This is a genomic window from Acinetobacter sp. BEC1-S18-ESBL-01, from assembly GCF_014169935.1.
In the GTDB taxonomy this organism is placed as follows: Bacteria; Pseudomonadota; Gammaproteobacteria; order Pseudomonadales; family Moraxellaceae; genus Acinetobacter; species Acinetobacter pittii.
In genome coordinates, this window is sequence record NZ_AP022302.1 from 1,668,595 (window position 1) to 1,726,265 (window position 57,671).

The 57,671-nt window shown below is 38.5% G+C and carries 55 protein-coding genes (2 of these 55 only partly in view); 38 read left to right on the forward strand and 17 right to left on the reverse strand.

Annotation, left to right across the window (positions count from 1 at the left end; genetic code table 11):
- The 5 genes from H7R46_RS07800 to H7R46_RS07820 form a co-directional block, all read right to left on the reverse strand.
- Window positions 1–98, reverse strand: the 5' end (the start) of a protein-coding gene (locus tag H7R46_RS07800) for a cytochrome ubiquinol oxidase subunit I (protein WP_005068987.1). The gene continues 1,489 nt to the left of window position 1, outside the view; 98 of the gene's 1,587 nt are visible here — the first part of the coding sequence; it begins with the start codon at window positions 96–98; its stop codon lies beyond the left edge, outside the window.
- Window positions 98–292 (reverse strand): cytochrome oxidase putative small subunit CydP, encoded by a 195-nt coding sequence (gene cydP / locus H7R46_RS07805; protein WP_005068991.1) that lies wholly within the window; start codon window positions 290–292, stop codon window positions 98–100. The genes H7R46_RS07800 and cydP overlap by 1 nt, the downstream gene beginning before the upstream one ends.
- Window positions 293–670: 378 nt before the next feature.
- Window positions 671–1,279: an OB-fold-containig protein gene (locus H7R46_RS07810; protein ID WP_002121106.1), complete on the reverse strand. Its 609-nt coding sequence runs from the start codon at window positions 1,277–1,279 to the stop codon at window positions 671–673.
- Between the two features lie 25 nt (window positions 1,280–1,304).
- Window positions 1,305–1,613, reverse strand: coding sequence for a Rieske (2Fe-2S) protein (locus tag H7R46_RS07815; protein ID WP_005068994.1), 309 nt, complete (start codon window positions 1,611–1,613; stop codon window positions 1,305–1,307).
- Window positions 1,614–1,629: 16 nt separating this feature from the next.
- Window positions 1,630–2,634, reverse strand: coding sequence for an adenosine kinase (locus H7R46_RS07820; protein WP_005068997.1), 1,005 nt, complete (start codon window positions 2,632–2,634; stop codon window positions 1,630–1,632).
- Window positions 2,635–3,015: 381 nt separating this feature from the next.
- Here H7R46_RS07820 and H7R46_RS07825 point away from each other — a divergent pair, with 381 nt between their 5' ends.
- Window positions 3,016–5,955: an insulinase family protein gene (locus tag H7R46_RS07825; RefSeq protein WP_005068999.1), complete on the forward strand. Its 2,940-nt coding sequence runs from the start codon at window positions 3,016–3,018 to the stop codon at window positions 5,953–5,955.
- A gap of 21 nt (window positions 5,956–5,976) precedes the next feature.
- Window positions 5,977–7,128 (forward strand): phospholipase A, encoded by a 1,152-nt coding sequence (locus H7R46_RS07830; protein ID WP_005069001.1) that lies wholly within the window; start codon window positions 5,977–5,979, stop codon window positions 7,126–7,128.
- 40 nt (window positions 7,129–7,168) lie between these two features.
- Here H7R46_RS07830 and H7R46_RS07835 read toward each other — a convergent pair whose 3' ends face one another.
- The 3 genes from H7R46_RS07835 to ilvA all read right to left on the reverse strand — a co-directional run bounded on the left by H7R46_RS07835 (window position 7,169) and on the right by ilvA (window position 10,866).
- Window positions 7,169–8,506 carry a TrkH family potassium uptake protein gene (locus tag H7R46_RS07835; RefSeq protein ID WP_005069004.1) on the reverse strand — a complete coding sequence of 446 codons (1,338 nt, stop codon included), beginning with the start codon at window positions 8,504–8,506 and terminating at the stop codon, window positions 7,169–7,171.
- Between the two features lie 18 nt (window positions 8,507–8,524).
- Window positions 8,525–9,175 (reverse strand): potassium channel family protein, encoded by a 651-nt coding sequence (locus tag H7R46_RS07840; RefSeq protein WP_005069007.1) that lies wholly within the window; start codon window positions 9,173–9,175, stop codon window positions 8,525–8,527.
- Between the two features lie 143 nt (window positions 9,176–9,318).
- On the reverse strand, window positions 9,319–10,866 hold the full coding sequence (gene ilvA, locus H7R46_RS07845; RefSeq protein WP_014206951.1) for a threonine ammonia-lyase, biosynthetic: 1,548 nt from the start codon (window positions 10,864–10,866) through the stop codon (window positions 9,319–9,321).
- Window positions 10,867–10,967: 101 nt separating this feature from the next.
- Between ilvA and rpiA the strand changes: the two genes are divergently transcribed.
- Both rpiA and H7R46_RS07855 read left to right on the forward strand, forming a co-directional pair.
- A complete protein-coding gene (gene rpiA, locus H7R46_RS07850) occupies window positions 10,968–11,639 on the forward strand; it encodes a ribose-5-phosphate isomerase RpiA (RefSeq protein ID WP_002046900.1) in 672 nt (223 codons plus the stop codon).
- A complete protein-coding gene (locus tag H7R46_RS07855; protein ID WP_005069017.1) occupies window positions 11,639–12,319 on the forward strand; it encodes a SprT family zinc-dependent metalloprotease in 681 nt (226 codons plus the stop codon). The genes rpiA and H7R46_RS07855 overlap by 1 nt, the downstream gene beginning before the upstream one ends.
- Here the strand turns inward: H7R46_RS07855 and H7R46_RS07860 are convergent.
- Window positions 12,316–13,836: a hypothetical protein gene (locus H7R46_RS07860; RefSeq protein ID WP_005069020.1), complete on the reverse strand. Its 1,521-nt coding sequence runs from the start codon at window positions 13,834–13,836 to the stop codon at window positions 12,316–12,318. The genes H7R46_RS07855 and H7R46_RS07860 overlap by 4 nt on opposite strands.
- Window positions 13,837–14,020: 184 nt before the next feature.
- Here H7R46_RS07860 and argC point away from each other — a divergent pair, with 184 nt between their 5' ends.
- The 6 genes from argC to H7R46_RS07890 all read left to right on the forward strand — a co-directional run bounded on the left by argC (window position 14,021) and on the right by H7R46_RS07890 (window position 20,466).
- A complete protein-coding gene (argC, locus tag H7R46_RS07865; RefSeq protein ID WP_016805956.1) occupies window positions 14,021–15,076 on the forward strand; it encodes an N-acetyl-gamma-glutamyl-phosphate reductase in 1,056 nt (351 codons plus the stop codon).
- Window positions 15,077–15,151: 75 nt separating this feature from the next.
- Complete coding sequence (locus H7R46_RS07870) at window positions 15,152–15,910, forward strand: DUF6776 family protein (protein WP_014206946.1); 759 nt, start codon at window positions 15,152–15,154, stop codon at window positions 15,908–15,910.
- A gap of 9 nt (window positions 15,911–15,919) precedes the next feature.
- Window positions 15,920–16,333, forward strand: coding sequence for an ATP-dependent Clp protease adapter ClpS (gene clpS / locus H7R46_RS07875; protein WP_002121129.1), 414 nt, complete (start codon window positions 15,920–15,922; stop codon window positions 16,331–16,333).
- A gap of 9 nt (window positions 16,334–16,342) precedes the next feature.
- Window positions 16,343–18,619, forward strand: a complete 2,277-nt coding sequence (clpA, locus tag H7R46_RS07880) for an ATP-dependent Clp protease ATP-binding subunit ClpA (RefSeq protein ID WP_005069024.1) — start codon at window positions 16,343–16,345, stop codon at window positions 18,617–18,619.
- A gap of 3 nt (window positions 18,620–18,622) precedes the next feature.
- Window positions 18,623–18,985 (forward strand): YnfA family protein, encoded by a 363-nt coding sequence (locus H7R46_RS07885; protein ID WP_005069026.1) that lies wholly within the window; start codon window positions 18,623–18,625, stop codon window positions 18,983–18,985.
- A gap of 425 nt (window positions 18,986–19,410) precedes the next feature.
- Window positions 19,411–20,466 carry a 3-deoxy-7-phosphoheptulonate synthase gene (locus H7R46_RS07890; RefSeq protein ID WP_005069028.1) on the forward strand — a complete coding sequence of 352 codons (1,056 nt, stop codon included), beginning with the start codon at window positions 19,411–19,413 and terminating at the stop codon, window positions 20,464–20,466.
- A gap of 49 nt (window positions 20,467–20,515) precedes the next feature.
- Here H7R46_RS07890 and H7R46_RS07895 read toward each other — a convergent pair whose 3' ends face one another.
- Both H7R46_RS07895 and H7R46_RS07900 read right to left on the reverse strand, forming a co-directional pair.
- Complete coding sequence (locus H7R46_RS07895) at window positions 20,516–21,433, reverse strand: alpha/beta fold hydrolase (protein WP_002120883.1); 918 nt, start codon at window positions 21,431–21,433, stop codon at window positions 20,516–20,518.
- 2 nt (window positions 21,434–21,435) lie between these two features.
- A complete protein-coding gene (locus H7R46_RS07900) occupies window positions 21,436–21,996 on the reverse strand; it encodes a PadR family transcriptional regulator (protein WP_005069032.1) in 561 nt (186 codons plus the stop codon).
- Window positions 21,997–22,131: 135 nt separating this feature from the next.
- On the opposite strand from H7R46_RS07900, the gene H7R46_RS07905 reads away from it, so the two are divergent.
- The 4 genes from H7R46_RS07905 (at window position 22,132) to H7R46_RS07920 (ending at window position 26,504) form a co-directional block, all read left to right on the forward strand.
- Window positions 22,132–24,156: an NADPH-dependent 2,4-dienoyl-CoA reductase gene (locus H7R46_RS07905; protein ID WP_005069035.1), complete on the forward strand. Its 2,025-nt coding sequence runs from the start codon at window positions 22,132–22,134 to the stop codon at window positions 24,154–24,156.
- A 71-nt stretch (window positions 24,157–24,227) separates the two neighbouring features.
- Entirely contained in the window at window positions 24,228–24,635 is a 408-nt protein-coding gene (locus H7R46_RS07910; protein WP_005069036.1) for a nuclear transport factor 2 family protein, read from the forward strand.
- Between the two features lie 38 nt (window positions 24,636–24,673).
- On the forward strand, window positions 24,674–25,390 hold the full coding sequence (locus H7R46_RS07915; RefSeq protein WP_005069038.1) for an SGNH/GDSL hydrolase family protein: 717 nt from the start codon (window positions 24,674–24,676) through the stop codon (window positions 25,388–25,390).
- Window positions 25,391–25,409: 19 nt separating this feature from the next.
- The gene (locus H7R46_RS07920) at window positions 25,410–26,504 is read left to right on the forward strand and encodes a YheT family hydrolase (protein WP_005069043.1); all 1,095 of its coding nucleotides are present in this window, start codon (window positions 25,410–25,412) and stop codon (window positions 26,502–26,504) included.
- A gap of 63 nt (window positions 26,505–26,567) precedes the next feature.
- On the opposite strand, the gene H7R46_RS07925 is transcribed toward H7R46_RS07920, so the two are convergent.
- Both H7R46_RS07925 and H7R46_RS07930 read right to left on the reverse strand, forming a co-directional pair.
- Entirely contained in the window at window positions 26,568–27,413 is an 846-nt protein-coding gene (locus H7R46_RS07925) for a metal-dependent hydrolase (RefSeq protein WP_002121049.1), read from the reverse strand.
- A gap of 241 nt (window positions 27,414–27,654) precedes the next feature.
- Entirely contained in the window at window positions 27,655–28,110 is a 456-nt protein-coding gene (locus H7R46_RS07930) for a hypothetical protein (RefSeq protein ID WP_002121076.1), read from the reverse strand.
- 223 nt (window positions 28,111–28,333) lie between these two features.
- Here H7R46_RS07930 and H7R46_RS07935 point away from each other — a divergent pair, with 223 nt between their 5' ends.
- The 3 genes from H7R46_RS07935 (at window position 28,334) to eno (ending at window position 32,212) form a co-directional block, all read left to right on the forward strand.
- Window positions 28,334–29,971, forward strand: a complete 1,638-nt coding sequence (locus H7R46_RS07935) for a CTP synthase (RefSeq protein WP_002121060.1) — start codon at window positions 28,334–28,336, stop codon at window positions 29,969–29,971.
- A 30-nt stretch (window positions 29,972–30,001) separates the two neighbouring features.
- The gene (gene kdsA, locus H7R46_RS07940; protein WP_002121042.1) at window positions 30,002–30,859 is read left to right on the forward strand and encodes a 3-deoxy-8-phosphooctulonate synthase; all 858 of its coding nucleotides are present in this window, start codon (window positions 30,002–30,004) and stop codon (window positions 30,857–30,859) included.
- A gap of 63 nt (window positions 30,860–30,922) precedes the next feature.
- A complete protein-coding gene (gene eno / locus H7R46_RS07945) occupies window positions 30,923–32,212 on the forward strand; it encodes a phosphopyruvate hydratase (RefSeq protein ID WP_002121066.1) in 1,290 nt (429 codons plus the stop codon).
- Window positions 32,213–32,295: 83 nt separating this feature from the next.
- Here eno and H7R46_RS07950 read toward each other — a convergent pair whose 3' ends face one another.
- Both H7R46_RS07950 and H7R46_RS07955 read right to left on the reverse strand, forming a co-directional pair.
- Window positions 32,296–32,973 (reverse strand): DUF421 domain-containing protein, encoded by a 678-nt coding sequence (locus H7R46_RS07950; RefSeq protein WP_005069049.1) that lies wholly within the window; start codon window positions 32,971–32,973, stop codon window positions 32,296–32,298.
- 361 nt (window positions 32,974–33,334) lie between these two features.
- The gene (locus tag H7R46_RS07955; protein ID WP_005069051.1) at window positions 33,335–34,015 is read right to left on the reverse strand and encodes a hypothetical protein; all 681 of its coding nucleotides are present in this window, start codon (window positions 34,013–34,015) and stop codon (window positions 33,335–33,337) included.
- 374 nt (window positions 34,016–34,389) lie between these two features.
- On the opposite strand from H7R46_RS07955, the gene H7R46_RS07960 reads away from it, so the two are divergent.
- The 20 genes from H7R46_RS07960 (at window position 34,390) to H7R46_RS08055 (ending at window position 55,400) form a co-directional block, all read left to right on the forward strand.
- Window positions 34,390–36,573, forward strand: coding sequence for a TonB-dependent siderophore receptor (locus H7R46_RS07960; RefSeq protein WP_005069054.1), 2,184 nt, complete (start codon window positions 34,390–34,392; stop codon window positions 36,571–36,573).
- A gap of 275 nt (window positions 36,574–36,848) precedes the next feature.
- Entirely contained in the window at window positions 36,849–37,238 is a 390-nt protein-coding gene (gene ftsB / locus H7R46_RS07965) for a cell division protein FtsB (RefSeq protein ID WP_005069056.1), read from the forward strand.
- Window positions 37,204–37,920, forward strand: coding sequence for a 2-C-methyl-D-erythritol 4-phosphate cytidylyltransferase (gene ispD, locus H7R46_RS07970; protein WP_005069059.1), 717 nt, complete (start codon window positions 37,204–37,206; stop codon window positions 37,918–37,920). Before ftsB ends, ispD begins: the two co-directional genes overlap by 35 nt.
- Window positions 37,921–38,270: 350 nt before the next feature.
- Entirely contained in the window at window positions 38,271–38,942 is a 672-nt protein-coding gene (locus H7R46_RS07975) for a 3-oxoacid CoA-transferase subunit A (protein WP_005069060.1), read from the forward strand.
- A gap of 18 nt (window positions 38,943–38,960) precedes the next feature.
- Window positions 38,961–39,614 carry a 3-oxoacid CoA-transferase subunit B gene (locus tag H7R46_RS07980; RefSeq protein ID WP_005069062.1) on the forward strand — a complete coding sequence of 218 codons (654 nt, stop codon included), beginning with the start codon at window positions 38,961–38,963 and terminating at the stop codon, window positions 39,612–39,614.
- Window positions 39,615–39,626: 12 nt separating this feature from the next.
- Window positions 39,627–40,838 carry a 3-oxoadipyl-CoA thiolase gene (pcaF, locus tag H7R46_RS07985; protein WP_005069064.1) on the forward strand — a complete coding sequence of 404 codons (1,212 nt, stop codon included), beginning with the start codon at window positions 39,627–39,629 and terminating at the stop codon, window positions 40,836–40,838.
- A 2-nt stretch (window positions 40,839–40,840) separates the two neighbouring features.
- Window positions 40,841–42,196: a 3-carboxy-cis,cis-muconate cycloisomerase gene (locus H7R46_RS07990; protein WP_005069065.1), complete on the forward strand. Its 1,356-nt coding sequence runs from the start codon at window positions 40,841–40,843 to the stop codon at window positions 42,194–42,196.
- Window positions 42,193–42,978: a 3-oxoadipate enol-lactonase gene (gene pcaD / locus H7R46_RS07995; protein ID WP_005069067.1), complete on the forward strand. Its 786-nt coding sequence runs from the start codon at window positions 42,193–42,195 to the stop codon at window positions 42,976–42,978. The genes H7R46_RS07990 and pcaD overlap by 4 nt, the downstream gene beginning before the upstream one ends.
- Before the next feature lie 42 nt (window positions 42,979–43,020).
- On the forward strand, window positions 43,021–44,376 hold the full coding sequence (locus H7R46_RS08000) for an MFS transporter (RefSeq protein ID WP_005069068.1): 1,356 nt from the start codon (window positions 43,021–43,023) through the stop codon (window positions 44,374–44,376).
- Between the two features lie 15 nt (window positions 44,377–44,391).
- Window positions 44,392–44,805, forward strand: a complete 414-nt coding sequence (gene pcaC / locus H7R46_RS08005) for a 4-carboxymuconolactone decarboxylase (protein ID WP_000997505.1) — start codon at window positions 44,392–44,394, stop codon at window positions 44,803–44,805.
- Between the two features lie 10 nt (window positions 44,806–44,815).
- Window positions 44,816–45,541 (forward strand): protocatechuate 3,4-dioxygenase subunit beta, encoded by a 726-nt coding sequence (gene pcaH, locus H7R46_RS08010; RefSeq protein ID WP_000077913.1) that lies wholly within the window; start codon window positions 44,816–44,818, stop codon window positions 45,539–45,541.
- 14 nt (window positions 45,542–45,555) lie between these two features.
- Window positions 45,556–46,185 (forward strand): protocatechuate 3,4-dioxygenase subunit alpha, encoded by a 630-nt coding sequence (gene pcaG / locus H7R46_RS08015; protein ID WP_005069070.1) that lies wholly within the window; start codon window positions 45,556–45,558, stop codon window positions 46,183–46,185.
- Between the two features lie 69 nt (window positions 46,186–46,254).
- A complete protein-coding gene (gene aroD, locus H7R46_RS08020) occupies window positions 46,255–47,082 on the forward strand; it encodes a type I 3-dehydroquinate dehydratase (protein WP_080631194.1) in 828 nt (275 codons plus the stop codon).
- Between the two features lie 19 nt (window positions 47,083–47,101).
- Window positions 47,102–48,556 carry a nitrous oxide reductase family maturation protein NosD gene (locus H7R46_RS08025; RefSeq protein ID WP_005069074.1) on the forward strand — a complete coding sequence of 485 codons (1,455 nt, stop codon included), beginning with the start codon at window positions 47,102–47,104 and terminating at the stop codon, window positions 48,554–48,556.
- A gap of 69 nt (window positions 48,557–48,625) precedes the next feature.
- Entirely contained in the window at window positions 48,626–49,945 is a 1,320-nt protein-coding gene (locus tag H7R46_RS08030; RefSeq protein ID WP_002120967.1) for a carbohydrate porin, read from the forward strand.
- Window positions 49,946–50,027: 82 nt separating this feature from the next.
- Entirely contained in the window at window positions 50,028–52,457 is a 2,430-nt protein-coding gene (locus tag H7R46_RS08035) for a glucose/quinate/shikimate family membrane-bound PQQ-dependent dehydrogenase (protein WP_005069079.1), read from the forward strand.
- A 646-nt stretch (window positions 52,458–53,103) separates the two neighbouring features.
- Window positions 53,104–53,562, forward strand: coding sequence for a DUF6438 domain-containing protein (locus H7R46_RS08040; protein WP_014206923.1), 459 nt, complete (start codon window positions 53,104–53,106; stop codon window positions 53,560–53,562).
- 135 nt (window positions 53,563–53,697) lie between these two features.
- Window positions 53,698–54,111 carry a YeeE/YedE family protein gene (locus tag H7R46_RS08045; RefSeq protein ID WP_005069081.1) on the forward strand — a complete coding sequence of 138 codons (414 nt, stop codon included), beginning with the start codon at window positions 53,698–53,700 and terminating at the stop codon, window positions 54,109–54,111.
- 4 nt (window positions 54,112–54,115) lie between these two features.
- Window positions 54,116–54,529, forward strand: a complete 414-nt coding sequence (locus tag H7R46_RS08050; RefSeq protein ID WP_005069083.1) for a DUF6691 family protein — start codon at window positions 54,116–54,118, stop codon at window positions 54,527–54,529.
- 4 nt (window positions 54,530–54,533) lie between these two features.
- On the forward strand, window positions 54,534–55,400 hold the full coding sequence (locus tag H7R46_RS08055; protein ID WP_005069085.1) for an MBL fold metallo-hydrolase: 867 nt from the start codon (window positions 54,534–54,536) through the stop codon (window positions 55,398–55,400).
- Between the two features lie 92 nt (window positions 55,401–55,492).
- On the opposite strand, the gene pcaU is transcribed toward H7R46_RS08055, so the two are convergent.
- Entirely contained in the window at window positions 55,493–56,305 is an 813-nt protein-coding gene (gene pcaU, locus H7R46_RS08060) for an IclR family transcriptional regulator PcaU (RefSeq protein ID WP_002120879.1), read from the reverse strand.
- Between the two features lie 42 nt (window positions 56,306–56,347).
- The gene (locus H7R46_RS08065; protein WP_005069087.1) at window positions 56,348–57,268 is read right to left on the reverse strand and encodes a LysR family transcriptional regulator; all 921 of its coding nucleotides are present in this window, start codon (window positions 57,266–57,268) and stop codon (window positions 56,348–56,350) included.
- A gap of 88 nt (window positions 57,269–57,356) precedes the next feature.
- Between H7R46_RS08065 and H7R46_RS08070 the strand changes: the two genes are divergently transcribed.
- Window positions 57,357–57,671: the start of an acyl-CoA dehydrogenase family protein gene (locus tag H7R46_RS08070; RefSeq protein ID WP_005069089.1), read on the forward strand. Its footprint extends 927 nt past the window's final position; only the first 315 of its 1,242 coding nucleotides appear in the window; its start codon is at window positions 57,357–57,359; its stop codon lies off the right edge, out of view.

Here is a 57,671-nt window from a genome sequence, read left to right on the forward strand (position 1 = left end):
AATGCCAAACCTAGAGTTAAAGGGACGAAAAGAAAGTGATACATTGCGGTCATCGCAAATTGAAACCGCGAAAGATCAACCACGCTTTCAGAAATCATCAACGTGTCTCCTTAATGTGGGAAATGTTATCGCCAGCAATATGCTCGGCGACCTGATTGTCAAAATTTTTGGGGATGGTGGGAGCATCAAACCAAATATGTTTGATCGTTAAGAGGAGCACTATTTTTATTATTAGAATAATAGTGATTTCTTTAACTAAACGACCATTAGGATTTTTAAAATTAAGGCTCATAAATTAAACCTCATTTGATATTAATTTTATTATTAATCAAAATATAATAAAAATAAACATTAAATATATTTTAAATGAATATTTAAATAATTAACTTTTATAAAACAAATACTTAGTATTTTAAAATAAATACTATACTAAAATGGTTTGAATTGATTATTAAATCCTACTAAAACACTTGTAAATAAAAATATTAAGTTGATTAAAATAGTTTGTTTTAGTTTAATACCAACCAAAATGGTTGTATATTATATTTATTAATCATATTCCAAACTAAAATAGTTGGAATAATAAATAATTAATTAAAAAGAAAATAATAAAATATAGATGTAATAAAGCCTGCAAAAAGCAGCAAGTAAATAGAATAGTAGTGAGAATTTAATCGGGGGCGAAAAGATCGTTTGATACAGAAATTTTTTTGGCTACATAATGGCTTTTATGCACTCTTACAAGGATAACTTGAGAGTATAATTCGAGTTCGCCGTATTCTGGTTCAACTTGCACGTAATGAAGCTGGCCGAATTCATCACGTACTCGCGCTTGGGCAGAAAATCCAGGTCTAGCATTACCACTAGAAACTGTCGCTAGTCGTCCTAAAAGATTATAGTTTGTATGAGTAAGCTTTGGTTTAATTACTTGGTCAAGGCAGTGAATCATGAACACAGTAAAAAAGATTGCGATGACAAGAGCTGGGACGATTAAATAAAATGGTGAAATAAAATAATGCTGGATTGCAAAGAAAGAGAGCTGTAAAAAATAGCCTGCAAAACTAAAATTGATAAGTAAAAAAACGAAAATTAAAGCTTTAGAAAATTTAACGTTAAGTAGTGGTGAATTAGAAAGCCAAACAGGCGCAATTTTTTTGAGTAATTGACTTGGACGAAGTCCAATATACATACCAATGGTTTCTACCACGCTGAGTAATATCAAAGCCACTACACTTAAGTGAAATGGCATAAGATAATAATTGAAAAAGAAATCAGCCATGGCAGAAACTCTAATGTTGATCGCTTCAGTCTACGATGTAGATACCGCCATCTGAATGTACTTTAATCTCAACTTTATTTAGAAAATCACCTAAACATGGTCCTGAGATACATTCGCCTGTTTCCACAGTAAATAAAGCACCATGGGTAGAACATTGAATATATTCTTGATCCTGATCAAGAAATTGATTTTCTAAATATTCAAGCTCTGTTTGCAAGTGAGGGCATAAGTTTTGGTAAGCATAGAATGCGCCATCACGTTGTGTAACGAAAATAGTTGTTCCTTGTAAAGTGTCAAAAGCTCTAGCTTCACGCTCAGGAACTTCTTCCGTCATACAGATCCTTTCCATTTCAAGCACATTCCTTCTGAAAATTTTCAAGAAGTTTAGCATAATCATTAATCGCTAAACGTGGACCAAATTGAGAAACAACTTCACTAGAAATTAAGACAGCTAACTGTGCAGCAGCATTCAAATCTTGATGATGGTTTAGGGCGTATAGGAATGCACCTGCAAATGCATCACCCGCACCATTAGTATCAACGGCTTCTACATGACGGCCTGCCACATGGAAATGTTGGGTAGAGTTAGAAACTAAAGCACCTTTAGCACTTTGTGTAATGACTACTGTATGATTTTTAAAACGTAATTGAGCAAGAGCGTCTTCTACAGTTGTCGTATCTGTATACATTAAGGCTTCTTGTTCATTACAAAATAGTAAATCTACGCCATCATCCATGAGCTCTTCTAAGCCTTCGCGAGCGTATTGCACCATGGCAGGATCTGAAAGAGATAAAGCAATCTTAACGCCATTTGCTTTTGCAATTTCTCTGGCTTGTTTTACAGCTTTGCGCGCTGTTTCACTTGTAGAAAGGTAGCCTTCAATATAAAGCCATTTTGCTGTTTTTAACGGTTCAAAGTCGATTTGATCTTGAGATAGTTCAGCAGTGATACCTAAATAGGTGTGCATTGTGCGTTCAGAGTCAGGGCTAATGAGTACCATACAAGTACCTGTCACACCTTCACTGATTGATTTTGAAGTAGTCTTAATGCCAGCTTCATTTAAACCTTGCAGATAAATTGAACCCAAATCATCGTTACCAACGCGGCAACCATAAAAAGCACTTCCACCTAATGCACTAAAGGCTACAGTGGTATTCGCAGCAGAACCACCACTTGCTTGACCTTTGTAATCTTGATGCTGTTTTAACTCTGCATAAAGAGCAGATTGAGTGTCGCCATCGGACAACTGCATGGTGCCTTTTTGCAAACCTTGTTGACTAAGAAAATCATCAGACACTTTAAATTCTTGGTCGATTAATGCATTACCAATTGCAAAAAGATCTACAGTTGCCATATGTGTTGTCACAAAATAAAAAAATCAGGTTGCTAAGTTTACACCATTGCTTGGATTTGCTGTAGTTTGTTGAATAAAATTCAGTTAAATCAAAAAATAGTGGAAAAATATTGTTGTGTTAATGTTTTTTAGATTCGAGGTAAGTCAGCCAAATAAACTTAATAAGCTTTTTTATTCAATGTCTATCATATACATAGAATTAAAAGCTTTTGTTCTGGTAGGATAAAACATTCATGGCTATGTGCTTGATATCAAAGCTATGCCAATGAAAACTAATACTCAACAAAAACATAGTATTTTACTTGGCTTTTGTTCGCCAATCTCAAGCTGACTCAGGCTATAATGAGACTTATTCACTTATCCGATATGTTAGGAGATCACATGACTGTAGATGTCACTGAAACCATTTCTCAAACTGTTCACCCTGCGTTTCAGTTGCTACGTCAGCACCATGTAGAAGCATTAGATATTTTAGTGTCTGAATATAAGCATAAAGTCACAGGTGCGGTGCATTATCACTTGGCAACTGATTATGATGAAAATGTATTTCTTGTTGCTTTTAGAACACAGCCTATGGACTCTAAAGGCACGGCACATATTTTAGAACATACGGCTTTGTGTGGCTCTGAAAAGTTTCCGGTACGTGATCCATTCTTTTTAATGATTCGTCGTTCTTTAAATACTTTTATGAACGCATTTACCGCAGCAGATTGGACAGCATATCCATTCGCTACTCAAAACAAAAAAGATTTTCAAAACTTACTTTCTGTTTATCTTGATGCGGCATTTGCTGCCAATTTGAATCCACTTGATTTTGCTCAAGAAGGTATTCGTATTGAACTGGAAAATGGTCAACCTGTTTATAAAGGTGTTGTTTTTAATGAAATGAAAGGTGCGATGAGTGCGCCGTCTGACCAACTTTATCATCAGTTGGCCCATCATTTATTTCCTGAAACGACTTACCATTACAACTCAGGCGGTGACCCGAAAGATATTCCTGATTTAACGTATGAGCAGTTAGTCGATTTTTATAAAATACATTACCATCCAAGTAATGCTGTATTCATGACCTTTGGTAATCAGACAGCATATGAACTACAAGAGCAATTTGAAAAACTAGCTCTACATAAGTTTTCGGCAGGAACAACTTTATACTCTAAGCCCGAAAAACGTTTACCAGCACCAATTGAAGTAACAGAAAACTATGGTGTTGATAGTGATGATTTAAAAGATAAAACTTATCATGTTTTATCTTGGTTATTACCAGAAGCAAATGATGTGAAATTGCGTTTGGGAATGCGTTTGGTTGAAGGAATTTTATTAGAAAATTCAGCTTCGCCACTGCGTCATTACCTAGAAACTTGTGGCTACGCTCAATCAACAGGTCCATTAATGGGCGTAGACGATAGTAATTTTGAAATGACTTTCTACTGTGGTGTTCAAGGTTCAAACCCGGAACATGCACAAAGCTTTAGAGAGGGTGTTTTAAATATTCTGCGTGAGGTTGCTGCAAAACCAATTGACAGTAATTTAGTCGATGCAATCTTGCATCAAATCGAGTTACATCAACGTGAAATTAATGGTGATGGTACACCGTATGGTTTAAGTCTAATTTTAAATGGTTTAAGTGGTGCGATTCACCATAATGACCCAATTCAAATATGGGACGTCGACAGCGCAATTGCACAGGTTAAAGAAGAGTTGAAAGACCCAATGTGGTTATCAAATCTTATTCAAACACATTTGCTCGACAACCCTCATCGCGTGCAGATGACTTTAGTTCCAGACCCGACCAAGTCTGTAAAAGAGCAGGAAGCGGAAAAAGCTCGTTTGGCAGCTATTAGTGAAAAATTAACAGAGGCTGATAAAGCTGAAATCATTGCTAAGACCAAGGCCCTAGAGGAACGTCAAGATACTCCTGATAATCTTGAGTTATTGCCAAAAGTAGGTTTGGAAGATGTACCTGCTGACTTGCATATTGTGCAAGGTCAGTTACGCGAAATTATTTGTAATCGTATGGATACGCCGTTGAACTTGTACCATGCGGGTACTAACGGCATTTACTATCAACAAGTACTTATCCAGATCCCTGAAGATATTGTGAAGTCACCTTACTTCAATTTGCTTTCTATTTTGATGGGTGAAGTGGGTGCAGGCGAATATGGCTATCTTGAACTACAAAACTTGCAAACCGCTGTAAGTGGTGGTTTAGGAATGGGCGCTTCTTTACGTAGTAAAGTTGATGATAAAGATAAAATTAGTGCTTGGTTAACTTTAACGACTAAATCGTTGACTCAGAAATTTGATGCAATTCATTTATTAAAACTAGCATTTGAACAGCTCCGATTTGATGAGAAAGAACGAATTATCGAGTTACTGCAACAACGTAAAACACGTTGGCAATCTCGTTTATCTGGTTCAGGTCACAGCTATGCGATGCAGATTGCTTCTCGTAACATGAGTGCCTTGGCTCAACGTGACTATCAAAACACGGGTTTAGGTGCATTGAATTGGTTGGGTGAGCTTGTTACTAAAATTACCCAAGATGATGCCGCTTACGATGAGTTGATTGCAGAATTAAAACGTATTCATAGTAAGTTGTTGCAAGCACCTAAACAGTTCTTACTAGTGTGTGAAGAACATCAATCTGAACGTTTGGTTGAAGAAATCCAGAATGTTTGGGATAAGTTGAATGTTGATACAGCTACAACTGAGTTAACTCAAGTAGAACAAGCTAATGATAATAATCATGAAGCATGGTTAATTCAGGCAAACGTTCAATTCTGTGCGTCTGCATATCAAGCCGTAGAAGTATCACATCCAGATGCGGCTCCATTAATGGTATTGGCAGCTTATTTACGTAACGGATTCTTGCACAGTGCTATCCGTGAAAAAGGTGGTGCTTATGGCGGCGGTGCTAGTTATGATGGAAATGCTTGTTCATTCCGTTTCTTTAGCTACCGTGACCCACGTTTAGCGGAGACGTTTAAAGACTTTGAAGCAAGCGTGCAATGGTTATTAAATACAGAGCAACAACCTCATCAGCTTGAAGAAGCAATTCTTGGTTTAGTGGCAAGCATGGATAAACCAGGCTCTCCAGCAGGTGAAGCGATTACAGCATGTTATGCATTGTTGCATGCGAGAACTCCAGCTTTCCGCCGTACTTTGCGCGAAAGATTGTTGCATGTAACATTGGATGATTTAAAACGTGTTGCTCGTCAATATTTAGTAGAGCAAACTCCTGTAAAAGCTGTAGTTGCGCCATTTGCTAAACGTGATGAATTGCAGCAATTAGGTTTTACCATTCAACAAGTTAATTAAAATAAAAATTGGAGATTGAACATGGCGTTCAAACAATTTGAACGCACATCTTTACAGCTAAGCATGGGAATCGTGCTTAGCTGTTTATGTGCGTCTGTAACATATGCTGATACCTTAGCTCCAGCAAACCCTGCCACAGTTGATGCATGTGTTGCTCTTGCTTCGAATGCCGATCGTCTGGCTTGTTATGACTCTGTATTTAAGCCAGCAGCTCTACCTGTTGTACAAGCTGCGGTAGTACCTGAGCCTGTAAAAAAAATTGATCAGCCTGCTGTTCAACCAGAAACATTTAAAGAGAAGGTGGTAGACACGGTTAGTAATATTAAAGTGATTGGTAAAGCACCTACACTTGAACCTACTACTTCTTTGCTAGATCAACGTTGGGAATTATCTGAAAAAAGTAAGCTAGGTGTTTGGAATATTCGTGCTTATCAGCCAGTCTATTTACTACCTGTATTTTGGACCAGTGACAAGAATGAATTCCCGAGTAGTCCAAATCCAAATAATACTGTAACGGATGCTCAGGATCTGAAATCAACAGAAAGTAAATTTCAGATTTCTTTGAAAACCAAAGCTTGGGAAAATATTTTTGGAAATAATGGCGATTTGTGGGTAGGGTATACACAATCTTCACGCTGGCAGACGTTCAATGCTGAAGAATCTCGCCCATTCCGTGAAACGAACTATGAGCCAGAAGCAAGTTTAATGTTTAGAACGAACTACGAGTTGCTTGGTTTAGATGGGCGTTTGCTTGGAGTTACGTTAAACCATCAGTCAAATGGTCGTTCAGATCCATTATCTCGTAGCTGGAACCGTGTCATCTTTAATGTTGGATTGGAGCGTGGTAATTTTGCTTTAATGCTTCGTCCATGGATTCGTCTTGAAGAAGATAGTAAAGATGATAATAATCCGGATATGGAAGATTACATTGGTCGTGGTGATTTAACAGCGTTTTATAAGTGGAAACAGAATGATTTCTCTTTAATGCTGCGTCATTCATTGAAAGGTGGTGATGACTCTCATGGTGCTGTGCAATTTGATTGGGCTTTTCCAATCAGTGGCAAGTTACGCGGACATTTCCAGTTGTTTAACGGTTATGGTGAAAGCTTGATTGATTATAACCATCGAGCAACTTATGCTGGTTTGGGTGTATCGCTCTTGAATTGGTACTAAGACGCTATAAGAAAAGCCGCTTTTAAAGCGGCTTTTTTTATTATCCAATTTGAATGTTGGCTTGAGGGTGTTTAAGTCGACTCTTTTTAGGAGTGGCAATTAAATAGGCGAGTGTTAATGGTCCAAGCCTTCCAGCAAACATGAGTAGGCTTAAAATGAATAAACTACCATTATGTAAATCTGGTGTGATTCCACGAGAGAGACCCACTGTACATGCAGCAGAAACAACCTCAAAAAGCAAATTCATAAAATCTGCTTTAGGCTCTAAAAGTAAAAGAATAAAGAAGCCAATGAAAATCAGTATGCTCGTAATAGCAGTCACTGCTAATGCTTTATAGGTTGTTTCATGAGATACAGAGTGATTAAATATTCTAATTTCATCTGTACGGCGTAAAAATGAAATTACACTAAGCACTAAAATGACAAAGGTACCAACTTTGATTCCACCCGCTGTACTCAGTGAACCACCACCAATAAACATCAGTAACATCATCAGTAGTGAGCTACTGTTGGTCATTGCACCTGTATCAATGGTATTAAACCCTGAGGACCGTGGAACTGTTGCCTGAAACCAAGCATTTAATGCTTGTTCACCTGAGTTTAATATCCCTAAAGTCGCGGGATTTTGAGCTTCTAAAGCCCATATTAAAATAAACGCAACGAGGTTGATAATTGCAATAGTGGTAAGAATAAGCTTGCTATTGGGTGTTAGTTTTTTCCATTTTTTGTTTTGTTTAATATCCATGAGTACTAAAAAACCAAGACCACCTAAGGTGTAAAGGATGCTAATGGTTATACAAATAATATAGTTACTCTGAAAGTTCATTAAGCTGTTGGAAAATAATGAAAAACCAGCATTATTAAATGAGGAAATACTGTAAAAAGCTGCATAATATAAACCGCGTGCAAACCCATATGTTGGTGTAAAAGCAGTCGTGAGAATAACTGTACCAATCAGCTCAAAAATAAGGGTATAGGTGACAACTCCTTTAGCAACAAAAGTAACTTTTGATAGGCTTGTTTGTCCGAGACTATCTTGAGCCATCATTTGCTGTTTAAGACCAACTTTTGGTGACAAACTTAATGCTGCCAATATCGCAAAAGTCATAAATCCCAAACCGCCAGACTGGATCAGCAATAAAATAATAGTTTGCCCAAAGAGGGTAAAAGACTCATGAATATTTAAAACGGATAGACCGGTAATGGTAACTGCTGAGGTGGCTGTAAAAAGCGCATCCATCCAACTGACATTGCCTGTATTCGCAAATGGCAATTTAAGCAATAAAGTGCCAAAAGTAATAAAGCCTAAAAACCCTAGCGCTAAAAGTGAAGGAGGGCTTAAATTTAACGTTTTATGAGGCTTGGGATATATAGACATATTCTAGAGTTCGTTTTCTTATAAGAAGCAATTAGAAAGTTTCTTTAACTGTGATAAATGACCTTCTAAAATAAGAATATCATGTGTTTGCAAAGTGAAATTTTCTTCAGTCTCAAACAAAATTTGCTGCTGTCTTTTCACGAGCAATGTTTTGACTTGAGGCGCTTGCTGCATAATGCCATATAAATTGATGCCATTAAGCTTATCTGGGATTTCAATTTTGATAATGTAATGATCATCTTCTAAAGACATGTAGCGACTTACCATAGGGTAGTTCAGAGCTTGAGCAACTCTTACGCCCATATCTTCTTCAGGATGAATAATCTTATTGATATTAAGGTGTGACAAAATGGTGTGATGAGCTTTGGTTTTTGCTTTTACCCAAATTTTATCAATTCCTAAATTTTTTAAGTTCAACACACACAAAATACTGGCTTCAATATCTTCACCAATTGCGACTACAACAGCATCACAATTTTGGATATTCAATTCGTCAAGCACATGTTCATCGGTAGCGTCAGCAATGACGGCATGAGTTAAAACGTCGGCAAGATTTTCGACATTCTTTTTTACCGTATCGATGCCAATAACATCATGATTTAATTTTGTGAGTTCTTGAGCAACTGTGGCTCCAAAACTACCTAAGCCAATGACTGCAAACTGTGCCATGTTGGTCCTTTTTTCCGAGTTAGATCATTATTTTTAAGGATATTTTCTTTAAGATAAAGAGAAGCAATGTAAAGATGGTAGAAATATAAAAAGATTGTATAAAAAAGCCGACAACTTTGTCGGCTTCTCCTCAAAATTAAAGATTATTTTAAGAAGCGTTTATAGCCGACGTTATCAGTAATTTCTGCATACGGATAATTAATCTGCTCAAGCGTTTCAATCAATCCGTCAGGGTTTTGTTTCGCATCGGTTGCTTGTAAGCCAACTAGTACACGACCTTCAGCAGCGCCGTGGTTACGGTAATGGAAGAGGGTAATGTTGTGGGTGGGACCTAAACGAGTTAAGAAGGTTAAAAGGGCGCCTGGACGTTCAGGGAACTCAACACGGAACAATCTTTCATCATCTAGATTTGCATGACCACCAATTAAATAACGAATATGTAATTTGGCAACTTCATCGTCAGAAAGGTCATCTACAATATAATCTTGCTGTTTTAATTGTTCCAAAATTTCATGGCGCTCTGCATCTCCACCTTTTAAACTAATACCGACGAATACTTGTGCTTCCTCTGTATTGTTTGCTCGGTAGTTAAACTCAGTAATATTGCGACCTTGTAAAGCACGGCAGAAGCCTAAGAATGCGCCTTTTTCTTCAGATAAGGTAACTGCATAAATCGCTTCACGTTGCTCACCTAACTCGGTGCGTTCAGCAATATAACGCAAGCGGTCAAAATTCATATTGGCGCCGCAAACAATCGACACCATATTTTTATTACTGATTTTATGTTCGTGAATATATTTTTTGATACCCGCTAATGCCATTGCTCCAGAAGGTTCAACAATGCTGCGGTTTTCATCAAATGTGTCTTTAATTGCTGCACAGATTTCATCTGTATTCACAGTCACAATATCAGGATCAACAATCGGTCCTGAGTTATCAGATTTGCGCAAACGAATAATATCAAATGGTAAAGCACCAATTTGGGCAACAGCTGTACCATCTGCAAATAGGCCTACATGTGGCAAAATTACACGTTCATTTGCTTCTAAAGCTGCCTTTAAACAAGCAGACTCTTCATATTCAACGCCAATAACTTTTACATGCGGTGCAACTTCTCCAAGGTAAGCTGCTACGCCTGAAATAAGGCCACCACCACCTACGGCAACAAACACGTACTCTACATCACGCCATTGACGTAAAATTTCATTGGCAATTGTGCCTTGACCTGCAATGACAAGTTCATCGTCATAAGGTGGAATAAATACAAGACCTTCAACTTCAGCACGTTGTTGAGCATATTTATTTGCGATATCAAAGCTATCGCCATGTAATACGACTTGACCACCTAAGCGTTTAACAGCCTGAACTTTAATGTCGGGTGTTGTGCTTGGCATAACAATAATAGCGGGAATTCCTAGTCTTTGTCCTGACAAAGCTACGCCTTGAGCATGGTTACCAGCAGAGGCGCAAATTACTCCGCGTTCAAGTTGTTCTTTTGGTAATTGACTAATACGGTTATAGGCACCGCGTAATTTAAAAGAAAAAACGGGTTGTAAATCTTCACGCTTAAAACGAATTGTATTGTTTAATTTTTGACTAATTCGTGGAGCTGCTTCGAGAGGTGTTTCAATTGCAACATCATAAACCGTTGCTTGTAAAATTTGTCGTACCACACGAGACAGCATGTTCATCTTCCCTATAACAGTTTAAAATAGGAAATTATTGTAGCAAACCCTTGTGCATTTGCGCCGTTTATTGGCGCATAAATGTCAAAAAATAGTTGAGTGATGTAATGAGCCTATATGCAACCCAAGATGAAAAGAAACAAGCTGCTGCGAAAGCTGCTTTAAAACACTTACCCAAAGGTGGCATTTTGGGTGTTGGGACTGGAAGTACCGTAAACTTTCTAATTGATTTATTACCTGAATTACAATTAGAAGCGGCTGTGGCAAGTTCTCAAGCAACTGCTGATCGCCTTAAAAAACTTGGTATTGAAGTGGTTGATATGAACCATGTAGGTAGCCTAGATGCCTATGTTGATGGTGCAGATGAGATTGATCGCCATATGCATATGATTAAAGGTGGTGGTGCTGCATTAACACGTGAGAAAATCGTTGCATCAATCGCTAAGAAATTTGTATGTATTGTTGATGATTCAAAATGGGTTGATCAACTTGGACGTGATTTCCCATTACCAGTAGAAGTTATTCCAATGGCACGTTCAGCTGTAGCTCGTAAATTGGTAAGTTTGGGTGGTGATCCGGTTTATCGTGAAGGTGTAGTTACAGATAACGGTAATGTTATTTTGGATGTTTTCAATCTTAATATTTTAAATGCTATTGAGCTGGAAAAAACAATTAACAATATTCCTGGTGTGGTAACTAACGGTATCTTCGCCTTAAATCCGGCAACGATTGCAATTGTTGCAACGAATAATGGTATTGAAGAGCGTACAGCACAGTAATGTCTGCAAAAATGCCAGAGATTAAAATCGTTCGACACGTAAGAGCACGAAAATTGCGCTTACGTGTTGAGCCTGCTTCAATCCGTCTTACGGTTCCTTTATTTTGTAGTAAAAAACAAATTCAGCATTTTTTAGCACAATCTGAACAATGGTTAACCGAGACATGGAATAAGCAACAAAACGTCCAATCGGCATCCATTGAAATTCCTTCGGAAATTTATTTCTTTAATAAAGAACAGCCATTTCAAGTCATTGTTCAAAAGCAGCATCGTGTTTTTCAATTCGACTGGGAAAACAATTCTTTATTTATTAAAGACACACAGCCATATTTGGCATTGCAAAACGCAGTTATTGCTTATGCGAAACAAGAATTACCAGAGCTTTTGAAAGAATTAAGTGAGCACACTCATTTGGCTTATAGGGAGTGTACAATTCGTCGCCCGAAAACTCGATGGGGAAGTTGTAGTAGTCAGCATAATATTATGCTACATGCAGGACTGGTGCTTATGTCACATGAAATTGCTCGCTATGTGGCTATTCATGAGTTGGCGCATACTAAACATTTTGACCATAGTCCTGCATTTTGGGCAGAAGTTGAAAAATACGATCCATATTTTCAAAAACACCGCAGACAACTTAAATCAAATCCATTGCCTGCATGGTGGTATGTTTCAGCTTAACTAAAGGTACATTCTAGTTGAGGTGTTTGTAAGCTATCGGGTGCTTTTCGGCTATCTAAACCTGCTTTAGCACTAATAATTTTATTTGCTTTAATAGATAATTGGATAAAGTTGTATTGTTGCGTCGTGTTATTTGGTTCGGCTGAACTTGAATTGAGTAAATAACTTGAACTAGCAGCATCTGTTTGCAATAAATTATCGGTACTATCAGCACTTAAAGCAGCACGATAAATTTGTGAACCTTTACTTAAGTCGATTTGACCGTTCGCGCGAAAATTAAGCTGACATCCAGTTGAGGTGTCTTCATAGTGGCCCACTAAATAGTCTGTAGCTGGTAGGTTTGGATCTGATAGGTTGATGCTGGTTAAGCCTTGTTTGCATGGGTAGGTTGATCCATTACACGTCGCTGTGGTGGTAAACCCAACAGCTCTACGGTAATCTCCAGCACCGTCAATGCGAATGAATGTTGTTGAATTTACAGTAGGAACAATTCCTGTATATTGTTTTTTTTGTAGAAGTTCATAACCCGTCTGATCTAAAGACTGTTGTGAATTAGCCTGAGCCAATTGCAAAGTAGATGCTTTTAGGATGGTTCCAAAGTAATCGCGCGTTACTTTTTGATTAGCTGCAATATCTAAAAGCGTATTTTTTAGTGGATCAATATTATCTGGAGCAGGTGTGAAAATAGGAGTGAAGGATGTTTGATCCCCATGAAGTTTTTTCCCATCCAAAAAACCATCTTTTAAATCAGTTGCTAAACTTTTAACAAGTTCTTGGTAGGTGTTTGCTCCGCCATGAATTGTTGACCAATATTGTAAGTAACCAAAGCTAAGATAACTATCTACATATGTACTAGGTTTAGTAATTGAGTATCGCAATAAAGTTAAATTCAGAAGGGAATTAGCTGGACTTAAACTTGGAATGTCACCATCTTTAAACGCATTCATTAACGATTTGTAGACATCTTGAGAAGCTAAATCCACATGTAATTGCTCAATACGGGTTGGGTCAACCGTTTCTTGAGGGAGTTGTCCTGAACGTATGACAGCTCGTTGATAAACTGCTTCACTGCTTGGGCTAATGAATTGGATTCTGCCACTTACACTGTTTGGTGTAATAAATGCATGATAAATACCTGACAAATTTTGGTATTGTGGAGTAATGGGGTCAAACACTTGAGATGAGCTTTGAGTTGTAATTTCTACGCGATATAAACGATTCAATTTTGCAGTAGGAATTTTGACATTAAAGCTATTTAAACTCGCAATAGAAGTATCCACTAGAACAGCGTTGTTGGTGTTGTCATATACTTTAAGCTGGATATTACGCATTTCTACAGGGGTTTTTAAAGTAACATCAGTTGTTGCTTCAGGTGTAGGGTCAACTGGCGTTGGTGTAGTGGGTGAACTGCCTCCACTACTACCTCCACCTCCGCAACCAGTAAGGGCTACACTTAAAATGAATGTGCTCAAGCCAAGGTACGTGCGTAATTTTGTTTCTTTTGATTGTTGAAGCATCCTAGCTCTCCAAAAATTAATCTGGTATTTATTTGCTGATATTTATGTGGTTATGACAGTCCAGTAAGTGCTATCTGATTGTCGCTAAAATTAAAAAAATTAAAATTACCAAGCATGAAATGGTTTTGTAAGCTTGGACATCCTGTCATACTACTGCTCAAGTATAGATTCAAAAATTGAGGTAATGCACGTGATTTCTGTCGGAATTGTTGGTGGAACGGGTTATACAGGCGTTGAACTATTACGTATTTTATTACGACATCCTAAAGCGCAGGTTCGAGTTCTTACTTCACGTACAGAAGCGGGCAAACCAGTTGCAGATATGTTCCCTAATTTACGTGGACATACTGATCTTCAATTTTCAGATTTAAACATTGATGCATTAAAAGAGTGTGATGTTGTATTTTTTGCAACGCCACATGGTGTTGCCATGCAACATGCCAAAGATTTAATTGCAGCTGGAACTAAAGTTATTGATTTAGCAGCAGACTTTCGCTTACAAGATCTTGAACAATTTGAAAAATGGTATGGTATGGAGCATGCTTGCCCAGATGTACTAAAAGATTCTGTATATGGTCTAACTGAGTTAAACCGCGAAAAAATTAAACAAGCTCAAGTTATTGGTAACCCTGGTTGCTATCCGACGACTGTTCAATTAGGTTTAGCGCCACTATTAAAATCAGCACAAGCACTCATTGAAACCAAAAATATTATTATTGATGCGAAGTCTGGTGTTTCGGGTGCTGGCCGTAAAGCAAGCTTGGGCATGATTTATAGTGAAAACGCTGATAACTTTAAAGCATATGGTGTTGCAGGTCATCGTCACCATCCAGAAATTGTAGAAGCCTTAGAAAATATTGCAGGACAAAAGGGCGGGTTTGATGGACTCTTATTTGTTCCTCATCTAGTACCTATGATTCGCGGTATGCTGAGTACAATTTATGTAGATTTGACAGAAGCTGGTAAGCAGACAGACTTACAAGCTTTGTATGAAAACTTCTATGCTAATGAAAAATTCGTAGATGTTATGCCTGCAAATAGTTCACCTGAAACACGTAGTGTACGCGGTGCGAATGAACTTCGTATTGCATTATATAAACCACAACCAAATAAACTGATTATTTTGGCGGCTCAAGATAACCTTGTAAAAGGTGCATCTGGTCAGGCTGTACAAAATATGAACCTTATGTTTGGCTTTAATGAAGATGAAGGCTTACAAGGGATTGGTTTATTACCATAAAAAACTCTTTTTTGCTTCACACACATTTAAATTTCGATTTAAATGTGTGTCTTGACTCTGATCTTGAACACTGAGATGACGATGCAAAACTCTGGACAGACGACTTCAGCAGAAAGTTCGTTGCAAAAGAAAAAATTTTTAAACACCAATAAGCCTTTGTTTATTGGTGCTGCTATTTTAATGAGTGGTTGTTTTGCGCTCGGCTATACAATTGGGCACCGTCAAGGTTTAACTGTTGTTGGTTACGATGCAGATGCGGAGCAATTGGTTGAAGTGGTGCAAAAGCAAAAAACAGCCTTAGATGCAGTTAACAAAAGCCTTAATGCAGCGGTGCAAGAGCGTGATGTGGCTGTGACGAATGCAAATGATCTATTTGAAGCGCTTAATCAAGCGAACGCCGATAAGACTCAGCAAGAAGGTATGAGTAATATCTACCGTGAGATTTTGAGACAACGTGGTGGTTTGAGCTTAACAATCCAAAATCTGGCAATTAAGCCTTTGCCTGAAAATGCTTATGAATATCAACTAGATTTAGTTCAAGTAAGTCCAAGTAAGCGTCGTGCTTTAGGATCGGTTGAAATCAGATTGATCAAAGATACTGAAGTTTTAGTCGTACCGCTTGAAGCGAAGAACTTCAACTTTACTGACTTTGAACGTTTAACAGGTCGCTGGACAATGCCTAAAGGTTTCACGCCTCAATTTATTGAGGTACGTTTAACTGGTGGTTCTGATACACCGATTATTAAACGTTTTAGTTGGCAGCGTGGTAAACCTGTCGAAACATCTTCTGCTTTTGTGGCAGAAATTCCTCAAGCTGAAGCAAATTCACAATAGTAACATCCTATGCGAACAAATAAGCGTCAAACAAACTTAAAAGATATCAAGGCTTCTTTTCAGCAGTCTGGCTATGTCGATTGGCACTTCCACCCACGCTTAAGTGATTCGCAAAACGAAGATCATGACGGAGAGGTTGTTGTACAAACAGCCCCTCCTGAACTCAAGCGTCCCCCATTATATGCAGTCGTATTAATGAATGACGATTACACTCCAATGGACTTTGTAATTGAAATTTTACAACAATACTTTGCAATGAATCTTGACCAAGCAACTCAAGTAATGCTAACAGTACACTATGAAGGTAAAGGTATTGCCGGAGTCTATCCAAGAGACATCGCGGAAACTAAGGCAAACCTTGTTAATAATTACGCTCGATCGCAAGGTCATCCATTACTTTGCCAGATTGAGCCTAAAGCATAAGGGGGTTACATGCTCAGTCGTCAATTAGAAGTATCATTACGTTTGGCTGTTAGCATGGCTCGTCAAAAGAGACATGAGTTTCTTACAGTCGAACACTTATTATTAGCATTACTCGACAACGATTCAGCCGTGAATGCACTCAAAGCATGCGGGGCTGATATAGTTTCTTTGCGTAAAGAATTAGAAGAATATGTAGAACAACATACTCCTAAGCTTGGCGAAAATAGCGAGCAAGCTCCTCATCCAACAGAAAGTTTTGACCGCATTTTGCAACGTGCTATTTTCCACGTGCAATCAAGTGGCGGTGATCGTACTGTTGAAGGTGCAGATGTTTTGGTCGCAATGTATTCAGAGCGTGATTCTTTTGCTGTGTATTTACTTAAACGTCATCAAATCAATCGTTTGACATTGACTCAATACTTGTCTCATGGGACACGTAAAGACGAAGTACAAGTTGAAGAAGAAGTTGTAGATATTGAAGGTGAAACTAGCGCAAGCAATGCAGGGCCACTTGAGCTTTATACGCTGAATCTAAATGTTGAAGCGCAAAAAGGCAAAACGGACCCACTGATTGGTCGTGAAAAAGAAATTGAGCGTACAGCACAAATTCTGTGCCGCCGTCGCAAAAACAATCCATTGCTTGTGGGTGATCCAGGTGTAGGTAAAACCTCGATTGCCGAGGGTTTGGCATGGTTAATTGTGAATGGTAAAGCACCTAAACCTTTAAGTCAGGCTGAAATTTATAGTCTGGACATTGGTGCATTAGTTGCTGGAACTAAATATCGTGGTGACTTTGAAAAACGTTTAAAACAGTTGCTTAATGCATTGAAGAAAAATCCAAATGCGATTTTATTCATTGATGAGATTCATATGATCATTGGTGCAGGCTCAAGTATGGGTAGCACAATGGATGCGTCAAATCTTATTAAGCCAGCTTTAGCTAATGGTACTTTACGTTGTATTGGTTCAACGACTTTCCAAGAATATCGTCAGGTTTTTGAAAAAGACCATGCGTTATCTCGTCGTTTCCAAAAAATTGATGTCAATGAGCCAAGTATTTCGGAAACGATTGATATTTTACGTGGATTGAAAACTAAGTTTGAAGATTTCCACCACGTACAATATGACGATAAGGCTTTGGTATCAGCTGTAGAGCTTTCTGCTAAGTTCATTAATGATCGTTTCTTGCCAGATAAGGCAATTGATGTCATCGATGAAGCAGGTGCTCAACGCCGTTTGAAAGCTGAAAGTGATGATAGTTTGATTACTGTAGAGAATATCGAAGATATCGTTTCTAAGATTGCTCGTATTCCACCAAAAACTGTGTCTAAAGATGATAAGTCAGTGCTTGAAAATCTTGAGCGTGATTTAAAACGTGTGGTGTTTGGTCAAGATGAAGCAATTACTGCATTAGGCTCAGCGATCAAGTTATCTCGTGCTGGATTGAAGTCACCAGATAAACCAGTGGGTAGTTTTGTTTTTGCTGGTCCAACAGGTGTAGGTAAAACTGAGGTTACTAAGCAACTCGCTAAATTATTGGGTGTAGAGCTTGTACGTTTCGATATGTCTGAATATATGGAACGTCATGCAGTTTCACGCTTAATTGGTGCACCTCCAGGGTATGTGGGTTATGACCAAGGTGGTTTGCTTACTGATGCGATTCACAAAAATCCGCATTGTGTCTTGTTGCTTGATGAAATTGAAAAAGCACATCCAGATGTGTTTAATCTATTGCTACAAATCATGGATCATGGCGCTTTAACGGATAACAATGGACGTAAGTCAGACTTTAGAAATGTGATTATTGTTCTGACTACGAATATTGGAGCAGAAAGTATTTCTCGCGCGAGCATTGGTTTCACGGAACAAGATCATAGTTCTGATAACCAAGAAGCGATGAAACGTGCTTTCTCTCCAGAGTTCCGTAACCGTTTAGATGGTGTTATTCAATTCAAAGCATTGCCAACAACTGTGATTGAGTCTGTAGTCGATAAATTCTTGACAGAATTACAAGCGCAATTGGATGAAAAACAAGTTGTTCTGGATGTTGATCAAAGTGCACGAGATTGGTTAGCTACAAATGGTTATGATCGTTTGATGGGTGCTCGTCCAATGCAACGTCTCATTCAAGAGCACTTGAAGAAACCACTCGCTGAAATGATTCTGTTTGGTGAACTTGCAGATCATGGTGGTAACGTGGCTGTATCGGTGAAAAAAGAAGATGGCAAAGCTGTCGGCTTAAAACTTGAAGTGTTTGAAGATCATCATACGGCAGAACCAGCATAACTTATGTTAATTGATAGTCTTGCTATAACCCGAATACTCAGTGTATTCGGGTTATTTATTATCACGGCAATTGCTGAAATTCTTGGTTGTTATTTTCCTTATCTGATTTTAAAAGAGGGTAAGTCGGCTTGGCTGTGGCTACCTACGGTCTTAAGTCTGGCTATCTTTGTATGGTTGTTGACTTTACATCCGGCAGCTTCTGGGCGCATTTATGCGGCCTATGGCGGTATCTATATTTTTACTGCGCTTATGTGGCTACGCTTTGTTGATCAGGTGGGATTAACAAGATGGGATATATTAGGTGGTCTAATTGTGCTTTGTGGAGCTGGTTTAATTATTTTGCAACCTCAAGGGTTGATTCGTTAATGCATCATTGAATCAAATCTTAAGCGAGAAAATAAGAAGTTTTTTTCAAAAAAAAGACTTGTCAAACTCATCAACAATGCGTATTTTAGATTTAAGGAACATTTTTTAATATTTGAGATAAAGATGTTAAATCAATCTGTGAACACTAACGCTTATTATTACTTTTGGCAATTTAGATAGTTGCCTGAGCGTATTCGGGCATGAGAAAGTTGCCCATCACAGTTAATACCTGATCGGCAACCCCGATCAGGTTTTTTTATGCTTTATCTTTTTAGAATCGAGGAACTTAAAATGAACAACATGACTTATTCGTACTTTAGCAACTTTTATTGGTTTTACTTTTGCTTACCTTTACCAACGAATAGATCCAAAACGCTCAAATAAATGATCGGACTGAGTAGATTGCAGTCCCAAGGAAAAAACCAATGAATGCCCTAAATACTTTACTGACTCAAACCAATACAAAAGAAACACCAGTTAGTTTACCTATCCAGTTAAAAGCGAAATACCCGCTTGCACACTCTTTCGCACGTCAAATTGCCGAACACCGCCAAATTATTCAAAATATTCTTAACGGCAACGATCATCGTCTAATGGTAATTACAGGGCCTTGTTCAATTCATGATCCAGTTGCAGTACTTGAATACGCTGAAAAACTGCAAAAATTACAAGAAAAAGTTAAAGATCAGATTTTTATCGTGATGCGTACATACATTGAAAAACCACGTACCACAGTTGGTTGGAAGGGGTTCATGTATGATCCAAATTTAGATGGTTCATCAAATTTACAACTTGGTTTAGAAAAGTCTCGTGAACTCTACCTACAGATTATTGAAAAGGGTTTGCCAATTGCGAGTGAAATTTTAAGTCCAATGGCAACTGGCTATTTTGATGATTTATTGGCTTGGGGTGCAATTGGAGCTCGCACAAGCGAATCTCAGATTCACCGTGAAATCTCAAGTCATATGCCATACAGTATTGGTTTCAAGAATGGTACTGATGGTTCTATTCAGATTGCACTAGATGCGATTCAGTCCGCGCAAAATGAACATCAATTTTTAGGTATGAATCAACAAGGCTTGCCTTCAGTGATTCAGAGTGCTGGAAATCCATTACCTCACTTGATTTTGCGGGGTGCAAATCATGGGCCAAATTACGATTTAGCTTCAATTCAGGCGATACGCGAAAAGTACAAACAAAATCTACCTGCACTGGTGATTGATTGTAGTCATGGTAATAGTGGGAAAGATCCGTTGCGTCAGCCAGAAGTTTTACAGCAAATCGTTGCTGAACGTTTAAAAACACAAGTTCGAGGTGTCATGATTGAAAGTCATTTGGTTGATGGTAACCAAAAGATTTCTTGTGATATGACTTATGGCCAGTCAGTAACTGATGGTTGTTTAGGGTGGGAAAAAACAGAGCAGCTTTTATTAAATGTCTCGAAGCAATTAAAGACAAAAGAATTAGCTCATTCCGCTTAATTATTTATGGGCTTTAAAAAGGGATCTGTAAATAGATCCCTTTGTTTTTTTAAGAAGCATGCTTGAGTTCGGATAGGAATGTAGTGATTTCATGCCCAAACTTTTTAGGCTCGGTTAATAAAGGTGTATGGCCTGAACGTTCAAAATATATTGCTTTTGCATGCTCAACGCTATGTGCAATCAGTGTCTGACCAGTTTCTGGATAAAGTGTCGAATTACGACCAATAAAGAAAGTGGTAGGACATGCTAACTGCTGAATTGCTTCTCGATAATCTTCATTATGATAAAGATAGTTTTCAACATACCAAAACAAGTAATCTAAACGTTGAATAGGTAATAAGTATTTTTGTAGAAAAGGCTGTTTTAAAGCAGTTTTAAAAACTAGTGGACTAAATGGATTGCTACTTTGTAACTCAATAAAATCTACCCATAGACGGACTAGTTCTTGTCGATCTGGAAGTGATAGCTCATAAAGATATTTGGCGTTTTTATGCTTTAGCAATAATTGATAAATATCATTTAATAGTTGTTTGAACTGGGTGTGAAGAGGGCCGAATAAACCATATTCCCAAGTTGAATCTACTGATATTTTTGGTGTCTGATCAATATGTAAATAGGCTTTTAACTGCTGTGCTAGTTGAGCGTGTTTCATGCCATGCATGGCAGTTGTCGCGCCCATTGAATAACCCATCAAGATAAAGTTATCGAGTTTTAATTGATCTATCAAATGAGCAACATCTTGCCAATGACTAGAAATGGCATCTTGCTCGGGAATTGCACAATTCTTTGACCCACCGAAACCACGCCAGTCTGGAATAATAAACTCATATTCTTTGCGGTTTGCATAAATAAACGGTAGCCACTGCCAACTTTGCATGCCAAGGCCAGATAAAACCAAAACAGGCTCACCACGACCAACACGGCGTACAAATAAATTTTCCCGATCGGGCATGGTGTAATACGGCATGGCTATTCTCCAGATGGGTTATCTTGGGCAAAGCGTTTTAATTGAGGGATGACTTGTTCCAACCATTTGATCCATTCACTTTCCATCGTAATTCCAAGTTCTAAGATCATTTTGTGGATGTATAACACACGGTCATTTAGATCATCACTGTCTTTAAAATCTTTATCATAAATACTTTGATAAAGTTTGAGCTTCTCTTGATGTAAACCAAGATGCCTTAACAGTTCAGGTAATATCTGATTATTGCTCAATTGTGCTTCTGCACGCAATCTAACCATTAAATCATCACGAAGCTGCGCAGGTTCACTTTGTTGCGTCATCCATGAAGCCAGTTCTATACGACCCAGTTGTTCGACCTGATATGTTTTTTTTCGGCCATTATCCATTTCATTTTCTAAAGTGGAAACCCAGCCTTTTTTAAGCATGTTATTGAGTTCACGATAAATTTGCTGGTGAGTGGCATTCCAGAAAAAGCCCATTGAGCGGTCAAAGCGACGGGCAAGTTCAAACCCTGTACTTGGACGTTCAAGCAAGCTGGTCAATAAAACATGAGGAAGTGACATGGCAATCCAGTTTGTAAGCAAAAGTAAAGTGTGACTCATGAGATTATGCAACATGTTGCATAAAAGTCAAAATTTGATTATAAATTTATGCAACAAGTTGCATTAGCAAGCTTATTGCTAGCCATAGGAGAAAATATGTCAGCTTATCCACATTTATTAAAGCCACTTGATTTAGGCTTTACTACTTTAAAAAACCGTGTGCTTATGGGGTCGATGCACATTGGATTAGAAGAAGCACCGCAAGGATATGAGCGCATGGCTGTGTTTTATGCTGAGCGTGCAAAAGGTGATGTGGGTTTAATTGTAACTGGCGGTGTTTCTCCAAATGATGATGGTGTTGTATTTAGCCACGGGACCAAACTAGATACAGTTGAAGAAGCTGAAAAACATAAAGTGATTACCCAGGCTGTCCATGAAGCCGGGGGTAAAATTGCTATGCAGATTTTACATACGGGTCGTTATTCTTATCAGGCAAATAACGTTGCGCCTTCAGCAATTCAAGCACCAATTAACCCAATTAAGCCAAAAGCTTTAAGCTCTGCCGAAGTACAACAAACCATTGATGACTTTGCTAACTGCGCCAAACTTGCTCAGTATGCGGGCTATGATGGCGTAGAGATCATGGGCTCTGAAGGCTATTTAATTAATGAGTTTATTGCAGCTCGAACCAATCATCGTGATGATGAATGGGGCGGTAGTTACGAAAACCGTATCCGCTTTCCAATTGAAATTGTAAAGCGTACACGTGAATTAGTGGGTGAAAACTTTATCATTATTTATCGTTTATCTATGCTTGATTTAGTTGAAGGCGGTTCAAGTTTTGATGAAGTGATTCAACTTGCAAAAGAAATTGAAAAAGCAGGCGCAACAATTATCAATACAGGTATTGGATGGCATGAGGCACGTATTCCTACAATCGCAACCAAAGTTCCTCGTGCTGCATTTACTTGGGTGACTGAAAAACTTAAAGGTGAAGTCTCTATCCCTTTAATTACTTCTAACCGAATCAATACGCCTGAAATGGCTGAACATGTATTGGCATCTGGTCATGCTGATATGGTGTCTATGGCGCGACCAATGTTAGCGGATGCTGAATTTGTCTTGAAAGCAAGTGAAGGCCGCAGTGATGAAATTAATACGTGTATTGGATGTAACCAAGCTTGTTTAGATCATATTTTCTCAATGAAAATTGCAACTTGTTTAGTAAACCCGCGTGCATGTTATGAAACTGAACTGATCTTTAAAGAAGCTCAGGTTAAAAAGAATATTGCTGTTATTGGTGCGGGTCCGGCAGGTTTAAGTTTTGCGGTATATGCAGCTGATCGCGGGCATCAAGTTAAAATTTTTGAAGCAAGTCATCAAATTGGTGGTCAGTTTAATATTGCAAAAACAGTTCCTGGAAAAGAAGAGTTCTACGAAACTTTACGCTACTTTAGTCGTCAAATTGAATTGCGACCAAACATTGAACTTGTATTAAACCATCAAGCAACTTACGAAGAATTAAGCCAAGCAAATTTTGATGAAATTGTGGTTGCAACAGGTGTAACACCTCGTCAATTACAGTTTGAGGGAATTGATCATCCTAAAGTGCTGAGCTACTTACAAGTACTTAAAGAGCGTGTACCAGTAGGACAACGTGTTGCCATTATTGGAGCAGGTGGTATTGGTTTCGATACAGCTGAATATCTTACTCATGAAGGTGAAAGTGGCAGTTTAAATCCAGAAAAGTTCTATGAAGAATGGGGAATCGATACTCAATATGAGCATGTTGGTGGTTTAAAACAACCAAAAGTTGAGGCATCTGAACGAGAAATTTATTTACTGCAACGTAAAACTGCTGCTGTAGGCGCTGGTTTAGGGAAAACAACAGGCTGGATTCATCGTACAGGACTAAAAAATCGTCAGGTCAAAATGTTTGCTGGTGTGCAATACGACAAGGTAGACGATCAAGGCTTACATATAACTATAGATGGAAAACCAAGTGTACTTGAGGTTGACCATGTGTTGATTTGTGCAGGCCAAGAGTCATTTACTGCAATGTATGATCAATTAAAAACAGATGGAAAAAATGTTCATTTAATTGGTGGCGCTAAAGAGGCGGGTGAACTGGATGCAAAACGTGCAATACGCCAAGGCGCTGAATTAGCAGCGACACTATAAATTTTTATGGGCATTTCTTTTAAAGAGAAATGCCCGTTACTTCTTTGGTTAAATTATAGGATATAAAAACAATGACACTCGAAACAACAAAACAGTCTTTAGAAAAATGGCATGAAATGGTTCAGGCTGGTAACTTATCTGATCTAAATGACTTGCTGGCGGATGAAGTGGTTTTTCGCTCACCAGTTGCTTACAAACCTTATGAAGGAAAGCAGGTTGTTTTCTTCATTCTTACCAATGTGATTCAGGTGTTCGAAGACTTTACTTATCATCGTGAGTTCTACACAGAAGACGGTGAAAATGTAGTGCTTGAGTTCAGTGCCAATGTCAGTGGTAAATCATTAAAAGGTATTGATATGATTCGTTTTAATGAACAAGGCAAAATTATTGATTTTGAAGTAATGATTCGTCCAATGAGTGGTCTAGCAGCATTGGCTGAACAAATGGGTATAAGAATTGCTAAATTTCAACCTCAATAATTTTAGTAAATAGCCTAAGTAAGATAGAGATCAATAAAATGTGGTTAAAGCTTTCAACTCTAGCATTGCTTCCTGTACTGTTTGTACAGGGAACAAAGGTTCGTAAGAATACGCCACGCTTGCTAGAAGCCAGTGGTGAGAGACAAGGCATCGTTGGTAATGGAAGACCTCTATCATTACTTATTTTAGGAGACTCTGCCGCAGCAGGTGTTGGGGTAGAAACCCAAAAAGATGCTTTATCTGGTGCGATTATTTCTGAGTTGCAAGATCAATATTCGATACGCTGGAAACTGCATGCGAAAACAGGTGATACAACTAAGCAGGTTTTTCAAGCAGTACAGCATTTAGAGCAACAAAATTACGATGTGGTGGTTACGTCGATTGGTGTTAATGATGTCACGAAACTAACCTCAGCAAGTTCATGGATAAAACAACAAAAACAATTATTTCAATATATACAGGCACGTTTTCAGCCTAAGCTCATTATTGTTTCTGGTGTTCCGCCAATGCAGCATTTCCCAGCGTTACCAAATCCATTGGCTTGGTTGTTTGGAAAATATGCGGAACAAATGAATCAGGTACTAGATAAATGGTTAGAATCACAAAACCAATTTAAGTTCATTCAATATGATATTGAGCATTTTCAAGCGATGAATCTGCCTATGGCAAGTGATGGTTTTCATCCGAGCAAGGAAATTTATGCAATTTGGGGACAACAGGTTGCAGCCTTAGTGCGGCAATCATTTAACTCATAATCAGAGGTAGTGATTGAAAATGGGCATATCTACTTTAAATAAAATTAAAGCTTTCGGTTCAGAATTGTTCGATTCGGTATTAGGTGCTGAACAGCCAAAAATCTATTATGATCCAAATGGGAAAATAAAAGATATTCTGGATAAATTGCCCCAGCTCAAGCAAAAATATCGGCCCACACCGTGGTTAAGCAACAATCATGTTCATCTTTTATATTTTGATATTATTAGAAAAAAAACCATTAAGCTTGAATATGATCGTATTGATCAGCTCACCATGAAAGATGGTGGCGTAACTGCGATCGCGTGGTATGGCTATGATCTTCCTCCAGATACTCCAACAGTTGTCATTATGCATACCATTACAGGGACCCCTGAAAGTATGCGTGAACTTGTGAAAGATATACATCACTATACAGGATGGAGAATAGCACTATGCTTACGCCGTGGGCATGCTGGATTACCTATGCCTGTGCCACAGATTTCTCTTTTTGGGTCAACAAGCGATCTTAAAGAGCAACTTGAGCATATTCAAAATTTGTTTCCTAAATCGGATTTATACGCCGTAGGTTCCTCTGCTGGGACAGGACTACTGGTTCGCTACTTAGGAGAGCAAGGTACTGACACGCCATTTAAAGCTGCCTTTGCAATGTGTCCAGGCTACAACACAGAGATTGGCTTTAAAAATGTTCATCCGTTTTATAGCAAAATGATGACCAAAAAGTTATTCAAGTATTTTATTCATCCTTATCAAAATACATGGAACCAACTTTCTTCTATTGAAAAAGTTCTAGCGACGACAAGTCTGGAAGAGTTTGAGAAAGAATATTTTGAAATGGCTGGCTTTGAAGATTATCAAAGCTATTGCCAAGCCATTAATCCAATTTATGTATTTGAGAATGTCAAAATACCATTAATGATTCTTAACGCTGAGGATGATCCTGTCTGTTCTATTAAAAATTTGGAACCTTACAAAGAAACGATTCAGCAAATGAGTAATATTGCGGTAATCACCACAAAAAAAGGAAGTCATTGTGGCTTCTATGAAGGTTGGAAAAGTACATCATGGGCTGCCAAATTAATATCAAATTATTTTTTGGTCGAACATAAGCAATAACGGTAACTTTGCAATAAGTTAAATAAAGCCCATTCAATAGAGGGGCTTTATAATTTTATTAGATCAAGATAAAAGCAATTTGGGATCTTTTAGTCCAATTTTGATTTTTGTGCTAGCCACGAGGTCTTTTTCATCTGTTTGGTTGGGATGAAAATCAAAGCGATAATAATCAAAAAATTGGGGGATCAATGTTCTATATTGTTTATTCGCAAAACTAAAGAACTTACGCCAAGATTTGAAATTTAAAAGTTGATGATCCCGTTTCATAAGAACAAATTGATAAATTGTTGAAAAACCGGTAATCAAAAATAGACTTAAAGTAAAGACTGTAATGCGAGGAAGGTATGCACTTAAGCCGCTTCCATATAAATGTTGATAGAGATCAAAGGCCACAGCTTTATGTTCAGTTTCTTCAATACTATGCCATAGCCATAAATTGCGAATAGTTGAGTCCGTCATCAATTCATTAACGGATTGCATCATACTAACCACAAGTACTGCTGTGTAATGTTCTAGACCTACTGTTACAAGCAAATTCCATTTTTTACTAAAAACTTTTTCAATAGCTTTTAAAACGATGCCAGTTACTTTTTCTAAAGATTGAGGATCTAAACCATATTGCTGTGCACTTACATGAAAAGCATGATGTTCTTTAGAGTGCATAGCTTCTTGGCCAATAAAAGCACTAATTTCACGATCTAAAATTTCATTCGACTTTGCTTTAGCACGTAAAGCTCGAACAGAGCGAACGAAATATGATTCACCTTCAGGGAATAATGTAGATAAACCCGTAAAATAATGGGTAAAAGTGGGTTCATTATTACACCAGTAGCGAGGTACATTTTCAAAATTATAGTCCATACGACGGACTGGAAATGAGGCGGGGACACGATTTGATACAGTATTCATTCTAAGCTCCAATCTTCTTTTAATTAAAGTTCCAAAAAGGAACTTGTTAAAAAACTACATCGCTCTAAATTTATCGTCAATACTTTTTTAGGCAGAAAAAGTAGATTGTCCCTAATTGATAACTAAGAAAACTTTAAAGATAAATAGAAAGAAAATTAAAACTTATTATTGTGTTGATAACTTAAATAATATTTAAAAAGCCCAAACTGATGGTTCAATTTGGGCATATTCGCATACGAACTTAGTTCTTAAGCGCTGGAGTAGCAGCCGCAATTGCAGCAGCAACAGCATCATCTTCACTTTGAGCTGGTTCAGCTGGTTTAGATGGTTTTGGCTCTGCTTTTGGTTCAGGCTTAGGTTCAGGTTTTGGCTTTGGTTCTGCTTTAGGTTGCTCAGAAACATTTGTTTGTGAATTTTGCTCAGCTTGTGCAGGGCGAGTTTCACGGCGAATTTCAGTTGTCGTATTTGCTGTTTCTTCGTGATGCACCTCAACTTGCGTTGGTTCCTGAGTTTGAGCTTCTTCAGTTTGAACACTTTCTAAAGACTCAAATTTTGCAGGTTCAGCAGGTGTAGGTTCTGAAACAGCAGTTTCAACCTTTTCTTGCTCTTCTTCTTTAGGTGTTTCTTTTTTGACACATGCGGTTAACAATAGTCCAGCAGCAATTGCAGCACAGATTAAAAGTTTTTTATTTGCCATTGTCCTAAACAACATTTAATTGAGGAGCTGGCATTATAACAGCAAAAGAGAATGAAAAAATCATGTGAGATTGACCTAAATTTTTATTAAAAATGCTGATAGAATAGCCAGTTGTTTAATGATCTTTGAATTGATGCGGTTTGACTTTGCTTTATAGGGGCAGAGTACAGTAAAATTGCCAAACATTGTAGGCCGATTTCGGCTTGATTGTACGAGAAACTTAATGACCCATTTTATTTTTGTCACTGGTGGTGTAGTTTCATCGCTAGGTAAAGGTATTTCTGCTGCTTCAGTTGCTGCACTTTTGGAAGCCCGTGGCTTAAAAGTCACAATGGTTAAAATGGATCCCTACATTAATGTCGATCCAGGGACAATGAGCCCTTTCCAACATGGTGAAGTTTTTGTCACAGAGGATGGTGCCGAAACTGATCTAGACTTGGGTTATTACGAACGTTTCTTACGTCGTGCGAAAATGACCAAACTTAATAACTTTACCAGTGGTCGTGTATATCAGGACGTTTTAAATAAAGAACGTCGTGGTGACTATCTTGGTGGTACAGTTCAAGTTATTCCTCATATTACTGACAACATTAAAGAACGTGTACTTCGCGCAGGTGAAGGCTACGATGTTGCTATCGTAGAAATTGGCGGTACGGTAGGTGATATCGAATCACTTCCATTTATGGAGTCAGTTCGTCAGTTAATGGTTGAGCTTGGCCATAAAAGAACCATGCTTATGCATTTAACTTTGTTGCCATATATCAAATCTGCAGCAGAGCTTAAGACAAAACCAACTCAACACTCTGTAAAAGAGTTGCTTTCGATTGGTATTCAGCCAGATATTCTTATCTGCCGTACTGAATATGATGTGGATGTTGACACTAAACGCAAAATTGCATTGTTCACTAACGTAGAAGCGCGTGCTGTAGTGGTATGTAAGGATGCGAAAACGATTTATCAAATTCCACGTACATTCTATGAACAAAACGTTGATGACTTGATCTGTGAGCGTTTTGGATTTAATGATCTTCCAGAAGCAAACCTAGAAGATTGGGATAATGTAGTCGAAGCATTACTAAATCCTGAATACACTTTACGTGTAGCTATGGTTGGTAAATATGTTGAATTACCAGATGCTTATAAGTCTGTGAATGAAGCGTTATTACACGCAGGTATTAAAAATCGTGTAAAAGTACAAATTGATTATGTCAACGCTGAAGAACTTGAAAGCCAAGACGTATCTATTTTAAGTACAGCTGATGCAATTTTAGTTCCAGGCGGTTTTGGTGAACGTGGTACTGAAGGCAAAATGAAAGCTATTCAATACGCACGTGAAAACAAAATCCCATTCTTGGGTATTTGTTTAGGCATGCAATTGGCTGTTATTGAATACGCTCGCCATGTTGCAGGTATGCCAGAAGCTTCTTCTACAGAATTTAACCGCTCTACAAAATATCCACTCATTGGTTTAATTACTGAATGGTTAGATGAGCGCGGTGAATTACAACAACGCAGCCTTGAGTCTGACTTAGGTGGAACTATGCGTTTAGGTGCTCAAAAATCTGAATTGGTTGAAGGCACAAAAACACGTGAAGTCTACGGTAAAGCTGAAATCACTGAGCGTCATCGTCACCGTTATGAAATGAATAACCGTTTCATCGAGTCGATTGAACAAGCTGGTATGAAGATTTCAGGTTACTCTTCAGCACAACATTTAGTTGAAACTGTAGAAATTCCTGAACATCCTTGGTTTATTGCTGTACAATTCCACCCGGAATTTACAAGTTCACCACGTGATGGACATCCATTATTTGCTAGTTTTATTGACGCTGCAAAAACACAGCATCAAAAAAGTAAATAATGCGATTTTAAATAAACTGGGAAAGTTTAAATGTCACAATTAAAACCACAAGAAGTTGTACGTTTAGGCGATATACAAATGGCAAATCATTTGCCATTTGTATTATTTGGCGGAATGAACGTACTTGAATCAAAAGATTTAGCTTTTGAAATTGCAGAAACGTATGTTGATATTTGCAAACGCTTAGATATTCCTTATGTATTTAAAGCGAGTTTCGATAAAGCAAATCGTTCTAGTCTGCATTCATTCCGTGGTCCTGGACTTGAAAAAGGTATCGAATGGTTAGGTGATATTAAAAAACATTTTAATGTTCCTATCATTACTGATGTGCACGAGCCATATCAGGCTGCACCAGTTGCAGAAGTAGCCGATATTATTCAATTACCCGCTTTCTTAAGTCGTCAGACTGATCTTGTCGAGGCGATGGCGAAAACACAGGCTATTATTAATATTAAGAAAGCCCAGTTTTTAGCACCTCATGAAATGCGCCATATCCTGCACAAATGTTTAGAAGCAGGAAACGACAAACTTATTCTTTGTGAACGTGGTTCAGCATTTGGTTATAACAATCTTGTTGTAGATATGCTTGGCTTTGACACAATGAAAGAAATGAATGTGCCAGTTTTCTTTGACGTGACACATGCATTACAAACCCCTGGTGGTCGTTCTGACTCAGCAGGTGGTCGTCGTGCTCAAATTACAACTTTAGCACGCGCTGGAATGGCAACTGGTTTGGCTGGATTGTTCTTGGAAGGACACCCAGACCCAGAACATGCAAAATGTGATGGACCTTGTGCATTACGTATGTCGCAACTTGAACCGTTCTTGGCACAAATCAAAGAATTGGATACTTTAGTTAAAGGATTCAAAAAGTTAGACACCCATTGAGTTGTTTTATAACCCTTACGCTGCTTTAACCGCAGCTCATATTCATTCAAAGAGGAATTGTTCATGAGCCAAATCGTTGACATTCGTGCACGTGAAATTTTGGACTCTCGTGGTAACCCAACCATCGAAGCAGACGTAATTTTAGAATCTGGGGTTGTTGGTCGTGCATGTGCACCATCTGGTGCTTCAACTGGTTCTCGTGAAGCTTTAGAACTACGTGACGGTGATAAATCGCGTTACTTAGGTAAAGGCGTTCGTACAGCAGTTAATAACGTTAATACGTTGATTCGTGATGCTTTGTTGGGTAAATCAGTTTTTGAGCAAAAAGACATTGATAATACAATGATCGCGCTTGACGGTACTGAAAACAAAGAGAAATTAGGTGCTAACGCAACTTTAGCTGTGTCATTGGCTGCTGCGCGCGCTGCTGCTGAAGAAAAGAAACTTCCTCTTTTCCAATACATCGCAGATCTTCGTGGTCAAACAATTTTGACAATGCCTGTACCGATGATGAACATCTTAAATGGTGGTGAGCATGCGGACAACACTGTTGATATTCAAGAGTTCATGATTGAGCCTGTAGGTTTCACTTCATTTGCTGAAGCTTTACGTGCTGGTGCTGAAGTATTCCATTCTTTAAAATCAGTTTTAAAGAAACAAGGTTTGAATACTGCGGTAGGTGATGAAGGTGGTTTTGCTCCTAACTTACGTTCTAACGAAGAAGCAATTCAAATCATTTTACAAGCAATTGAATTGACTGGTTACAAAGCTGGTTCAGACATGATGCTTGCACTTGACTGCGCATCTTCAGAATTCTACAAAAACGGTCAATACGTTTTAGAAGGCGAAGGCAACCGTGCATTTACAAGCCATCAGTTTGCAGATTATTTAGCTGGTCTTGTAAATCAATATCCAATTATCTCGATCGAAGATGGTCTTGATGAGTCTGATTGGGAAGGCTGGAGCTACTTGACTTCAATCCTTGGTGATAAAATCCAATTGGTTGGTGATGACTTGTTCGTAACTAACCCTAAGATTTTACAACGTGGTATTGATGAAAAAGTTGGTAACTCAATCTTAATCAAATACAACCAGATCGGTACTTTGACTGAAACTTTAGATGCAATCTATCTTGCTAAAGCAAATGGTTATTCGACTGTTATTTCTCACCGTTCTGGTGAAACAGAAGATTCTACTATTGCTGACTTAGCAGTAGGTACAGCTGCTGGTCAAATCAAGACTGGTTCACTTTGCCGTTCTGACCGTGTGTCTAAGTACAACCAATTACTTCGTATTGAAGAATTGACTAAAGCTGCTTACCGCGGTAAAGCTGAGTTTAAAGGTTTAAACTAATCTTTAAATAAAAAGTTAAAATTAATTTTTTAACATTTGAAGGTGCTATTTCCTGTTTTTAATAGGAAATAGCACCTTTTTTATTATCCTAATCGGCGTGTTTTTAAAGACTCAGCCCAACTGTGATGTTTACAGCGGGTACATTCTTGATCGATCTTATTTAAAATTTTTGTTTCACCACATTTCATACATGAATAAAAAGTATTAAGTTTCAGTACATCGGCTTTAAGGTAGGCATCAGGAAATAGTGGCAAGCCCCATTTTACATCTTCATCTTCAAAATAAAGCAGACTGAGAATACCGTCCGACTCCAACAAGGCTGTTCTTACTTGTCCAAGGTGCTCAACATTTTGTTGACGCATTTCAGAGAAAAACTCATCATGAGAATATGATTGTTTTTGGAAATCTTTGTAGACTACAAGGCCATCCTTAACAATACAAAGTGCTTTTCCTTCAAGCAAATCTTCAATTTTTTTATGCTTTACCATACTCCATGTAGCAAAGCGATAAAGAAAAAGAATAACGATAAATACAACAAAAGCATGGGCAATAGGTAAGTCCTCGGTAAACATCGGGTCACCAGCGGCTGAACCTAAACATAAAATAATGGCGAGTTCAAAAAGGGAGAGCTGACGTATACCTCGTTTACCGGATAATCTTAAAAAGCTAATAATGATGATGAACATTACGGTACATCGAACCAAAATTTCTAAAACAAATTTCCAAGTCGTGTCACCAATGAAAATATTAAAAAAATCCATTTTTTTCTCCTTATTAAAATAGTTAGAAGAGATCCTTATAAATTCTTAACAAAGTAAAAAATAAAAAAATATACTTTTTAGGTAGTTATTGGTTAAAAGCTCGAAATATATGTGACTTTTTATAAATTTATTTCAAATAATTCTTTATGAAGGAGTTTACTGTTGATGCATGATCAAGCTGATTTATTGCAAAGTAGATCTATTAAAAAGGTACTTTTACTTTATATGAGCTTGTATTTAAATGAGAGATAAAAGATATACTTTGTGGGTGGTTTCTTATTATTAAATAAATTCTCCTTAAGAAAGATATGACTATGAATATAATTAATAATCAAAAATTTATTATATTTAATAAGATAGTTTAACGACAATTAGAGGTATAGGGGATGGCATCTAAACGTTTTTGAAAAGCATGAGGATCCATAATATTTTTATACATTTGTTGATAAGTTTTTTTGTGATCTTCAATATTGTGATAGTCAATAATTTCTTGGAGTTTGTCTTTGTATTCTATATGGCCAGCATTGAACATCGCTGCATAGTGTCCCCATAAAGCATATTGATATCTTAAAGCAGCTTTTGGAATCAAATTTATCTCGGTTAAATAACTATTAGCAGTTTTTTCATAGCATTCTTTTATTTGATAAGGGTCTCTTTTCATTTTGCTTAAAAAAATACATTGCATCTCTTGTAGCTTTGAACTATCTGTTTTAGCAAGTATTTTTTCGGTAACAATATATGCTTCATTAAGACAACCTAAATGTACAAGTATTTTGCGTTTAGTTTTTAAAATATTTAGATTGTTCTCGTTAGAAGGTATCTTTTTCAATAAGTTTTTAAATCTTAAGTGAGCAGTTGTTTGATCTTGTTCCGTGTTTAATTTATAAATAATTTCATTATATTCATATATATAATTATTATTTGATTTGTGTTGATTCTGATTGTCCTTCGTATTAATTATTTTTGAAGGACTATCGTCAGTATGGTTGTTACAAGCGCTCAAACCTAAGCTTACTAAAGAAAATGCTAAAACTTTATGCACTACAACTTGTACCTTTTATTCTCTCTTAAGGGGTTTGAGAAGAATAATAAAATATAAAAGAAAATACTGTTTAGTTTGTTATTTTTTGAGTTAATCATAAAACTATTGCATAACATTTTATTGGCTAATTGAAAGAGCAATAAATTTAAAAGATGTGATGACCAAACAAGGTTTGAAGAGAGTGAAAATATATAAGTGATTAGGACCATTGATAATTTAATTTAAACAAATAGGAATAATTATTAATATATTGTTGATAACAATTATCATTCATGTTAATTTTTGTGCCGACTTTTGCTGCTGTGTAACAAGGACCAAAGTAGCAAAAGGCTAAGGAATCTCGCACAGCACATTGGTTATTATGGAATTTTCTTATGTACACTCCGCCCTTTAGAAAAGCGTTTACATCTCATCCCTTAGCACTTGCTATGGCTTTAATTGCTCCTTCAATTGTTTATGCAGATGAGACAAATGGAACAGCCACTTTAGAAACGATAAAAGTGCAAGCAGAAGAAGATTCCGCTGTTACCGAAGGTTCGGGCAGCTATACAGCAAAAAGCACAAATACTTCTACAAAATTAAATTTATCTCTTCGTGAAACACCACAGTCGGTGAAGGTTTTAACCCGTGAATATTTAGATGATCGGAAAATCGATTCTTTTCAAGATTTAATGAACAATATTACGGGTGTTTCGACGTCACGTACTGATGAGCGTCAGAAAGTTTATGCGCGTGGTTTTGAGGTAGATTATTACTTAATAGATGGAATACCGAGCACGATTAATTTAGGTACAGGGGACCTTGATTTAGATATTTATGATCGCGTCGAGGTGGTGAAAGGTGCTAATGGCCTAACCACAGGTGCGGGAAATCCAGCGATGGCGCTGAACATGATTCGTAAACATGCAAACTCAAAAGAACTTAGTGGTAATGTCAGTACATCATTAGGTTCATGGAACTCTTGGAGTAGTTCGGCAGATATTTCTGCACCGCTTAATGCTGATGGTTCATTGCGTGGACGTATGTTTGTGAAACATTCTGATGAAAATTCATTTATGGATTTTTATGAGAAAGAACGGAATGTATTTTATGGTGCCCTTGATTATGATCTGAGCGATAAAACAAGTATGTCGCTTGGAGCTACATATCAAGAATTGCATCGTGATGGTATCCGCTGGGGTGGTACACCAGCTTTTTATACTGATGGGACCCGTACCAATTTTTCTAGAAGCTTAACAGTAAGCGCACCTTGGACATATTGGGATGTGAATACAACGGCAGTGTTTGCGAACTTAAAACAGAATTTATTTAATGACGTTAATTTAAATGTTGCTTATACCTTCCGCAAAGAAGATACAGACTCTATGTTGTTATATACAGCTGGAAAAGTAGATAAGGCAACCAACACCAGTCCACTAAAAAATATAGATGATAATAAAAAGGATAATGTTTCTGTATATGGAGCCAAAGCTGCGAGTGAAGAAAACAATATTGATGTTTTTATTAATGCCCCATTTACGCTTTTTAATCGTCCACAAGAAATCATTATTGGCGGATCTTGGAATAAGAATGAAAAGACCAAAGATATTTTTGGTGGATCTAACAAGAACCAAGACATTGAAAAATATTTAGGTGGTCCGCTTAACTATAATGATATAGCTCAAGAGTTGCTTCAGCCTGTTGTTTTAAACGGCAAAAATGCGCTGAATGAAACCACACAAACTGCTGCATATATTGCGGGTAAATTTCAAATTCTCGACCCTTTGAAAATTATTGCTGGTGCACGTTTATCTAACTGGAAATATAAATCTGACAATGACAAAGGTAACCGTGAATTTAACAATGAATTAGCACCATATATTGGCGCTATTTATGATTTTGCCCAAGATCATTCTGTCTATGCGAGTTATACAGAAATTTTCAAACCTCAAGATCGTAAAGATGTAAATGATCAATATATTGACCCGATTAAAGGTACGAGTTATGAGGCTGGCTTAAAAAGTGAGTGGTTTGGAGGGCGTTTAAATACAGCATTGTCAGTATTTCGAATAGAACAGTCTAATTTTGCTGAATTGATACCTGGAGTATTTATTGTCCGTAATGGTACACAAACTACAGAACAGGCCTATCGCGCTGTAGATGGGGTTGAAAGTAAAGGCTTTGAGTTTGAAGCTGATGGGGAAATTAACGATAACTGGGCTGTTAATTTCGGTATTGCTAATTTTGAAGCAAAAGATGCAAAGGGTACGAAGGTTAATACGACAAACTCTCGAACAACTTCAAATTTATTTGTTAAGTACAAAGTTAATCAGTGGAGTGCAGGACTTGGCTTAAATTATAAGAGTAAATACTATACGGGTAGTGGAAGCTCTCGCATTGAGCAAGATGCTTATGTTTTAGCAAGTGCGATGCTTGGCTATCAAGTGGATAAAAATATCAAACTTCAATTTAACATCGATAATATTTTTGATGAGAAATATTATGAGGGTATTGGTGAAAACTCAATGAACTGGGGAACACCACGAAATGCAACGCTGAGTGTTCGTTATAATTTTTGATACAGACATACTCATAAGTAACCGATTTATAAAAGCCCTCAAAAGAGGGCTTTTTTGTGCGTAGATTGATTTATAAGCAGTTGTACTTATAAATATTATTTCCCTTTCAAATTCCATTCATTTTTGACAAAATGAAACATGTCACAATGGTCAATTAAAGTAATATGCCCATTAATAATTTTGCTTAAATTTTTGCAGGAATTTCGCATGCTACTTCTTAATTACTATACAATACAATCTCTTAATGAAAGTTTTTAATTAAAAATCTTAATGATATGTTAGAAGTATTTCGATCCACTTCAAGCAAACTGATATTGCTACTGGTTATTGTTTTAGTAGCCATACTGCAATATCAATTTTGGTTAGGTGAGGGTGGCTATCTCCCTCATCAAGCTCTCATGCAACAAATTCAGCAACAAGCTGAAGTAAATGAAGAGCTTAAAGAAAGAAACCGTATTTTGGCAGCAGAGGTTTTTGACCTGAAAAATGGTACAGAAGCAATAGAAGAACATGCTCGCCTTGATCTTGGTTTGGTTAAACCACATGAGACATTTGTTCAAATGAGTACCATCAGTACCCATTACAAGCCTATTTATATTGACCCGAACGCTAAAGTTGATTTGGAAACGAATGAGACACCTGCATCCCCAGATATCCCAGACTAAATTGTGGGCAGTGATTCCAGCTGCAGGGTCAGGAAGTCGATTTTCTAAAACTGAATTGAAGCAGTATCAATATATTCAGAATACGACTGTTTTAGAACATACTGTTCGGCGCATAAGTCAACTTCCATTAAATGGTTATGTTTTGGCAATTGGTACCCAAGATACCTTTGCTCAGACTCTCGCATTTCAAAATATAGATAAGGCTCATTTTTGTATGGGTGGGGCAGAACGAGTCCATTCAGTATTAAACGCATTAAATCATCTTTTAACTTTTGCTGACGAAAATGATTGGGTGCTTGTGCATGATGCAGCACGGCCTTGTGTAACAATTGAATGTTTAAATACCCTTGTTGAACAAGCAATTAAATCAAATCATAGTGCTATTTTAGCGATTCCTGTTCGTGATACGTTAAAGCGGGTTAGGGTAGATAATTATATTAATAAGACGGTAAGTCGGGATTCATTGTGGCAAGCTCAAACTCCTCAAATTGCTAAAATTGGGAAGCTCAAAAAGGCAATTGAATACGCTTTAGAAAATAACATTGCTATTACCGACGAGGCAAGTGCACTCGAATATATGGGTGAAACTGTGCAGGTTGTAATGGGGCGTTCTGATAATATTAAAATTACTTATCCTGATGATTTAGAGCTTGCACGTTTAATTTTACAATCACAGTCTTAAGATAAATATACATAATAATATTTTGTAGTTTTATTTGAGAAATAGCCTAAGTAAATATTTCATTTCTACATATCTATTTATAAGAATTAATATTTTTTTACACCCCAAGTCTATAAGATTAGTTGAGTAATTTACTTAGATAATGTTCGATCATCGAACAAAATATATTTATACCGAACAAAACTGTATGTAGCTTACTAGATCAAAATACGAAAATTATCAAAAATGTTTAAAAGGGAAATCTAAGGGAAACACTCGGGATTGAGTGAAATATTTATCTATTCTTCTCGCCTCAGTGTGCCTAACTCTCTTACCTATCTCTTCTTCAATGAGCACAATGGAGTTGTCTAATGATTGACAAAAGTAAGTCCTCACTAAGCGAGGTTCTATCGCAGATTAAAGATGGTGCAACCATTCTGATTGGTGGTTTCGGTACCGCAGGACAACCCGCTGAACTCATTGATGGTCTTATTGAACTCGGTGTTAAAGGCCTAACCATTGTCAGCAACAATGCCGGTAATGGCGATTATGGTCTGGCTAAACTGCTGAAAGCAGGCTCAGTTAAAAAAGTGATTTGTTCTTTCCCACGTCAGTCAGATTCTTATGTATTTGATGAACTGTACCGTGCTGGAAAGGTCGAGCTTGAAGTGGTACCGCAAGGTAATCTGGCATGTCGTATTCAGGCAGCAGGTATGGGCCTAGGCGCTGTGTTTACCCCAACAGGCTTTGGAACACTTTTGGCCGAAGGCAAAGAGACCCGTGAGATTGATGGGAAAGATTACGTACTTGAATATCCGATCAAGGCTGACTTTGCTTTGATTAAAGCCTACAAGGGCGACCGCTGGGGCAATCTGGTTTACCGTAAATCTGCACGTAACTTTGGCCCGATTATGGCCATGGCTGCGGATGTCACTATTGCTCAGGTTTCTGAAGTGGTTGAACTCGGTGGATTAGACCCTGAGCACATCATCACCCCAGGTATTTTTGTACAGCACGTTGTACAAGTAGCGCCAGCACAGTAAGCAATAAGGAGAAATAACATGAGCTACCAGAAACTCAGCCGTGACCAGATTGCACAACGTGTGGCACAAGACATTCCAGATGGCGCCTATGTGAACTTGGGTATTGGCCTACCAACCAAGATTGCGAGCTACTTACCTGACGATAAAGATATTTTTCTTCATTCTGAAAATGGCCTATTGGCTTTTGGCCCACCGCCAGCGGCAGGTGAAGAAGACCCTGAACTGATTAATGCGGGTAAAGAGTTTGTGACCATGCTTGAAGGCGGCAGCTTTTTCCATCATGGCGACTCGTTTGCGATGATGCGTGGTGGTCACCTTGATATTGCAGTACTTGGGGCATTTCAGGTTGCTGCGAATGGCGACTTGGCCAACTGGCACACGGGAGCACCCGATGCGATTCCTGCGGTGGGTGGTGCGATGGATTTGGCTGTGGGTGCCAAGAAAGTATTTATCACCACAGATCATGTGACCAAGCAAGGTGAGCCGAAGATTGTGGCTGAGCTGAGCTATCCGGTAACGGGTAAAAAATGTGTTGACCGTATTTACACGGATCTTTGTGTGATTGATGTGACTAAAGATGGTTTAAAGGTGATTGAGAAAGTGGAAGGTCTTAGCTTTGATGAGTTACAGGCTTTAACCGGTGCAACTTTAATTGATGCGACTCAAGAGTAAGGAAGTAGGGAAATGACATTAAAAAATGCTTATATCATCGATGCCATCCGTACTCCATTTGGCCGTTATGCCGGTGGCCTTGCACCCGTCCGTGCCGATGACCTTGGTGCTGTGCCGATTAAAGCCCTCATGCAGCGTAACCCAAGTGTAGATTGGGAACAGGTCGATGATGTGATCTATGGCTGTGCCAACCAAGCCGGTGAAGACAACCGTAATGTCGGCCGTATGTCAGCACTGCTTGCAGGTTTACCGTATCAGGTACCGGCAACGACCATTAACCGTTTATGCGGTTCTTCACTCGATGCGATTGCCATTGCTGCCCGTGCCATTAAAGCAGGTGAAGCGAATTTGGTGATTGCCGGTGGTGTAGAAAGCATGAGCCGTGCACCCTATGTGATGGGTAAGTCAGACAGTGCTTTTGGCCGTAGCCAGAAGATTGAAGACACCACTATGGGATGGCGCTTTATTAACCCTAAACTTAAAGAATTGTATGGTGTAGATACCATGCCCCAGACTGCCGAAAACGTTGCTGAACAGTTTAACGTCAATCGTGCAGATCAAGACCAGTTTGCCTTGGTGAGCCAACAACGCACCGCAAGCGCGCAAGCCAAAGGCTTTTTTTCTAAAGAAATCGTGCCAGTTGAAATCCCTCAGCGTAAGGGTGATGCTGTTGTGATTGATACCGATGAGCATCCACGTGCATCGACCACACTTGAAGGCTTAAGCAAACTTAAACCTGTAGTTAAAGCAGATGGCACAGTCACTGCGGGTAATGCTTCAGGCATTAATGATGGTTCAGCAGCTCTACTGATTGCTTCTGATGAGGCAGTTCAAGCTTACAATCTAAAAACCCGTGCCAAGATCATTGCTTCAACAGCCGTAGGTGTAGAACCACGCATTATGGGCTTTGCTCCGGCACCAGCGATTAAGAAATTACTTAAACAAGCCAACCTGACTTTAGATCAGATGGATGTAATTGAGCTCAATGAAGCTTTTGCTGCACAAGCTTTGGCCGTGACCCGTGATTTAGGCTTGCCAGATGATAGCAACAAAGTAAATCCAAACGGTGGTGCAATTGCATTGGGTCATCCACTTGGTGCATCAGGTGCACGCTTAGTCACTACAGCTTTAAACCAGCTTGAACAAACGGGTGGTCGTTATGCCTTGTGTTCAATGTGCATTGGTGTGGGTCAAGGCATTGCTTTGATTATTGAGAGAGTCTAATCATGAGCCAGTTATATGCCAGCTTGTTTTATCAAAAAGACGTCACTGACATCTTTAGTGACTCATCTTTAATCAAATACATGATTCAGGTTGAAGTTGCCTTAGCTCAAGCACAGGCACAAGTTGGTGTGATTCCTCAAAATGCGGCTAATACCATTGCCCAAGTAGCTGAGCAGGCATTAGATAAGTTTGATTTTTCAGCTTTGGCTGTCGCAACTGGCTTAGCTGGAAATATCGCAATTCCATTTGTAAAACAGCTTACAGCAATTGTTAAAGATGTTGATGAAGATGCTTCGCGTTATGTGCATTGGGGTGCAACAAGTCAGGATATTTTAGACACAGCTTGTATTTTGCAATGTCGTGATGCGTTGAACATTGTGGAAGGTCAACTTCAACAATGCTATGCGACTGCATTGCAGCAAGCTAAGCAATATCGCCATCAAGTCATGATTGGGCGTACATGGTTACAGCAAGCTTTGCCAATTACCTTGGGGCATAAACTTGCTCGTTGGGCTTCTGCGTTTAAACGTGATTTAGACCGTATCCAAGCCATCAAATCACGTGTACTGACTGCTCAGTTAGGTGGTGCTGTGGGTTCATTAGCTTCTTTGCAAGATCAAGGTTCACTTGTGGTTAATGCATTTGCGAAGCAACTGAATCTGACTGTACCGACAAGCACATGGCATGGTGAGCGTGATCGTATTGTAGAAATTGCAAGTGTGCTTGGCATGATTGTTGGGAATACGGGCAAGATGGCACGTGATTGGTCTCTTATGATGCAAACCGAAATTGCAGAATTGTTTGAACCCACTGCAAAGGGTCGTGGTGGTTCATCAACCATGCCGCATAAGCGTAATCCAGTTGCAGCAGCTTCAGTACTTGCCGCAGCAAATCGTGCACCAGCACTTATGTCTAGCATCTATCAAAGTATGGTGCAGGAACATGAGCGTAGCTTGGGTGCATGGCATGCAGAATGGTTAGCAGTTCCAGAAATCTTTCAGCTTTGTGCTGGAGCATTAAGTCGTACTGGTGAAGTTCTACAAGGTTTCGAAGTGAATGCTGAGCATATGCAACAGAACCTTGAGTGTACGAATGGATTGATTATGGCAGAAGCTGTAATGATGGCACTTGCTCCTAAAATTGGACGTTTAAATGCTCATCATTTAGTTGAAGCTGCATGTAAAACAGCGGTAGCACAAAACCAGCATTTGTTTGATGTTGTTAGCCAACTAGAAGAAGTGAAAGGACAGTTTAGCCAAGCAGAAATACGGGATATTTTCAAACCGGAAAACTATTTGGGCAATATTCAGCAACAGATTGATGCAGTTTTGCAAGAAGCACAAGGAGAGCCAAAGTGAAACAGACTATTAGCAATCGCCAAGGAAAACAACTAGCTGTTTATACCGACGGCTTAAAAGACGCTCCTGTGCTTGTATTCTCTAATTCATTAGGCACAGACCATGGTATGTGGCAGTCACAGATAAGTGAATTAAAAAGTAATTTTAATGTCATTACATACGACACACGTGGTCATGGTGAAAGTGATGTAATTAGTGACACCACATTGCAAAACTTAGCTGAAGATGTGGTTGATATTTTAAATGCCTTGAGTGTTGAAAAAGCTCATTTTTGTGGCATTTCAATGGGCGGAATTACAGGGCTTTGGTTGGGTATTCATCATCCAGAGCGCTTTTTAAGTATTACTGTTGCGAACTCGGCAGCCAAAATTGGTCAGGCGGAGGCTTGGTTGAGTCGTGCTGATTCTGTTGAACAGAATGGTTTAGCTGAGTTGGTAAAAACCACGCATACCCGCTGGTTTAGCGAAAACTTCGACTATCAACATAACGTGGTTGCACAAACGACGATTCAAAGTCTTGCAAACACACCGGCACAAGGTTATGCGAATGCATGTCGTGCTTTAGCGTATGCCGATTTAAGAGATGAAATTACACAAATCCAAGTTCCAGTATTGCTCATTGCAGGAACGGCAGATCCAGTGACCACAGTAGCAGATGCTGAGTTTATGCAGAATGCTATTAAGAACAGTCAAATTGCTAAATTAGAAGCATCTCATCTTTCTAATATTGAGCAACCACAAAGATTTACACAGGAATTGACTAGGTTTATTCAGCAAATCTAATAGCTTAGTAGTTTAAAAGGAATTGGCCTTAAGGAGGCAAATATGGCGTCTCAGGATTACGCTGCACCAAATAAAAGTATCGATGCTCAAGCATTAATTAATGATGCTCCACTCAGTAAATATCAATGGATGATCGCAATCATCTGTTTCTTAATTATTTTTACTGATGGTATTGATACTGCTGCAATGGGTTTTATTGCACCAGCTTTGGCACAAGACTGGGGCGTTGACCGCTCTCAGTTAGGACCAGTGATGAGTGCTGCACTTGGTGGAATGATTATTGGAGCTTTGGTTTCTGGTCCGACAGCTGACCGTTTTGGTCGCAAAATCGTACTGGCTTTTTCGATGCTTGTATTTGGTGGGTTCACCTTGGCATCTGCTTATGCAACCAACTTAGATAGCCTTGTCGTTTTACGCTTTTTGACAGGTATTGGCTTGGGCGCTGCTATGCCGAACGCCACTACATTATTTTCTGAATACTGCCCAACACGCATTCGTTCATTACTCGTGACCTGTATGTTCTGTGGTTACAACTTGGGTATGGCAACAGGTGGTTTTATTAGTAGCTGGCTTATCCCGACTTACGGTTGGCACAGTCTATTTTTACTTGGCGGCTGGTCACCTTTGATCTTAATGATTTTAGTGATTTTGGTTTTACCTGAGTCTTACCGCTTTTTAATTGTGAAAGGTAAGAACCCTGAAAAAGTACGCAAAATCTTAAATCATATCGCACCAACTCAAGTTCAAAATGCGACTGCGTTTCACGTACCTGAAGAGAAAACTGAAACAGCTCAAAAGAAAAATGTCTTTGGAATTATGTTTTCTAAACCATATGCGAAAGGAACGCTTTTGCTTTGGTTGACCTATTTCATGGGCTTGGTGGTTGTTTACTTGCTTACAAGCTGGTTGCCAACACTTATGCGTGAAACAGGTGCGTCAATGGAGCGTGCTGCATTTATCGGTGGATTGTTCCAGTTCGGTGGTGTGGTAAGTGCCTTGTTTATTGGTTGGGCGATGGACAAATTCAACCCTAACCGAGTGATTGCTATTTTCTACTTTGCTGCAGGTCTCTTTGCGATTGCTGTTGGTCAAAGCTTAGGAAACTCAACATTACTTGCAGTATTGGTGCTTTGTGCGGGTATCGCCATTAACGGTGCGCAATCTTCAATGCCAGCGTTAAGCGCTCGTTTCTACCCAACTCAATGCCGTGCAACGGGTGTGTCTTGGATGACGGGGATTGGACGTTTCGGTGCGGTATTTGGTGCTTGGATTGGTGCCGTACTACTCGGTAATGATTGGTCGTTTACTGCCATTCTCAGTTTATTACTAATTCCAGCGACTGCTGCGGCTGTTGCTGTATTTGTTAAATCAATTGTTGCGCATACCGATGCAACTTAATAGAGGTCTATCACAATGAATGATGAACAACGCTATAAACAAGGCATTGAGGTGCGGACTGAAGTTTTGGGCGAAAAGCATGTTGGTCGGTCTTTGCAGAACTTAAATGACTTTAACCAAGATTTTCAAAATTTTATTAGCCGTTACGCATGGGGTGAGGTGTGGTCTCGTCCAGGCCTTCCACGTCATACACGTAGTTTAGTCACTATCGCAATTTTATTGGCGCTTGGACGTGAAGATGAACTACGCATGCATTTACGTGCTTGCTTTAACAATGGCGTAACTAAAGAAGATTTAAAAGAGCTGATCTTACATAGTTCACTCTATGCAGGTTTACCTGCTGCAAACGCTGCAATGCATATGGCTGAAGAAGTCTTTAAAGAGTTGGGGATAGAAGTAAACCCAATTGCAGCGAAAGAACAGGATTAAGGAGATAAAGATGTCACAACATAGCTGGGGTGCTTATGCCCAACGTAATACAGATGATCATCCACCAGCGTATACGCCAGGTTATAAAACAAGTGTATTACGTTCGCCAAAAAATGCATTGATCTCAATTAATGAGACTTTAACTGAAGTTACTGCACCGCATTTTTCTTCAAATTTGTTTGGCCCAAAAGATAACGATTTGATTTTGAACTATGCCAAAGATGGTTTACCAATTGGTGAGCGTGTCATTGTCCATGGCTATGTTCGTGACCAATTTGGTCGTCCTGTGAAAAATGCACTTCTAGAAGTATGGCAAGCCAATGCTTCTGGCCGTTACCGTCATCCAAACGACAAGTTTATTGGTGCAATGGACCCTAACTTTGGTGGTTGTGGTCGTACCTTAACTGATGAAAACGGTTTTTATATTTTCCGTACCATTAAACCGGGTCCGTACCCATGGCGTAACCGTATTAATGAATGGCGTCCTGCACATATCCATTTCTCATTAATTGCTGATGGTTGGGCTCAGCGCCTGATTTCGCAGTTTTATTTTGAAGGCGATACGCTCATTGATACTTGCCCGATCTTAAAAACGATTCCTTCTGAAGATCAACGTCGTGCCTTGATTGCACTAGAAGATAAAAACAACTTTATCGAAGCTGATAGTCGTTGTTACCGTTTTGACATCACTTTACGTGGCCGTCGAGCGACTTACTTCGAAAACGAATTGACTTAATCGGGAGCACTAGCATGAATAACTGGAATTTTCAGGAACTAAAAGAAACTCCATCTCAAACAGGTGGTCCTTACGTTCACATTGGGCTATTGCCACAACAAGCAAATATTGAAGTGTTTGAAAACAACTTTAATAACCAGCTAGTACAAGATCAGACCAAAGGTGAGCGTATTCGTCTTGAAGGCCAAGTGTTTGACGGATTGGGTTTACCGCTACGCGATGTGCTGATTGAGATTTGGCAAGCTGATGCGAACGGTATTTATCCAAGTCAGGCAGATACGCGTGAGCAAAAAGCTGACCCAGCATTTCAAGGTTGGGGCCGTACAGGTGCTGACTTTGAAACGGGTGTTTGGAGTTTCAATACGATTAAACCGGGCGCGACAGCAGGCCGTAAAGGTTCAACTCAAGCACCTCATATTGCATTAGTCATTTTCGCTCGCGGTATTAACTTGGGTCTTCATACACGAGTTTATTTTGAAGATGAAGTTGAAGCAAATGCTAACGACCCAATTCTAAATAGCATTGAATGGGCACCACGTCGCCAAACACTTATTGCAAAACGTTTTGAAGAAAATGGTGAAGTTGTTTACCGCTTTGATATTCGTATTCAAGGTGATGACGAAACTGTATTTTTTGATATTTAAGAAACACCTAAGGTTACACCTGATTATTCAAGGATGCGTGTAGCCTTTTTAAGGATGAACGATATGAACATGAAAACATTATTAAGCCTAAGTTTGCTTGCACTCCCATTTTTTACTGCACAGGTGAATGCTGAACCTGTTGCTTTAGCTGCTCAAACACAACCTGCTAATACAGCCGTTAAAACGATTGTTCCGATTACCGCAAAAACCAAAGAACAAGCTTTGGCACAAGCTCAAGTCATTGCAAATACAGCAGATGCTGATTTGGCAGAGTTTCGTATAGATTTACTTAGTTTTGCGAGTGATACAAAACAAGTGATTGCTTTGGGCCATGAGTTGAAAAAGATTTTGGGCAATAAGCCAATGATTGCCACCATTCGTACGAAAAACGAAGGCGGCCAGCTTGAAATTAGTGATGTGGATTATGGTAAGACTTATCAAGCTTATTTAAAGAATCCGTTCATGGATTGGTTAGATGTTGAAATGTTCCGTGATCAAAAAGTAGTTTCAGAAATTGTTCAAAAAGCACATCAAAAGAAAGTGCTGATTGTTATGTCTAATCACGACTTCCAAAAAACACCAAGCCAAGATGAAATTGAAAAACGCTTGTTAAAACAAGACCAGATGGGTGCAGATATTCTCAAAATTGCCGTTATGCCAAAATCTAAACAAGACGTTTTCACTTTAATGAACGCAACTTTAAAAGTAAGTCAGCAAACCACTAAACCATTGTTAACGATGTCGATGGGGCAACTTGGTACGATTTCGCGTGTTGCGACTGCCAACATGGGCGGAAGTTATAGCTTTGGCATGATTGGTCAGGCTTCTGCACCGGGTCAAATTGATGTGACCAAGCTCAAACAGATTTTACAAACAGTTCAACCAACAAACCCATAAATCATAAGGATATGATGAAATGAATACATTACGTTTAACTACTCTTGCATTAGGTTTGATGATTTCAGGCATAGCTGCGGCTCAAACTTATGTGGTTGACCGTTATCAAGACGATAGCAATAAAGGCTCTTTACGCTGGGCAATTGAACAAGCTAATGCAAACCCAGGCGAAGCTAGCGACATTTTGATTCAAGCAATAGGCAAGGCGCCTTACGCGATTAAATTAAATAGTGCACTTCCTGAAATTAAAGCACCTGTCAAAATCATTGGTACCCAGTGGGATAAAACTGGCGAATACATCGCAATTGATGGTTCGAATTATATTAAAGGCGAAGGTGCAAAAGCTTGTCCTGGTGCAAACCCTGAACAGTACGGCACCAATGTACGTACGATGACTTTACCAGGGTTGGTACTACGTGACGTCAACAATGTCACTTTAAAAGGTTTAGACATTCATCGTTTCTGTATTGGGGTATTGATTAACCGTTCAAGCAATAATCTGATTCAACACAACCGTATTAGTAATAACTACGGTGGTGCAGGTGTTATGCTCACTGGTGATGATGGTCAAGGTAACCCAACCGCAACCACCACCAATAACAACAAAGTTTTAGACAACATTTTCCAAGACAATGGTGATGGCTTAGAACTGACACGTGGTGCAGCATTTAACTTAATTGCGAATAACCATTTTGTTTCAACTAAAGCAAATCCAGAACCATCACAAGGTATTGAAATTTTGTGGGGTAATGATAATGCCGTAGTTGGTAATAAATTTGAAAACTATTCAGATGGCTTACAGATTAACTGGGGTAAGCGTAACTATATTGCTTACAACGAAATGACCAATAACTCGATTGGTTTCAACATGACAGGCGATGGCAACATTCTTGATAGCAATAGAGTGCATGGTAACCGTATTGGTGTAGCCATCCGCTCTGAAAAAGATGCAAATGCAAGAATTACATTGACTAAAAACCTGATTTGGGACAATGGTAAAGATATTAAACGCTGTGAAGCGGGTGGTTCATGTGTACCAGATCAGCGTTTAGGGGCAATTGTATTTGCTGTGCCTGCACTTGAGCATGCCGGATTTGTAGGTTCTCGTGGCGGTGGTGTGGTTGTTGACCCATCTAAACAGCAAAAAACATGTACTCAGCCAAATCAACAAGGCTGTAATGCTCAGCCGAATCAGGGCATTAAAGCACCTAAGTTAACTGCAAATAAAGGTTCAGTTGCTGTAGAAATTAATGGTTTACCAAATCAACGTTACCAAGTTGAATTTTTTGGTAATCAAAATGCGGCATCAAAAGAAGCTGAGCAATATTTAGGAGCGGTTACCGTTGCTACAGATGCCGAAGGCAATGCAAAAGAGAATTGGAAGCCAATTCTCAAAGTTGCTTCAATTACAGCGAATGTAACGGATCGTTTTGGAGCTACGTCTGAACTTAGTTCGGCCGTGCAAACTAAATAATAACAATAAGGAAAGCGCCTCAAACTGAGGCGCAGCATAGAAATATAGAAATGATAAAAGGGACTTGAAATGCCAAATTTAATGAAATTGAGTGTTTTAACGCTCGCTGTATTAGGTAGCCAATTTGCGCTCGCGAATGAGCCTTGGTCACAAGACCGTCAATGGTTGCTAGGTGACTGGAATGGAAAACGCCAGCAATTAGAGCAGCAGGGCTATAAATTTACAGCTTCTATTATGAGCCAAAGTGCTACAAATTTAGATGGTGGTTACAACGACAGCAATACTTTTGAAAATGCTGCACAACTTTCTTTAGGTGCAAACCTAGATTTAGAAAAAATTGCTGGATGGAAAGATACAACAGCGAGCCTAGTCGTGACCAAACGTGATGGAAATGCGCTTACTTTGGAGCGTATTAAAGATCCACGTTCTAGCCAATTGGGTAATGCTCAAGAGATTTATGGTCGCGGTAAAATCTGGCGTTTATCTCAAGCATGGGTGAAGAAGGGCTTTATCGATAATACTGTACAGGTCAAATTTGGCCGTATGGGAATGTCAGAAGACTTCAATAGTTCTCAATGTGAGTTTCAGAACTTATTGCTTTGCGGTGGGCAGCTAGGAAAATCAATTGGTTCAATTTGGTACAACTCACCAGTTGGTGTTTGGGCTGCAAACGTTAAATATCAATTTGCGCCTGAGTGGACTTTGGGTGTCGGTGTTTATGAAGTAAATCCAGACAACATTAAAACCGAATCAAATAGTGATGGTTTTAATCTGGATATGAACAACGTGAAGGGTGCAACCATACCAGTTGAGCTCGCATGGAAACCAAAACTTGCTGCTTTTAATGGTTTACCGGGTGAATATAAAGTAGGTGCGCTGTATTCAACCGCAGAAGCGAATGATATTAAAACCGCGGGTAAAGTTCATGACGGAAAACAAAGTTTCTGGATTAATGCACAACAACAACTGACGAATAACGGCCAAGATCCGAAACGCGGTTTATATGTAAGTTTTAATGGCGTTGTAAATGATAAGGCAACAACTTTTGTTCAAAGTACGCAACAGCTTGCTCTTTGGTATAAGGGACCATTTGATAGCCGTCCAAATGATTCGATTGGTTTTGGTATAGCTAATTATGTAGTTAATGACCGTGCTAAAGATAAACAGATCGCAACAAACGAAAGTCGTGGATATTACAGCTATGATTCGATTGCATCTGACTATATTCCAATTCAAGACGACGAACTAAATGTCGAGTTGAACTATACCTATCAATGGTCTCCGGCCGTCATGTTACGTCCAAACATTCAATATATTCATCAACCTGCTGGTGTAAAAGAGGTTGATGATGCTTGGGTGGCTGGTCTTAGTGTGAAAGTCAATTTTTAACAATATTGATGGCTGGTTAGACATAGTTTAACTGGCCCAAATGCTTGAACTATTCGGGTTCAGTATATGTGGAGTAGGATCTATGTCTGAGTCAGATTCTAAGTTTCATATCTTATTCAAAATATGGTGTTTTATATTAGGTCTAGTTTTATTGGCTACTGGTGTTTTTTACATCGTAGGTGGTGGAAAGCTAGTATCTCTTGGTGGTTCTTGGTATTTCCTTATAGCAGGATTATTTATTACCATTTCTGCAATTAGTATTTTCCGAAAAAAAGCGCTGGGTGTCTGGATTTTTGCGGCTGTTTTTGTTGGTACCGTAATTTGGTCATTTGTTGATGCTGGATGGGAATTTTGGCCGTTATTTTCGCGCTTAATGTTTCCTGCTGGTCTTTTTGCTGCCTTGCTATTTACTTTGCCTTCAATCCGACGTTACCAATTTCAAACGAGTTTGGCATCTTCATCCTATGCGGTAGGTGGATTAGTTGTTGTGGGAATGTTGATTGCGCTCTATCAAATGTTCCAACCACATCCAACAGTAGCAAGTTCAGGTGAAAAACTACCTCTAGTACCAGTTGATCCTGCAAAAAAACAGGTAAATTGGGAAAATTATGGTAATGATGCAGGTGGTAGCCGCTTTGTTGCTCTCGATCAAATTAACCGAGATAACGTTCATAAATTAAAAGAAGCTTGGCGCTTTAGAACGGGCGACTTTACAACGGGTAGCGGTAATGGTGCCGAAGACCAAATGACTCCGCTACAAGTTGGAAATAAAGTGTTTTTATGTACACCACATAACAACATTTTTGCGATAGATGCCGACTCGGGCAAACAACTCTGGAAAGCTGAGGTGAACTCTACAGCCGATGCTTGGGAACGTTGCCGCGGTGTTGCATACTTTGATTCAACAAAACCGCTTGTACAACCAACTTTAGCTGGTGCAAATGCAGTAACTGCGGTTGCAACCAATACGGCATGTCCACGCCGTGTATATACCAATACACCTGATGGTCGTTTAATTGCAGTGAATGCAGATAACGGTCAGCGCTGTGCTGATTTTGGTGTAAATGGAACGGTTGATTTGCTAGAAGGTCTTGGGGCTGGAACAAAAGCGCCACGTTTTGAAGTAACTTCTGCACCGACTATTGCGGGTACAACCATTGTGGTGGGTAGCCGTATTGCCGACAACGTAGCCGCAGATATGCCAGGTGGTGTTATTCGTGGTTATGACGTGATTACGGGTAAACTTCGCTGGGCATTTGACCCGCGTAATCCAAATCCTAACTATGTTCTTAAACCGGGTGAAACCTATAAACGTAGTTCGGCAAACTCATGGGCTGCAATGTCATATGACCCGCAAATGAATACGGTGTTCTTACCTATGGGTAGTTCATCTGTCGACATTTGGGGGGGTAACCGTAATCCATTAGATCACAAATACAATACTTCTGTGTTAGCACTTGATGCGACAACAGGTAACGAGAAGTGGGTATATCAAACTGTTCATAACGATTTATGGGACTTTGACTTACCAATGCAACCGAGTCTAGTCGACTTCCCATTAAAAGATGGTACGACTAAACCAGCTGTTGTCATTGGAACCAAATCAGGCCAATTCTTTGTTCTTGACCGTGTAACGGGTAAACCACTGACTAAAGTGATTGAACAACCAGTTAAACCTGCCAATATTCCGGGTGAACAATACAGCTTAACTCAACCTCGTTCAGTTGAAATGCCTCAAATTGGTAATCAGACTTTAACTGAATCAGATATGTGGGGCGCAACGCCGTTTGATCAACTGATGTGTCGTATTAACTTCAAGTCAATGCGTTACGAAGGCTTATTTACTGCACCAGCTACTGATGTTTCATTAAGCTTCCCAGGTTCGTTGGGTGGTATGAACTGGGGTAGCATCGCTTTTGACCCGACTCATCGTTATATGTTCGTGAACGATATGCGCCTTGGTTTGTGGATTCAATTGATGGAGCAAACTCCTGAAGATATTAAGATTCAGGCCAATGGTGGAGAGAAAGTAAACACAGGTATGGGAGCTGTACCAATGAAAGGTACACCATATAAAGTGAATAAAAACCGCTTTATGTCGGCTCTAAGTATTCCTTGTCAAAAACCACCATTTGGCACCATGACTGCAATTGACATGAAAACTCGTAAAGTTGCATGGCAAGTACCATTAGGTACAGTGGAAGATACTGGGCCGATGGGTATTAAGATGGGCTTAAAGGCACCGATTGGTATGCCAACAATTGGCGGGCCGATGGCAACTCAAGGTGGCTTGGTTTTCTTTGCTGCAACACAAGATTACTACTTACGTGCATTTGATTCATCTACAGGTAAGGAACTGTGGAAATCACGCATGCCAGTAGGTAGCCAAGGAACACCAATAAGCTATGTTTCACCTAAAACAGGTAAACAGTATGTGGTTGTTACCGCAGGTGGAGCACGTCAATCACCTGATCATGGTGATTATGTGATCGCTTATAGCTTAGAACAATAATTAAGAAAGGCAAAAGAGAGTATTTCTCTTTTGCCTTATCCTTTAATATATTTTTTATATAAAAGAGTAAAAGTAAATTCTATATTTTTAACTAGATAGCTTTACCAAATAGTAAAAAAGTGCTTGATGTTGTTGCTAAACTTGAAATAGTCTTATGGTCAATTCAGCCTGAACGCTAGATATAGCTTAACTATTGACCAGTTCCTTAGGATTTTTTACCTATAAATAAAACCTTAACTTTTATTAAGTTCTGTTTAACTTAACATTGTGAATTTTAATTAAAAATAAACATTATTAAGTTTTAAACCTTAAAAATAAGGTGTTTTTTGTTGGAAAAACGAGCTTAAATATATACTTATATTATATTTATATAATTTATTGGGTTGCGCTAGAATGGTCGACGCAGATTATTACTATCCAGTAATAATTTGTATTTCAGGAATTTAAGCTTTTATGGCTTAAGGCTCATCGAAAGATGGGCCTTTTTTTATGGGTGAAAGAAAATGTTTTTATCTTGCTCAATAGCCTAAGCAAAATTAAAAGTTAAATAATGAATAAAATCACAAAAAATAGTCTTTAATGACAAGAAGTGTATGATTTGATAAATTAAAGCCACTTGATAATAATAGGTGATGTAATGAGATTTTTGGTTCTTGCAACTTTATCTGGTTTAGCTTTGATGGGTTGTGCTTCTGTTCAGCAAGCACCGAATACACAAGAGACAATCCGCTATGCTTCTAGCCCATGTTTTGGCGCATGTCCGATTTATTCTGTAGAAGTAACACCTACAGGTTTAATTCGCTTTGAAGGTAAACAATACACTAAAGCTATAGGTGTTAAAGAAATTCAAGGTAGCGTTAAAGATTATAAAAAACTTGCAGATGATCTAAAAACTTATCGCCCTGAAACAGGTACACAATCAAAAACTGCGGGTTGCCAGCAAACAGCGACCGACATGTCTAGCTATTACATTACTTGGATTCAACCTAATGGCACAGAAACTAAATTAAGCCATTACACAGGTTGTATCTCTCCAGCAAATAATAGATTGAATAAGGTTATGGAAAAGTTACCTGAACAATTAGGCATTAAAGATCTAATTTAATGATAAAAGCCCCAAAATCTTGGGGCTTTTTCTTGTTAAGAAGAATTATAAACTCAAAAGTTTTATATTAAGTATTTCTAAAAGAATCAGCGTATAATACAGATTATAAAAACATATATTGTTAAGAGTGGTTATATGTCAAATATTGTCTATGCCTTTTTTGGTGGTTTATTACTAGGCATCGCAACAGTTGGGTATTTATATATAAATGGCCGTATAGCCGGAATCAGTGGTTTGCTTGCTCAAGTCATCAATCCTACTAAAGACACCTTTAAGAGTTCGGCATTCTGGTTTATTGCGGGACTCGTGATTACACCTTTCATATATGGTTATTTTTATCAGCCTGAAATTGAAATTAAAGCTAATACATTTGCACTTATTCTAGCAGGTGTACTTGTAGGCTTTGGAACACGGTTAGGGTCGGGTTGTACAAGTGGTCATGGTATTTGTGGTATGAGCAGGTTATCAAAACGCTCGATGATTGCGACAGCAGTTTTTATGTTTGCTGGCATGTTAACGGTTTATATCATTCGTCATGTGATGGGGTAACCCTATGAAAAACTTTTTTGCTTTTTTATTTGGTAGCTTATTTTCATTAGGTTTGATGATTTCTGGTATGTCTAATCCAGAAAAGGTATTAGGTTTTTTAGATATTTTTGGGCAGTGGGATATTAGCTTAATGTTTGTAATGTTAGGTGCTATTGCTGTGGCATTTATTCCATTTCAAAAGGCTATAAAAACTCCTAAAACACTCTTTAATGAACAAATTCAATTACCAACAAATACACAGATTGACCAAAGGTTAATTGTGGGTGCTTTTATTTTCGGTATAGGCTGGGGAATAGCAGGTATATGTCCAGCGCCCACTTTAACTTTGATCGGATTAGGACATTTTGAAGCGCTTTATTTTATTGTCGCGATGTTATTAGGAATGTTTATTTACCGAATTTTAAATAAAGGAAATTAAGCCTATGCAACAACCTTTAGTAAAAGATTTTTTTGATGAAAACACCAATACTTTTAGCTATGTTGTTGCAGATTTAGCGACTCTTCAATGCGCGATTATTGATAGCGTGCTTGATTACGATGCCGCATCGGCCACTACAAAAACAACTCATGCTGATCTGATTATCGATTATGTCTTGGCGCAAAACTTCAAAGTACAATGGATTTTAGAAACCCATGTACATGCCGACCATATGACTGCGGCTCAATATTTAAAATCTAAATTGGACGGTACAATTGCGATTAGTCAAAAAATCTCGATAGTACAAGAAACATTTTCGGCTATCTATAATTTTGATTTTAAGAAATTTAATGAAAATCAGCCGTTTGATTATTTGTTTGAAGATTATGAACATTTTAAAATAGGGGAGATAGAAGCCTATAACATTCCTACACCAGGGCATACGCCAGCTTGCTTAAGCTATGTGATTGCCGATGCTGTTTTTGTAGGTGATACTTTATTTATGCCTGATTATGGTTCGGCCAGATGTGACTTTCCTAAAGGAAGTGCTGCTGAGCTTTATGATTCGGTACAAAAACTTTATATACTTCCCGACGACATGCGTATGTTCTTATGCCATGACTATAAGCCCGAAGGCCGTGATAAATATATCTGTCAAACAGATATAAAAACTCAAAAGCAAAGCAATATTCATTTAAATCGACGAGTTTCCAAGGACTCATTCATCAAAATGCGTCAAGAAAGAGATGCTACTTTGGCAATGCCAAAATTAATTCTGCCTTCAATTCAAATTAATATGAACGGTGGAAACTTTCCGGAACCAGAATCAAACGGCATTCGTTATTTGAAAATTCCTTTCAACTACTTCTAGAAATAGCCTAAGCATTTACTTTGGATCTTTTTATGCTGTAAATAGCCTAAGCAATAACAAAATTTACCCTATCAAAATAGCCTAAGCAAGATTTAAAGAACTTGTCTTAAATCCCGCGAAGTCTCTTGCAATAGCGGCAGAATATGTTGAATTAAATATTCTTCAGTTGTTTTCATAGTTGGAGAAACAATATTTAAAGCTGCAACCACTTTAAAGTCTTGCCCATAAATCGGTACGGCGAGCGCATGAACTCCTAATTCGTGTTCTTCACGCGAATAACACCAATCTTGTTCTCGAATCTCTTGTAGTAACTCTAGAAATTTATCATTTTCCACATGCGTATATTTAGTTAAACGCTGAAGAGGATATTTTTGGAGCCAGTCCAATTGTTCTTCTTGGCTTAAATGTGCCAGTAAAATTTTACCCGCAGATGTCGCATGAGCAGGCAAACGGTTACCTAAGTGTAAGCCGTATGGATTTACACGGTCAGTTTGTTGGTGGGCCGCACTACGAGCAATGGTAATGGCTTCATAACCATCAAGTACCATCACCGAATAAATGAGAGAAGTTTGGTTAGTTAGAAGGTTTAATAAAGGCTGGGACACTTTTGGAAGCTGGGCTGCACCTAAATAAGCTCCTGAAAATTTAAGAACTTTCGGAGTTAAATAGTAATAGTGACCATCTGACTCAAGATAACCTAAATATTCTAAAGTTAATAAATGACGTCTTGCTGCCGCTCGGGTGAGTCCAGTTTTTTCAGCAGCCATAGAAATGTTTAAACGATGTTGATTACTACTAAAGCTATCTAAAATCGCCATGCCTTTACCAATGCCAGCAATGTAATCTTCATGACGAATCGTTTTTTTGTTGTCCTGATTCTGGATTATACGTTCATCTTTACTCATTACTGATCCTTGTACGATAGAAGCTTAGTAGATCAATTTGCTTTACTGAAAAAGTTTAATAATTTCATGTCGCAAAAATTGATGCCTTAAATTATCCCTTAAATCTTCGTGCCAAAACATACCCATTTTAATATTGGTTATCTCAAAAGGCAGAGAATGTAAGCAAATTTCATGACTATAAGACAAATGCTGCAAAATCATTCGAGGCATGGTGAGTATTGCGTCGGCTTGGGCTCCTAAAACTTGTAACGCCGTTGAATAGTTTTGACAGCGCATAAATACATTTCTAGAGATTTTTTGGTGTTGGTTTAAATAAATATCTTCAAGTAAAGCGCCCGTACGGCGTGACGAAACACCAATGTGCCGACCACTGATATAACTAGCTAAATCGACTTCTTTAAGTTGGCTGCAAATGACAAACTCATCTGTTACCAAATGATCAAAGGTAATTTTGGGAGATAAGTATTGTTCTAGGTCAATCACGAAATCGAGCTGTTGTGTCGCTAAGTCAGTCATAATATGTTTTCGATCGAGTTTCATACTCACAAACTGTAAATCTAAATTAAGATTTTGAAAATGTTGAGCAAGTTTTGGAAGAATAATCGGCTCAATTTCATCATGCACGGCGATTTTTAAGTTTTTTAAGCTTGTTGGATCAAAGACATGTTTTTGCTGGCTAATATTTTGAATGGTTAAAAGTGCTTGCTTAACAGTTGGATAAATCTGTTCTGCAAAAGGCGTTGCAGACATTTTATTACCTACTCGTATAAATACATCATCTTCAAGTTGTTGACGTAATCGTTGCAAAGCATGACTTGCTGCCGATTGCGTAATATTGAGACTACTTGCCGCATTTGAAATACTTTTTTGCTCATAAATCGCGATAAAAAGCGGATATAAATTGATATCGATTCGGTGGAAAAAACTTAAGTCTAGGCCATACAAGTTATGAATATTATTCATGATGCATTATTTAATAAAATCATTTCATTCATATTAAGTTTCAAGTTATGTTGATGTAAAGACCAGATAATGATGTAAAGGAAAAAGAATGTTTGAACTCTCCAAGAAAGCTCAAGATTTTGCTGAGCGAACAAGAAAATTTATTTTAGAAGAAATAGAACCTGTCGAAGCAAAATTTTGGGAAGAGGTTCATGAGCTAAATCCAGATGGGAACTGGAAAAAATGGCAGTGGCCTGAGCTTTTAGAAACTCTAAAATCTAAAGCCAAACAGGCAGGCCTTTGGAATATGTTTTTACCCGATGAAAAACTCGGTGCAGGGTTATCAGTTCAAGAATATGCACATATTGCTGAATTGACTGGCCGCAGTTTATTGGCACCAACCGTTTTTAACTGTAATGCACCA

What these genes read in the sequence shown, in the direction of transcription:
- cydP (WP_005068991.1), bottom strand. Translation starts at nt 292, where the DNA reads ATGAGCCTTAATTTTAAAAATCCTAATGGTCGTTTAGTTAAAGAAATC.
- H7R46_RS07980 (WP_005069062.1), top strand. Translation starts at nt 38,961, where the DNA reads ATGAGCTACCAGAAACTCAGCCGTGACCAGATTGCACAACGTGTGGCA.
- H7R46_RS07825 (WP_005068999.1), top strand. Translation starts at nt 3,016, where the DNA reads ATGACTGTAGATGTCACTGAAACCATTTCTCAAACTGTTCACCCTGCG.
- H7R46_RS08065 (WP_005069087.1), bottom strand. Translation starts at nt 57,268, where the DNA reads ATGAATAATATTCATAACTTGTATGGCCTAGACTTAAGTTTTTTCCAC.
- H7R46_RS07815 (WP_005068994.1), bottom strand. Translation starts at nt 1,613, where the DNA reads ATGACGGAAGAAGTTCCTGAGCGTGAAGCTAGAGCTTTTGACACTTTA.
- pcaG (WP_005069070.1), top strand. Translation starts at nt 45,556, where the DNA reads ATGAATAACTGGAATTTTCAGGAACTAAAAGAAACTCCATCTCAAACA.
- H7R46_RS08050 (WP_005069083.1), top strand. Translation starts at nt 54,116, where the DNA reads ATGAAAAACTTTTTTGCTTTTTTATTTGGTAGCTTATTTTCATTAGGT.
- H7R46_RS07855 (WP_005069017.1), top strand. Translation starts at nt 11,639, where the DNA reads ATGTCTGCAAAAATGCCAGAGATTAAAATCGTTCGACACGTAAGAGCA.
- H7R46_RS07840 (WP_005069007.1), bottom strand. Translation starts at nt 9,175, where the DNA reads ATGGCACAGTTTGCAGTCATTGGCTTAGGTAGTTTTGGAGCCACAGTT.
- ilvA (WP_014206951.1), bottom strand. Translation starts at nt 10,866, where the DNA reads ATGAACATGCTGTCTCGTGTGGTACGACAAATTTTACAAGCAACGGTT.
- H7R46_RS08030 (WP_002120967.1), top strand. Translation starts at nt 48,626, where the DNA reads ATGCCAAATTTAATGAAATTGAGTGTTTTAACGCTCGCTGTATTAGGT.
- H7R46_RS07975 (WP_005069060.1), top strand. Translation starts at nt 38,271, where the DNA reads ATGATTGACAAAAGTAAGTCCTCACTAAGCGAGGTTCTATCGCAGATT.
- pcaH (WP_000077913.1), top strand. Translation starts at nt 44,816, where the DNA reads ATGTCACAACATAGCTGGGGTGCTTATGCCCAACGTAATACAGATGAT.
- H7R46_RS07920 (WP_005069043.1), top strand. Translation starts at nt 25,410, where the DNA reads ATGGGCATATCTACTTTAAATAAAATTAAAGCTTTCGGTTCAGAATTG.
- H7R46_RS07910 (WP_005069036.1), top strand. Translation starts at nt 24,228, where the DNA reads ATGACACTCGAAACAACAAAACAGTCTTTAGAAAAATGGCATGAAATG.
- H7R46_RS07990 (WP_005069065.1), top strand. Translation starts at nt 40,841, where the DNA reads ATGAGCCAGTTATATGCCAGCTTGTTTTATCAAAAAGACGTCACTGAC.
- H7R46_RS07900 (WP_005069032.1), bottom strand. Translation starts at nt 21,996, where the DNA reads ATGTCACTTCCTCATGTTTTATTGACCAGCTTGCTTGAACGTCCAAGT.
- H7R46_RS08025 (WP_005069074.1), top strand. Translation starts at nt 47,102, where the DNA reads ATGAATACATTACGTTTAACTACTCTTGCATTAGGTTTGATGATTTCA.
- kdsA (WP_002121042.1), top strand. Translation starts at nt 30,002, where the DNA reads ATGTCACAATTAAAACCACAAGAAGTTGTACGTTTAGGCGATATACAA.
- clpS (WP_002121129.1), top strand. Translation starts at nt 15,920, where the DNA reads ATGCGAACAAATAAGCGTCAAACAAACTTAAAAGATATCAAGGCTTCT.
- H7R46_RS07810 (WP_002121106.1), bottom strand. Translation starts at nt 1,279, where the DNA reads ATGGCTGATTTCTTTTTCAATTATTATCTTATGCCATTTCACTTAAGT.
- H7R46_RS07870 (WP_014206946.1), top strand. Translation starts at nt 15,152, where the DNA reads ATGACGATGCAAAACTCTGGACAGACGACTTCAGCAGAAAGTTCGTTG.
- H7R46_RS07915 (WP_005069038.1), top strand. Translation starts at nt 24,674, where the DNA reads ATGTGGTTAAAGCTTTCAACTCTAGCATTGCTTCCTGTACTGTTTGTA.
- H7R46_RS07935 (WP_002121060.1), top strand. Translation starts at nt 28,334, where the DNA reads ATGACCCATTTTATTTTTGTCACTGGTGGTGTAGTTTCATCGCTAGGT.
- H7R46_RS07835 (WP_005069004.1), bottom strand. Translation starts at nt 8,506, where the DNA reads ATGTCTATATATCCCAAGCCTCATAAAACGTTAAATTTAAGCCCTCCT.
- eno (WP_002121066.1), top strand. Translation starts at nt 30,923, where the DNA reads ATGAGCCAAATCGTTGACATTCGTGCACGTGAAATTTTGGACTCTCGT.
- H7R46_RS07860 (WP_005069020.1), bottom strand. Translation starts at nt 13,836, where the DNA reads ATGCTTCAACAATCAAAAGAAACAAAATTACGCACGTACCTTGGCTTG.
- clpA (WP_005069024.1), top strand. Translation starts at nt 16,343, where the DNA reads ATGCTCAGTCGTCAATTAGAAGTATCATTACGTTTGGCTGTTAGCATG.
- pcaU (WP_002120879.1), bottom strand. Translation starts at nt 56,305, where the DNA reads ATGAGTAAAGATGAACGTATAATCCAGAATCAGGACAACAAAAAAACG.
- H7R46_RS08000 (WP_005069068.1), top strand. Translation starts at nt 43,021, where the DNA reads ATGGCGTCTCAGGATTACGCTGCACCAAATAAAAGTATCGATGCTCAA.
- aroD (WP_080631194.1), top strand. Translation starts at nt 46,255, where the DNA reads ATGAAAACATTATTAAGCCTAAGTTTGCTTGCACTCCCATTTTTTACT.
- H7R46_RS07950 (WP_005069049.1), bottom strand. Translation starts at nt 32,973, where the DNA reads ATGGATTTTTTTAATATTTTCATTGGTGACACGACTTGGAAATTTGTT.
- H7R46_RS08035 (WP_005069079.1), top strand. Translation starts at nt 50,028, where the DNA reads ATGTCTGAGTCAGATTCTAAGTTTCATATCTTATTCAAAATATGGTGT.
- H7R46_RS07925 (WP_002121049.1), bottom strand. Translation starts at nt 27,413, where the DNA reads ATGAATACTGTATCAAATCGTGTCCCCGCCTCATTTCCAGTCCGTCGT.
- H7R46_RS07895 (WP_002120883.1), bottom strand. Translation starts at nt 21,433, where the DNA reads ATGCCGTATTACACCATGCCCGATCGGGAAAATTTATTTGTACGCCGT.
- H7R46_RS07890 (WP_005069028.1), top strand. Translation starts at nt 19,411, where the DNA reads ATGAATGCCCTAAATACTTTACTGACTCAAACCAATACAAAAGAAACA.
- H7R46_RS08045 (WP_005069081.1), top strand. Translation starts at nt 53,698, where the DNA reads ATGTCAAATATTGTCTATGCCTTTTTTGGTGGTTTATTACTAGGCATC.
- argC (WP_016805956.1), top strand. Translation starts at nt 14,021, where the DNA reads ATGCACGTGATTTCTGTCGGAATTGTTGGTGGAACGGGTTATACAGGC.
- pcaF (WP_005069064.1), top strand. Translation starts at nt 39,627, where the DNA reads ATGACATTAAAAAATGCTTATATCATCGATGCCATCCGTACTCCATTT.
- H7R46_RS08055 (WP_005069085.1), top strand. Translation starts at nt 54,534, where the DNA reads ATGCAACAACCTTTAGTAAAAGATTTTTTTGATGAAAACACCAATACT.
- H7R46_RS07960 (WP_005069054.1), top strand. Translation starts at nt 34,390, where the DNA reads ATGTACACTCCGCCCTTTAGAAAAGCGTTTACATCTCATCCCTTAGCA.
- H7R46_RS07830 (WP_005069001.1), top strand. Translation starts at nt 5,977, where the DNA reads ATGGCGTTCAAACAATTTGAACGCACATCTTTACAGCTAAGCATGGGA.
- H7R46_RS07905 (WP_005069035.1), top strand. Translation starts at nt 22,132, where the DNA reads ATGTCAGCTTATCCACATTTATTAAAGCCACTTGATTTAGGCTTTACT.
- H7R46_RS07930 (WP_002121076.1), bottom strand. Translation starts at nt 28,110, where the DNA reads ATGGCAAATAAAAAACTTTTAATCTGTGCTGCAATTGCTGCTGGACTA.
- rpiA (WP_002046900.1), top strand. Translation starts at nt 10,968, where the DNA reads ATGAGCCTATATGCAACCCAAGATGAAAAGAAACAAGCTGCTGCGAAA.
- H7R46_RS07820 (WP_005068997.1), bottom strand. Translation starts at nt 2,634, where the DNA reads ATGGCAACTGTAGATCTTTTTGCAATTGGTAATGCATTAATCGACCAA.
- ispD (WP_005069059.1), top strand. Translation starts at nt 37,204, where the DNA reads ATGAGACACCTGCATCCCCAGATATCCCAGACTAAATTGTGGGCAGTG.
- ftsB (WP_005069056.1), top strand. Translation starts at nt 36,849, where the DNA reads ATGTTAGAAGTATTTCGATCCACTTCAAGCAAACTGATATTGCTACTG.
- H7R46_RS07885 (WP_005069026.1), top strand. Translation starts at nt 18,623, where the DNA reads ATGTTAATTGATAGTCTTGCTATAACCCGAATACTCAGTGTATTCGGG.
- pcaC (WP_000997505.1), top strand. Translation starts at nt 44,392, where the DNA reads ATGAATGATGAACAACGCTATAAACAAGGCATTGAGGTGCGGACTGAA.